The 56,695-nt window shown below is 70.0% G+C and carries 51 protein-coding genes and 1 pseudogene; 18 read left to right on the forward strand and 34 right to left on the reverse strand.

Annotated elements, in window-relative coordinates:
* Window positions 1-163: 163 nt before the first annotated feature.
* From A5728_RS03500 to dinB, 20 genes are all read right to left on the reverse strand, one after another.
* Window positions 164-913: a DivIVA domain-containing protein gene (locus A5728_RS03500; protein ID WP_064845730.1), complete on the reverse strand. Its 750-nt coding sequence runs from the start codon at window positions 911-913 to the stop codon at window positions 164-166.
* 131 nt (window positions 914-1,044) lie between these two features.
* Window positions 1,045-1,341, reverse strand: coding sequence for a YggT family protein (locus A5728_RS03505; protein WP_064845731.1), 297 nt, complete (start codon window positions 1,339-1,341; stop codon window positions 1,045-1,047).
* 2 nt (window positions 1,342-1,343) lie between these two features.
* Entirely contained in the window at window positions 1,344-1,868 is a 525-nt protein-coding gene (locus A5728_RS03510; RefSeq protein ID WP_064845732.1) for a cell division protein SepF, read from the reverse strand.
* A gap of 62 nt (window positions 1,869-1,930) precedes the next feature.
* Window positions 1,931-2,743, reverse strand: a complete 813-nt coding sequence (locus A5728_RS03515) for a YggS family pyridoxal phosphate-dependent enzyme (RefSeq protein ID WP_064845733.1) — start codon at window positions 2,741-2,743, stop codon at window positions 1,931-1,933.
* Window positions 2,743-3,477 carry a polyphenol oxidase family protein gene (locus tag A5728_RS03520; protein WP_064845734.1) on the reverse strand — a complete coding sequence of 245 codons (735 nt, stop codon included), beginning with the start codon at window positions 3,475-3,477 and terminating at the stop codon, window positions 2,743-2,745. The genes A5728_RS03515 and A5728_RS03520 overlap by 1 nt, the downstream gene beginning before the upstream one ends.
* A 200-nt stretch (window positions 3,478-3,677) precedes the next feature.
* Window positions 3,678-4,922 (reverse strand): cell division protein FtsZ, encoded by a 1,245-nt coding sequence (gene ftsZ / locus A5728_RS03525; protein WP_064845735.1) that lies wholly within the window; start codon window positions 4,920-4,922, stop codon window positions 3,678-3,680.
* A 244-nt stretch (window positions 4,923-5,166) separates the two neighbouring features.
* Window positions 5,167-6,417 carry a cell division protein FtsQ/DivIB gene (locus A5728_RS03530; protein ID WP_231885493.1) on the reverse strand — a complete coding sequence of 417 codons (1,251 nt, stop codon included), beginning with the start codon at window positions 6,415-6,417 and terminating at the stop codon, window positions 5,167-5,169.
* Complete coding sequence (murC, locus tag A5728_RS03535) at window positions 6,417-7,823, reverse strand: UDP-N-acetylmuramate--L-alanine ligase (RefSeq protein WP_231885494.1); 1,407 nt, start codon at window positions 7,821-7,823, stop codon at window positions 6,417-6,419. The genes A5728_RS03530 and murC overlap by 1 nt, the downstream gene beginning before the upstream one ends.
* Window positions 7,824-7,855: 32 nt before the next feature.
* Window positions 7,856-8,989 (reverse strand): undecaprenyldiphospho-muramoylpentapeptide beta-N-acetylglucosaminyltransferase, encoded by a 1,134-nt coding sequence (gene murG, locus A5728_RS03540; RefSeq protein WP_064845737.1) that lies wholly within the window; start codon window positions 8,987-8,989, stop codon window positions 7,856-7,858.
* On the reverse strand, window positions 8,986-10,344 hold the full coding sequence (ftsW, locus tag A5728_RS03545; protein ID WP_064845738.1) for a putative lipid II flippase FtsW: 1,359 nt from the start codon (window positions 10,342-10,344) through the stop codon (window positions 8,986-8,988). Before ftsW ends, murG begins: the two co-directional genes overlap by 4 nt.
* Window positions 10,344-11,675 (reverse strand): UDP-N-acetylmuramoyl-L-alanine--D-glutamate ligase, encoded by a 1,332-nt coding sequence (gene murD / locus A5728_RS03550; protein ID WP_197493076.1) that lies wholly within the window; start codon window positions 11,673-11,675, stop codon window positions 10,344-10,346. Before murD ends, ftsW begins: the two co-directional genes overlap by 1 nt.
* Window positions 11,676-11,769: 94 nt before the next feature.
* Window positions 11,770-12,903: a phospho-N-acetylmuramoyl-pentapeptide-transferase gene (gene mraY, locus A5728_RS03555; RefSeq protein ID WP_064845739.1), complete on the reverse strand. Its 1,134-nt coding sequence runs from the start codon at window positions 12,901-12,903 to the stop codon at window positions 11,770-11,772.
* A gap of 4 nt (window positions 12,904-12,907) precedes the next feature.
* The gene (gene murF, locus A5728_RS03560; protein WP_064845740.1) at window positions 12,908-14,386 is read right to left on the reverse strand and encodes a UDP-N-acetylmuramoyl-tripeptide--D-alanyl-D-alanine ligase; all 1,479 of its coding nucleotides are present in this window, start codon (window positions 14,384-14,386) and stop codon (window positions 12,908-12,910) included.
* Window positions 14,383-16,071: a UDP-N-acetylmuramoyl-L-alanyl-D-glutamate--2,6-diaminopimelate ligase gene (locus A5728_RS03565; protein ID WP_064845741.1), complete on the reverse strand. Its 1,689-nt coding sequence runs from the start codon at window positions 16,069-16,071 to the stop codon at window positions 14,383-14,385. The genes murF and A5728_RS03565 overlap by 4 nt, the downstream gene beginning before the upstream one ends.
* A 97-nt stretch (window positions 16,072-16,168) precedes the next feature.
* A complete protein-coding gene (locus A5728_RS03570) occupies window positions 16,169-18,022 on the reverse strand; it encodes a penicillin-binding protein 2 (protein WP_082943209.1) in 1,854 nt (617 codons plus the stop codon).
* A gap of 84 nt (window positions 18,023-18,106) precedes the next feature.
* Window positions 18,107-18,727, reverse strand: coding sequence for a hypothetical protein (locus A5728_RS03575; RefSeq protein WP_064845742.1), 621 nt, complete (start codon window positions 18,725-18,727; stop codon window positions 18,107-18,109).
* Window positions 18,724-19,707: a 16S rRNA (cytosine(1402)-N(4))-methyltransferase RsmH gene (gene rsmH, locus A5728_RS03580; RefSeq protein ID WP_064845743.1), complete on the reverse strand. Its 984-nt coding sequence runs from the start codon at window positions 19,705-19,707 to the stop codon at window positions 18,724-18,726. Before rsmH ends, A5728_RS03575 begins: the two co-directional genes overlap by 4 nt.
* A gap of 244 nt (window positions 19,708-19,951) precedes the next feature.
* The gene (gene mraZ, locus A5728_RS03585; RefSeq protein WP_064845777.1) at window positions 19,952-20,383 is read right to left on the reverse strand and encodes a division/cell wall cluster transcriptional repressor MraZ; all 432 of its coding nucleotides are present in this window, start codon (window positions 20,381-20,383) and stop codon (window positions 19,952-19,954) included.
* Between the two features lie 265 nt (window positions 20,384-20,648).
* A complete protein-coding gene (locus A5728_RS03590; RefSeq protein WP_064845744.1) occupies window positions 20,649-21,065 on the reverse strand; it encodes a DUF3040 domain-containing protein in 417 nt (138 codons plus the stop codon).
* 53 nt (window positions 21,066-21,118) lie between these two features.
* Window positions 21,119-22,357: a DNA polymerase IV gene (gene dinB / locus A5728_RS03595; RefSeq protein WP_064845745.1), complete on the reverse strand. Its 1,239-nt coding sequence runs from the start codon at window positions 22,355-22,357 to the stop codon at window positions 21,119-21,121.
* Between the two features lie 352 nt (window positions 22,358-22,709).
* Here dinB and A5728_RS03600 point away from each other — a divergent pair, with 352 nt between their 5' ends.
* The gene (locus tag A5728_RS03600; protein WP_064845746.1) at window positions 22,710-23,819 is read left to right on the forward strand and encodes a polyprenyl synthetase family protein; all 1,110 of its coding nucleotides are present in this window, start codon (window positions 22,710-22,712) and stop codon (window positions 23,817-23,819) included.
* Between the two features lie 20 nt (window positions 23,820-23,839).
* On the opposite strand, the gene A5728_RS03605 is transcribed toward A5728_RS03600, so the two are convergent.
* Window positions 23,840-24,226, reverse strand: coding sequence for an Rv2175c family DNA-binding protein (locus A5728_RS03605; protein ID WP_064845747.1), 387 nt, complete (start codon window positions 24,224-24,226; stop codon window positions 23,840-23,842).
* Between the two features lie 142 nt (window positions 24,227-24,368).
* Here A5728_RS03605 and A5728_RS03610 point away from each other — a divergent pair, with 142 nt between their 5' ends.
* Both A5728_RS03610 and A5728_RS03615 read left to right on the forward strand, forming a co-directional pair.
* Window positions 24,369-25,490 (forward strand): LysM peptidoglycan-binding domain-containing protein, encoded by a 1,122-nt coding sequence (locus A5728_RS03610; protein ID WP_064845748.1) that lies wholly within the window; start codon window positions 24,369-24,371, stop codon window positions 25,488-25,490.
* Window positions 25,491-25,494: 4 nt separating this feature from the next.
* Window positions 25,495-27,423 carry a protein kinase gene (locus A5728_RS03615; RefSeq protein ID WP_064845749.1) on the forward strand — a complete coding sequence of 643 codons (1,929 nt, stop codon included), beginning with the start codon at window positions 25,495-25,497 and terminating at the stop codon, window positions 27,421-27,423.
* A 151-nt stretch (window positions 27,424-27,574) separates the two neighbouring features.
* On the opposite strand, the gene A5728_RS03620 is transcribed toward A5728_RS03615, so the two are convergent.
* Together A5728_RS03620 and A5728_RS03625 are read right to left on the reverse strand one after the other, a co-directional pair.
* Window positions 27,575-28,969, reverse strand: coding sequence for a class II 3-deoxy-7-phosphoheptulonate synthase (locus tag A5728_RS03620; RefSeq protein WP_064845750.1), 1,395 nt, complete (start codon window positions 28,967-28,969; stop codon window positions 27,575-27,577).
* Window positions 28,970-28,978: 9 nt separating this feature from the next.
* Complete coding sequence (locus tag A5728_RS03625) at window positions 28,979-29,824, reverse strand: lysophospholipid acyltransferase family protein (RefSeq protein ID WP_367403385.1); 846 nt, start codon at window positions 29,822-29,824, stop codon at window positions 28,979-28,981.
* A gap of 150 nt (window positions 29,825-29,974) precedes the next feature.
* On the opposite strand from A5728_RS03625, the gene A5728_RS03630 reads away from it, so the two are divergent.
* From A5728_RS03630 to A5728_RS03640, 3 genes are all read left to right on the forward strand, one after another.
* Complete coding sequence (locus A5728_RS03630) at window positions 29,975-30,766, forward strand: carboxylesterase (RefSeq protein WP_064845752.1); 792 nt, start codon at window positions 29,975-29,977, stop codon at window positions 30,764-30,766.
* Complete coding sequence (locus A5728_RS03635) at window positions 30,763-31,176, forward strand: hypothetical protein (protein WP_064845753.1); 414 nt, start codon at window positions 30,763-30,765, stop codon at window positions 31,174-31,176. The genes A5728_RS03630 and A5728_RS03635 overlap by 4 nt, the downstream gene beginning before the upstream one ends.
* 167 nt (window positions 31,177-31,343) lie before the next feature.
* The gene (locus tag A5728_RS03640) at window positions 31,344-33,152 is read left to right on the forward strand and encodes a long-chain fatty acid--CoA ligase (protein WP_064845754.1); all 1,809 of its coding nucleotides are present in this window, start codon (window positions 31,344-31,346) and stop codon (window positions 33,150-33,152) included.
* A 70-nt stretch (window positions 33,153-33,222) separates the two neighbouring features.
* Here A5728_RS03640 and A5728_RS03645 read toward each other — a convergent pair whose 3' ends face one another.
* Window positions 33,223-34,650, reverse strand: coding sequence for a mycothione reductase (locus tag A5728_RS03645; RefSeq protein ID WP_064845755.1), 1,428 nt, complete (start codon window positions 34,648-34,650; stop codon window positions 33,223-33,225).
* Window positions 34,651-34,709: 59 nt separating this feature from the next.
* Window positions 34,710-38,159, reverse strand: a complete 3,450-nt coding sequence (locus tag A5728_RS03650; protein ID WP_064845756.1) for a pyruvate carboxylase — start codon at window positions 38,157-38,159, stop codon at window positions 34,710-34,712.
* Window positions 38,160-38,439: 280 nt separating this feature from the next.
* Here A5728_RS03650 and A5728_RS03655 point away from each other — a divergent pair, with 280 nt between their 5' ends.
* A complete protein-coding gene (locus tag A5728_RS03655) occupies window positions 38,440-39,279 on the forward strand; it encodes a ParA family protein (RefSeq protein ID WP_064845757.1) in 840 nt (279 codons plus the stop codon).
* Window positions 39,280-39,314: 35 nt separating this feature from the next.
* Here A5728_RS03655 and A5728_RS03660 read toward each other — a convergent pair whose 3' ends face one another.
* From A5728_RS03660 to gcvH, 5 genes are all read right to left on the reverse strand, one after another.
* A complete protein-coding gene (locus A5728_RS03660) occupies window positions 39,315-39,857 on the reverse strand; it encodes a MerR family transcriptional regulator (RefSeq protein ID WP_064845778.1) in 543 nt (180 codons plus the stop codon).
* Window positions 39,858-40,094: 237 nt separating this feature from the next.
* Window positions 40,095-40,607, reverse strand: a complete 513-nt coding sequence (locus tag A5728_RS03665; RefSeq protein ID WP_064845758.1) for a bifunctional nuclease family protein — start codon at window positions 40,605-40,607, stop codon at window positions 40,095-40,097.
* Window positions 40,604-41,359 (reverse strand): MerR family transcriptional regulator, encoded by a 756-nt coding sequence (locus tag A5728_RS03670; protein WP_064845759.1) that lies wholly within the window; start codon window positions 41,357-41,359, stop codon window positions 40,604-40,606. The genes A5728_RS03665 and A5728_RS03670 overlap by 4 nt, the downstream gene beginning before the upstream one ends.
* Before the next feature lie 8 nt (window positions 41,360-41,367).
* Window positions 41,368-41,811 (reverse strand): FHA domain-containing protein, encoded by a 444-nt coding sequence (locus tag A5728_RS03675; RefSeq protein ID WP_064845760.1) that lies wholly within the window; start codon window positions 41,809-41,811, stop codon window positions 41,368-41,370.
* A gap of 34 nt (window positions 41,812-41,845) precedes the next feature.
* Window positions 41,846-42,232, reverse strand: a complete 387-nt coding sequence (gene gcvH, locus A5728_RS03680) for a glycine cleavage system protein GcvH (protein ID WP_064845761.1) — start codon at window positions 42,230-42,232, stop codon at window positions 41,846-41,848.
* Window positions 42,233-42,381: 149 nt separating this feature from the next.
* Here gcvH and A5728_RS03685 point away from each other — a divergent pair, with 149 nt between their 5' ends.
* Together A5728_RS03685 and A5728_RS03690 are read left to right on the forward strand one after the other, a co-directional pair.
* A complete protein-coding gene (locus tag A5728_RS03685; RefSeq protein ID WP_082943210.1) occupies window positions 42,382-43,821 on the forward strand; it encodes a TrkH family potassium uptake protein in 1,440 nt (479 codons plus the stop codon).
* 66 nt (window positions 43,822-43,887) lie between these two features.
* Entirely contained in the window at window positions 43,888-44,577 is a 690-nt protein-coding gene (locus A5728_RS03690) for a TrkA family potassium uptake protein (protein WP_064845762.1), read from the forward strand.
* 8 nt (window positions 44,578-44,585) lie between these two features.
* Here A5728_RS03690 and A5728_RS03695 read toward each other — a convergent pair whose 3' ends face one another.
* Window positions 44,586-45,605, reverse strand: coding sequence for a GTP-binding protein (locus tag A5728_RS03695; protein WP_064845763.1), 1,020 nt, complete (start codon window positions 45,603-45,605; stop codon window positions 44,586-44,588).
* A 13-nt stretch (window positions 45,606-45,618) separates the two neighbouring features.
* A complete protein-coding gene (locus tag A5728_RS03700; RefSeq protein WP_064845764.1) occupies window positions 45,619-46,647 on the reverse strand; it encodes an LLM class flavin-dependent oxidoreductase in 1,029 nt (342 codons plus the stop codon).
* Window positions 46,648-46,748: 101 nt separating this feature from the next.
* On the opposite strand from A5728_RS03700, the gene A5728_RS14020 reads away from it, so the two are divergent.
* The 7 genes from A5728_RS14020 (at window position 46,749) to A5728_RS03730 (ending at window position 52,881) form a co-directional block, all read left to right on the forward strand.
* On the forward strand, window positions 46,749-46,907 hold the full coding sequence (locus A5728_RS14020; RefSeq protein ID WP_156523370.1) for a hypothetical protein: 159 nt from the start codon (window positions 46,749-46,751) through the stop codon (window positions 46,905-46,907).
* An 87-nt stretch (window positions 46,908-46,994) separates the two neighbouring features.
* Window positions 46,995-49,946, forward strand: a complete 2,952-nt coding sequence (locus tag A5728_RS03705) for a DUF4040 family protein (protein WP_082943211.1) — start codon at window positions 46,995-46,997, stop codon at window positions 49,944-49,946.
* Complete coding sequence (locus A5728_RS03710) at window positions 49,943-50,272, forward strand: cation:proton antiporter subunit C (protein ID WP_064845766.1); 330 nt, start codon at window positions 49,943-49,945, stop codon at window positions 50,270-50,272. The genes A5728_RS03705 and A5728_RS03710 overlap by 4 nt, the downstream gene beginning before the upstream one ends.
* Window positions 50,269-51,870, forward strand: coding sequence for a monovalent cation/H+ antiporter subunit D family protein (locus tag A5728_RS03715; RefSeq protein WP_064845767.1), 1,602 nt, complete (start codon window positions 50,269-50,271; stop codon window positions 51,868-51,870). Before A5728_RS03710 ends, A5728_RS03715 begins: the two co-directional genes overlap by 4 nt.
* Window positions 51,867-52,253, forward strand: coding sequence for a Na+/H+ antiporter subunit E (locus A5728_RS03720; RefSeq protein WP_064845768.1), 387 nt, complete (start codon window positions 51,867-51,869; stop codon window positions 52,251-52,253). Before A5728_RS03715 ends, A5728_RS03720 begins: the two co-directional genes overlap by 4 nt.
* Window positions 52,250-52,507, forward strand: coding sequence for a monovalent cation/H+ antiporter complex subunit F (locus A5728_RS03725; protein ID WP_035961140.1), 258 nt, complete (start codon window positions 52,250-52,252; stop codon window positions 52,505-52,507). The genes A5728_RS03720 and A5728_RS03725 overlap by 4 nt, the downstream gene beginning before the upstream one ends.
* On the forward strand, window positions 52,504-52,881 hold the full coding sequence (locus A5728_RS03730) for a monovalent cation/H(+) antiporter subunit G (RefSeq protein WP_064845769.1): 378 nt from the start codon (window positions 52,504-52,506) through the stop codon (window positions 52,879-52,881). Before A5728_RS03725 ends, A5728_RS03730 begins: the two co-directional genes overlap by 4 nt.
* A 93-nt stretch (window positions 52,882-52,974) precedes the next feature.
* Here A5728_RS03730 and A5728_RS03735 read toward each other — a convergent pair whose 3' ends face one another.
* Entirely contained in the window at window positions 52,975-54,120 is a 1,146-nt protein-coding gene (locus A5728_RS03735; protein WP_064845770.1) for a MalY/PatB family protein, read from the reverse strand.
* A 28-nt stretch (window positions 54,121-54,148) separates the two neighbouring features.
* Window positions 54,149-54,622 carry a hypothetical protein gene (locus A5728_RS03740; protein WP_064845771.1) on the reverse strand — a complete coding sequence of 158 codons (474 nt, stop codon included), beginning with the start codon at window positions 54,620-54,622 and terminating at the stop codon, window positions 54,149-54,151.
* 280 nt (window positions 54,623-54,902) lie between these two features.
* Here A5728_RS03740 and A5728_RS03745 point away from each other — a divergent pair, with 280 nt between their 5' ends.
* On the forward strand, window positions 54,903-55,670 hold the full coding sequence (locus tag A5728_RS03745) for a hypothetical protein (RefSeq protein WP_064845772.1): 768 nt from the start codon (window positions 54,903-54,905) through the stop codon (window positions 55,668-55,670).
* Between the two features lie 583 nt (window positions 55,671-56,253).
* Window positions 56,254-56,695 (forward strand): annotated as a pseudogene (locus A5728_RS13395) (DJ-1/PfpI family protein); the annotation flags it as partial.

Raw genomic sequence — 56,695 nt, forward strand, 5'->3', positions numbered from 1 at the left:
GGGGGTCCCGGCGGCCCGCGGGTGCGCCCCCCCCCCCCCCCGGCCTCGGGGGCCCCCCCCCCCCCCCGGGGCGCCCCGGGGCGGGCCGCCGCCCCCGGCGCCCCCCCCCGGGGGGGGCCGGGGGGCCCCCCGCCGCGTCAGGGGTATGTTCCGTCACCGGCGCTTACTTGGCGCCCGTGCGCTTGGTGGTCGCGGAGACGGGAGCGTCAGCGGGCTCGAGCGATCCGGTGTTGGCGAGATCGTTCAGCTGGGCGTTGAGGAAGCTCTTGAGGTTGCCGCGGTAGTCCTCCTCGAAGCTGCGCAGCTGCGCCACGGAGGCCTCGAGGTCCACCTTCTCGCGCTCGAGCGAGGACAGGGTCTCCTCCTTGGTGCGCTTGCCGTCCGCCACGAGCTGGTCCGCTTGGGTGCGGCCCTCGGTGATCAGGCGCTCACGCTCGGCCTGGCCCTGCGAGACGTAGTCGTCGTGCAGCTTCTGCGCCATGGCGAGCACCGCGGCCGCGGACTCGGCGGACTCGGTGGTCGGGACGTTCTGCGTCGCAGCAGGCTGGGCGGCGGTCGACGACGTCGTGCCCGCGCTCGGAGCGACCGTCGCGGCGGTGCTCGAGGACTGCTCGTCCGTCACGCGCACGGGCTCGGACACCGTGGTCGTCTCGGAGGTCTCGGTCACCGAGGCGGCCGGAGTCGCCGTGGTCTCCTGGACGTCCTCGGTGGACTGCGAGACCGCGGAGGTCTCCTCGGGGCGCCCACCCAGGGTCTCGACCTGCTTGCGCAGGGCGTCGTTCTCCTGGTTGAGGCGACGCAGCTCCACGACGATCTCGTCGAGGAAGTCGTCCACCTCGTCCTGGTCGTAGCCCTCACGGAACTTGGTGGGTTGGAAGCGCTTGTTGATGACGTCTTCGGGTGTCAAAGCCATGAGATGTCCTCACTCCTCTAGATGAATTGAACCGCTCGGATGGTGACCGTGCCCGGTGGTGACTGCCGCCGTTGCGCGGTGAATTCTGGCCCAGGATACAGCCGCGTGGCCGCGCCCGGGGCACGGACCGCTCAGCCGCGCAGCAGGAAACCGGCCAGGACGGCCTGCAGGATGCTGACGGCGAAGACCAGGATCAGGAACCCCAGGTCCAGCGCTACCCCGCCGAAGCGCAGCGGCGGCACGAGCCGGCGCAGCGCCTTCATAGGGGGATCGGTCAACGAGTAGATCGTGGACGCCGCCACGAGCGCCATACCCTTGGGACGCCAGCCGCGCGCGAACATCTGTACCCAGTCCAGCACGAGGCGGCCCAGCAGGGCGATGTAGAGCACGTGGACCACGAGGTAGACGATCGACAGCACCAGGCCCATGCTCAGCCCTCGACCCGCTGGACCGAACCGGTATCCTCGTCGATCTCGTCCGAGTGGCCCTGGTCGAGGACCTCCACGAAGGACGGGGTCAGCAGGAACACCTTGGCGGTGACCCGTTCGATGGACCCGTGCAGGGCGAAGACCAGCCCCGCGGCGAAGTCCACGAGACGCTTGGCCTCGGCCTCACCCATGTCGGAGACGTTCATGATCACCGGTGTGCCGTTCCGGAACGCCTCACCGATGGATTTGGCGTCGTTGTACGACCGGGGGTGCACAGTGGTGATGGTGCGCAATTCGTTGTCGTCCTCTCGGGAACTGGGAGCCCGCTTGATGGGGGTCACGGGGGCTCGGTACTCGGGGGACCGGCGGGCCATGGAGGTGCTGCCAGTCTCGCTCACCGCAGTCGTGGAACCGCTCGAGGCGTGCTGGGGGGTCTCCCGAGGGCGGGGGGTTTCTTCGGAGTGGTACTCGTCGTCGCTCTCGGCCAGCCCGAGATAGACCATGGTGCGACGCAGCGCTCCGGCCATATTCTCTCCTCAATCACAGAACGGACCGACTCAGGTCGGCCCGCATGTCGTCCGTCCTTACGCTACCGCACGGCGGGCCGCGGCCCGAGAACATCCGAACCGATCCGCACGTGCGTGGCCCCCGCGGCCACGGCTGCTTCGAGGTCTGCGCTCATGCCTGCGGAGATCGCCCGCGCGTCCGGGAATTCCCGCTGCACATCCTGGGAGAGCTTCCACAATGTCTCGAAGGCCTCACGGGGTTCGGCGCCCAACGGGGCCACCGCCATCACACCGCCCACGCGCAACCCCTCGGTCCCCTCGAGCGTCCGCGCGAGCTCCAGGACGGTGTCCGGGTGCGCTCCCCCGCGGTGACCGTCCGGCTCGGCAACCGGGTCCAGGTTGACCTGCACGAGACACGGCAGATCGGCGTCGTCGCACGGGGCGGGCCGCGCGTCCCCCGCGAGGGCCGCGTCGCGGTGCGAACGCACCGCCTTGCCGAGCGCGGTGACGAGCGAAGGTCGGTCCACGGAATGCACCCAGGACGCGTACTTGACCACGTGCTTGGCCTTGTTGGACTGCAACTGCCCCACGAAGTGCCACGCGGGAGGGCTCACGGGAGGCTCCTGTCGGGCGAGGGTCTCAGCGACCTCCGCGGCCTTGGGCCCGGCCTCCTGGTCCTTGTTCTCCCCCACCGCACGCACGCCCAGTTCCCGCAGGCGCAGGACGTCCTGGGCGGGGAAGAACTTGGTCACGACCACGAGCGAAGGCAGCTCGCCCCCGCGGGCGCGCTCGGGCGCGCGGTCCTCGGCCGCGCGCAGGATCCGTTGGCGCACCGCGGACAACCGCTGCGCGAGTTCCGCGGTGCGACCCGCGTCCTGCGGATCAGTGGTGTCCATTATGCGGTGCCCCTCCCGTTGCGGGCCCACACGAGCCCGGCCAGTCGTTGCGGTGTGGTGTCCCGGCGGTACGAGTACAGCGCGCGGTGCTCGAGCGTGCACCAGGCCTTGCGATCCGTGCCTGCGGTCGCGACGCTCACGCCCCGCTCACGCAGCAGCGCGTCCGCGGCACTCGGCAGGTCCAGGCCGGGGGTGCCCCACGCCGTGGTGGTCGCGATTCCGGGCAGCGCGGCCTCGGCCGCCTCGGCCATCTCCGCGGGTACCTCGTAGCAGTCCCCGCACACCGCGGGGCCGATCCACGCGGTGATCCCGGTGGCACCGCGGTCCTCGAGCGCGCCGACGGTGTGCTGCAGGACCCCGTCCAGCAGACCCTTGCGGCCCGCGTGGGCCACCGCGAGGACCGGCGCCGCGGCGTCGTCGTCCGTGCGGCCCACGAAGACCACGGGAAGGCAGTCCGCCGTGAGGATCCCCAGGGGCGTGCCGTCCGTGCTCACGGCCGCGTCCGCCTCGGGGGCCTGTTCGGGGGCGTCGGTGCCCGTGGCGTCGTGCACGGTGGTGCCGTGCACCTGGTGTACGAACCGCACGCCGCGCGCCCCGGTGCCCAGCTCGCGCTCCACCGTACGACGCCGCTGCCGCACCACCGCGGGATCGTCGCCAGTGTGCGTGGCCAGGTTGCCCTCGGTCGCATCCGTGAACGCGATCCCCACACCGTGGTGCTCGCTGCGGAACCACATGCCGCTCTCCTTCCAGTGCCGCGCCTCGCGATGGGCGCGGGAACGTCGGCGGGGTGGTCACCTCAGCGGTGACCACCCCGTCGTGCATCCGTGGGCCGTTCGTGCCGTGGGGTGCTCGGGCGCCTCGGTACCGCGTGCCCGCGGCCACCGGACCCGGTGTCAGTCCCCCGGAACGGTGCGCGCGACGCGCACCGCCGGACTCACTTCAGGAAGTCCGGGAAATCCAGGGAGTCCTTGCGCCCGGAGGTGTTCGAGGACGACGGCGCGTCCGACTCCGCGGGCAGGTCGACGTCGAAGCCCGCGTCGTCGGGGATGTCGTCGTCCTGGTTCTGCCGGGACCCGAAGCCCCCGGCGGGAGCGCCGTAGGACGAGCCGCCGCGCTGCGGGGAACGACCCAGACCCGAGGGCCGGGTCGCGTCCCCGCCGAAGGCCGCGCGGGTGTTCTCCGCCTGGCGCTGCGCGGGCGAGGAGTTGTTGGCGTTGGTCTCCTGCGAGACCGAGTCGAACCCGGCGGCGATGACCGTCACGCGGGCCTGGTCCCCCAGGGCGTCGTCGATCACGGCACCGAAGATGATGTTGGCCTCCGGGTGGGCGACCTCCTGCACGAGGCGCGCGGCCTCGTTGATCTCGAACAGACCGAGGTCTGAACCACCCTGGATGGACAGCAGCACACCGTGGGCACCGTCAATCGAGGCCTCGAGCAGCGGGGACGCGATCGCGAGCTCCGCGGCCTTCACGGCACGGTCCTCGCCCTGGGCGGAGCCGATGCCCATGAGCGCCGAACCGGCACCCTGCATCACGGACTTGACGTCCGCGAAGTCCAGGTTGATCAAGCCCGGGGTGGTGATCAGGTCAGTGATGCCGGAGACACCGGACAGCAGTACCTGGTCCGCGGACTTGAAGGCGTCCAGCATGGACACGTTGCGGTCCGAGATGGACAGCAGGCGGTCGTTGGGGATCACGATGAGCGTGTCCACCTCGTCCCGCAGGGTCTCGATGCCGTTCTCGGCCTGGTTGGACCGGCGCCGACCCTCGAAGGTGAATGGGCGGGTGACCACACCGATGGTCAGCGCGCCGAGCGAGCGGGCGATGCGGGCCACGACGGGCGCGCCACCGGTACCGGTTCCGCCACCCTCGCCGGCGGTCACGAAGACCATGTCCGCGCCCTTGAGGACCTCCTGGATCTCCTCCTCGTGGTCCTCGGCGGCCTGGCGTCCCACGTCCGGGTTGGCGCCGGCGCCAAGACCGCGGGTCAGTTCGCGGCCAACGTCCAGCTTGACGTCCGCGTCCGACATCAACAGTGCCTGGGCGTCCGTGTTGATGGCAATGAACTCGACGCCACGCAGACCTTCTTCGATCATGCGGTTGACGGCGTTGACACCGCCGCCGCCGATGCCGACCACTTTGATGACGGCCAAGTAGTTCTGGGGGGTTGAGGAGTCCATATGCACCTAACTCGCGTGGGCTTGCGGGAACGTGGGATGTTCGGTTGGGGTAAAGTTTCAACCCTGAGGTGAAACTCCCGGGATATTGGCACCCGCGGGTGCAATATCCTGATCAGGGTAAGGATAACAACCCCGCTCTGTTCTCCGTATCATGCTCCCACGTGTTACCGGAGTTTGCCATACATCCCCTGGTCGCGCCCAACTTTAAAGTCTCAGGCATGGGTTGAGAAAATGCGCTGGATTCTCACCGGACCACGGGGTGCAACGGTGCGGAGACGTCGATGAGCGAGGCGTCCTTCGAGGCGTCCGAGTTCACCAGGGCGGCCACGACCTGCGACTTCAGTTCGCTCTCCCCCGCATCCCCCCATAGGACCTTCTTGCCGTCCTTGAGAGTGAGCTCCACGGCCGAGCCGGACGGGGCGTCGGCCGCGTCCAAACGGGACAGCACGTCCGCCGGCAGGGCGGCCAGGACCTCGGAGATGTCGGTGAACTTCTGGGTGCTCAACACGCCCCGGCCACCGGCCACGAGGGGCACGTCAGGGCGCTGGGCACGGGGCACGGTGCTGAGGGACTTGCCCTCCGAGTCCACGAGCACCAGGTCGGACCCGTCCTCGACCACGGCCACGCCCACGCGTTCGTGCAGGTGCACCGTGATGGTGTGCGGGGGCCGCAGCACCACGTCCACGGACTTCACCTGGGGGACGTCACCGACCGAGTCCATGATCTCCTGCTTGGAGATCCGGGGCATGGGGACTCCCTCGTACCCGGCCAGGGCCTGCTCCACCGTGCGGGGGTCCGTGAGGGTCGCACCCTGCACGTCGATCGTGCGGGTCGCGAACAACGGCGAGAAGAAGACCACGAGCGCCAGCGCCGCGAGCACCACGAGGCTCAGCAGTAGTGCGAGCAGACGGCGGCGCCGGGTGCGCCGGTGCTGGCTCGGCGGGAACGGCACGACGGTCGTGGAGTCGTCGTCGGCCTCGGCGGCGGTGTCCTCGGGCGCGTCCTCGGCGGCACGCGCCGCCCGGCGCTGGGCCCGCCACGTGGAGAACCGTCCCCCGGCGCTCGGCACGGCCTCGAGTTCGTCCGTGGCCATACGCGTGACCTTGGCACCGCCGTGCACGCGGACGGGGGTCTGTTCGTCCGGGGCGACGCCCATCGCGTCCTCGGGCGCGCTGCCGCGGCCGCGCGCGGACCTCGACCCACCCGAGGACGCACCGGGCGTGCGTCCCCGCGATCCCCGACCCACGACCGACGACCCCATTCCGGTGGGACTCGACGTCGGGAACGGGAGGTCCGCGTCCCACGGGGTCGAGGCGTCCGTCCCGGTCCCGGAGATGTCAGAGATGCCGGACGTGTCGGTGGTTCCGGACGGGTCGGCGGTCCCGGTGTCAGGCTCGGCACCGGACGGATCGACGGTGTCGCGCGCGGCGGCGTCGTCCGCGTCGAATGGAGCGCCGCCCACACGGGGCTGGTGCGGAGGGACGGAGCGTGCCATCAGCGCTGCGCCAACGCGGAGAGGATCCGCGGCCCGAGAGCGGTCACGTCACCGGCGCCGATCGTCATGATCACGTCCCCGGGACGCGCGCGGGCCACCACGGTCTCGATCGCCTCCTCGGCGCTCGGGGTGGAGACCACCCGGTCGTCGGAGGCGTGTCCGGTGATCGCGGCGCCGGTGATCCCCGGCTGGGGTTCCTCGCGCGCGCCGAAGACGTCCGTGACGCACGCGAGGTCCGCGATCTCGAGGGCGCGGCAGAACGCCTCCGCGAACTCCCGGGTGCGCGAGTACAGGTGGGGTTGGAACACGGCGAGCACGCGGTGACCCTGGGCGACGTCGCGCGCGGCCGTGAGCGCGGCGGCGACCTCCGTGGGGTGGTGAGCGTAGTCGTCGAAGACCCGCACCCCGCCGTCCTCGCCCTTGGGGTCGAAGCGCCGTGACGAACCGTGGAACGAGCCCAGGCCCTCGGCGAGCAGGTCCGGGTCCGCGCCCGCGGCGAGGCCCGCGGTGAACGCCGCCGCGGCGTCGGCCACGTTGTGCGCTCCGGGAACGGCGAGCGTGAGCGCCACGGTGCGCCGGGCGCCGTCGCGGTCGAACGTGAGCGTGCAGGACGAGCCCGTGCCGTGCGGCGTGGCGTCCGAGACGACGACGTCCGCGGCCGGGTTCTGCCCGTACGTGAGCGCGGCCTCCCCGCGGTCCCGACGACGCCGCGCGAGTTGCTCCGAGCCCGGATCGTCCGCGCACGCCACGAGGGTTCCGCTGGGGCGGATCGTATCGCAGAACTCGTCGAAGGCGGCGTAGAACGCCTGGGCGCTGCCGTAGTGGTCCAGGTGGTCCGGTTCCACGTTGGTGATGATTGCGATCCGCGGGTGGTAGGTCAGGAAGGAGCCGTCCGACTCGTCGGCCTCAGCCACGAACCAGTCGCCGGAACCGAAGCCCGCATTGGCGCCGAGATCCGGGACGTGGGCGCCCACGGCCCAGGACGGGTCCATGCCGGCCGCCTGCAGGGCCACGGCGGCCATCGAACTCGTGGTCGTCTTCCCGTGCGTCCCCGCGACCGCGATCACGTTCCTGCCGTGCATCGCCGCAGCGAGTGCCTGCGAGCGGTGCAGGATCCGCGCACCCGCGGCACGTGCGGCGGCCAGTTCCAGGTTCGTCTCCTTAATTGCCGTGGAGACGACCACCGTGGCGGCGTCGGCCACGTTGGCCGCGGACTGCCCCACGAACACCGTGGCTCCCAGCGCCTCGAGCTGCCGCAACCCGGCCGAGTCCTTCGCGTCCGAACCGCTCACCGCCACACCGCGCGCGAGCAGCAACCGCGCGACCGCGGACATGCCCGCCCCGCCCATGCCGATGAAGTGCACGCGGCCCAGGCCGTGGGGATCGAGGGGTTGCTGGGTGTTCACTGGTTCTCCTGGGGACATGGGGGGGAAGGTTTTCAGCGGCGGGCGTGGTTGAGGGTGAGCCGGGCCATCACCTGCGCGGCGTCGCGGACACCGTGGCCGGCGGAGGCGTGGGCCATGCGGCCGAGGCGCTGGGCATCGGTCACGAGGGGGACCACGGTCTCGCGGTAGAACGCGGCGGTGAACTCGGCGTCCCGCACGATCTCGGCACCACCCGCGGCTACGATGGAGCGGGCATTGAGTGCCTGCTCACCGTTACCGATGGGCAGGGGCACGAAAACGGCGGGCAGACCCACGGCGGCGACCTCGCACACCGTGGCCGCACCTGCGCGGGCCACGAGCAGGTCCGCGGCCGCGTAGACCTTCTCCATCCCGTCCACGTACTCGGTCTGGACGTAGTTCGGCGCGCGCAGCAGCTCGCCGTCCGGGGTGCGCACTTCCTTGGCGCGCCCCGTCACGTGCAGCAGCTGGTACCCGTGCCGCGCGACCTCCCCCGCAATCGCGGCCACGGTCCGGTTCAGGGACTGGGCACCGGAGGAACCACCCGTGACCACCACGGTGGGCAGGTCCGGGTCCAGCCCAAGCGCCGCGCGGGCCTGCGCGCGTTCCGCGGTCCGGTCCAGCGTGGCGATCTCACGCCGCATGGGCATGCCCACGGTGCGCGCACCACGCAGCGGGGTGTCCGGGAAGGCGGTCGCCACGACGGACGCGAACCGGGCGCCCACCCGGTTCGCCATCCCGGGCTTGGCGTTGGCCTCGTGGATCACCACGGGGATCCGACGTCTCGCGGCCGCGAGGTACACGGGCGTGCACACGTACCCGCCCACGCCCACGACCACCGTGGCCTGTTGCGCGTCCAAGATCCGGCCGGCCTGGCGCACCGCGGCGGACAGCCGACGCGGCAGGCGCGCGAGGTCCAGTGACGGCTTGCGGGGCAGGGGCACGCGGTCGATCAGTTCGAGGGGTACACCGGTCTGCGGGACGAGCCGCGTCTCCATGCCGGAGGCAGTGCCCACGGCGCACACCGTGGCGTCCGCGCGCAACTGCTGCACGGCGTCGGCGATGGCCAGCAGGGGGCTGATGTGCCCCGCGGTGCCGCCACCGGCGAGCACCACGCGGGCGGATCCGGCCCGCTTTTGCTGGTGGTCGATGTCGTGCGTGGTTGTCATTCTCGTCCCTTTCCGAACCGCTGGGTCACGCGCTGCGCCCACGACGTCCGGGGGCGTTCCGGTTGCGTGGCCAGCCCGCGCTCGTAGGCCTCCTGGTCGTCCAGGATCTGGGTGCCCGATGCCGCCCCGGACCGTCCGGGACCCACACGCACCGAGCGCGGGACCCGGGCGAAGGACATGACCACGCCCACGGCCGCCATGGTCATCAGCAGCGCGGATCCACCGTAGCTGATGAAGGGCAGCGGGATACCGATCACCGGGAGCAGGCCAGTGACCATGCCCAGGTTCACGAAGGCCTGGCCCACGAGCCACGTGGCCACGCACGCGGTGGTGATCCGCACGAACGTGCTGCGGGTGCGCAACAGGATCCGGGCCATGGCCACGACCATCACGATGAACAGCGCCAGGATGATCACGGTGCCCACGAGGCCGAGTTCCTCGCCGATGATCGAGAAGATGTAGTCGTTGTGGGCCTCGGGCACGTAGTTGTATTTGAGCCGGGACTGGCCGAGCCCCACGCCCCACCAGCCGCCAGTGGCCAGGGCGTTGAGCCCTTGCTGTGCCTGCCAGCACGCGTCCGTGGCGCCGCACTCCCCGAACAGCCACCCGGTGATCCGGTCCAGACGGTGCGGCGCAGTGATCACGAGGAACAACCCGCCCAGGACGAGGCCGGCCGCGCCCACGAGGAAGATCTTCAGGGGTGCGCGCGCGAACCACAGTGCCGCGGCGTAGATGAGGCAGAACACGATGGCCGTACCGGCGTCCCCGCCGGCCAGCGTGAGGAGGGTGGGGACCAGGAATCCCACGACGGAGGGCCACAGGGCCGGCTTCCAGTGCTGCGCGACCGCATCTCCCTGGCGCGCGAACATCGCCGCGAGCCAGATGCACAGCGCGAGCTTGGCGAACTCCGAGGGCTGGAACGACTGACCGCCCAGCACGAGCCAGTTGCGGTTGCCGTTGACCTCCCGCCCCAGGGGTGTGAACACGAGCAGGGACACGAGCACGCTGAGACCCCACAGCACCCACGCGATCCGCGTGTAGAAGTGGGGTGGCACCATCGACAGCGCGAACATCGCGATCAACCCCACGACCCCGAACAGCGCCTGGCGCGCGAACAGGGCGTACGCCGAGCGACTGTCGGAGATCGATTCCACCGCGGACGCGGAGAGCACCATCATCACGCCGATGCCGGTGAGCAACACCACGCACCCGGCCAGGGCGTAGTAGGAGTGGAAGAGCGGGCCGTCGGTGAGCTGGTGCCACCAGCCGCGCATCCTGGTGCTCAGGGCGGTCGATCGGGTGCCCGGCTCCGCGGGCTCGGCTGCCCGGGGGCGTTCGGGGGTGCGGGTGGCCATCAGAACCCCAATTCTTCGTGCACGACGTGCATGAACGCGTTGCCGCGGTCCGCGTAGTCGGCGAACTGGTCCATGGACGCGGCCGCCGGTGCCATCAGCACGGTGTCCTTGGGCTCGGCGTGTTCACGGGCCAACCGCACGGCCCGGCGCATCACGGCGTGCCCGTCCGTCGGGTCGATGCCGGAGTCGTCCGGTGCGGTGCCGCCCTGGCCCGGGGTCGCCGCGAGGACGGGCACGTCCGGGGCCAGGCGGGAGAGCGCGTCCAGCAGGGCGGCGTCGTCCGTGCCGATCACGACGACCGCGCGCAGCCGGCCTGCGTTGCGCTCCACGAGGGTGTCGTACGTGACGCCCTTGGAGAGCCCGCCGGCGATCCAGACCACGGAGTCGAACGCGGACAGGGACGCCTGCGCGGCGTGTGGGTTGGTGGCCTTGGAGTCGTTGATCCAGCGCACCCCGTCCGATTCGGCCACGAGCTGGATCCTGTGTTCACCGGGGCGGTGGGCGCGCAGTCCGTCCCGCACGGCCTCGGGGCTCACCCCGGCCGCGCGCGCGAGCGCCGCGGCGGCGAGCGCGTTGGCCACGATGTGGCGCGTGGGGATGGAGCCGGTGTCCTCGATCGATCCGATCTCGGCGGCGGTCGTGATGCGCTCTGCGACGAACGCTCGGTCGACGAGCAGGTCGTCCACCACGCCCACCATGGACAGCCCCGGGGTCTGCGTGGTGAAGCCCACCGCGCGGCAGCCCTCGAGCACGTCCGCTTCCTCCACGAGTTCCTCCGCGCCGTCCTGTTCGGCGTTGTACACGCACGCGACCCGCGTGTTCTCGTACACACGGGACTTGTCCGCGCGGTAGTTCTCGAAATTGCCGTGCCAGTCCACGTGGTCCTGGGCCACGTTGAGCACCACGGAGGCCAGGGGCGAGACGGAGTGCGTCCAGTGCAGTTGGAAGCTGGACAATTCCACAGCCAGGACGTCGTACTCCACAGGATCGCGCAGTGCGTCCAGGATGGGCGTGCCCACGTTGCCCACGGCCACGGCCTTGAGCCCGGCGGCCTGCAGGATGGAGGCGGTCATGCCCACGGTCGTCGTCTTGCCGTTCGTGCCCGTGATGCACACCCATTCGGGGGTCTTGCGCCCTGCGCGGCGGTTCACGCGCCACGCGAGTTCCACGTCACCCCAGATCTGGATGCCCTCCTCGCGCGCCGCGGCGAAACCCGAGACCCCGATCCCGGCGACCACGGCGCGCAGACCGGACCAGGGCGCGTCCCAGCTGGTCAGCTCCGCGAGGCGGGGGTTGTCCAGGACGGGGTTGTCGTTGCTCGCGTGCATCATGTCTGGTCTGTGCCTCATCCTCGTGTCGGTCGTGGGTGGTCTCGCGGGTGACCGGCGCGCTCCGCCGCCCGAGAGCGGGGTGCGCGCCGCGCGGTCAGTGCAGCGCTTCCGCGCCGGGGAACGCGCCGCCGTTGTGCAGCAACCAGTCACCGTAGAACACACCGAGCGCGGCGGCCACGAACAGACCGGCGATGATCCAGAATCGGACCACGATCGTGACCTCCTGCCAGCCCTTGAGCTCGAAGTGGTGTTGCAACGGGGCCATCTTGAAGATGCGTTTGCCGTGGGAGAGCTTGAAGTAGCCCACCTGCAGGATCACGGACAGGGTGATGATCACGAACAGGCCGGCGATCAGGATCAGCAGCAGTTCGGTGCGGGAGAGCACCGCGAACGCCGCGAGCGCGCCGCCCAGGCCGAGCGAGCCCGTGTCCCCCATGAAGATCTTCGCCGGGGACGTGTTCCACCACAGGAACCCAATGAGCGCACCCACCAGGGCCGCGGCCACGATCGAGAGGTCCATGGGATCCCGAACCTCGTAGCACGCCGCCTGTGCCACGTTCTCGCACAGGTGCCCGGCCTGCCACAGTGTGATGAGCATGTACCCGCTGAACACCAGGATGGACGCGCCCGTGGCGAGCCCGTCCAGACCGTCCGTGAGGTTCACGGCGTTGGTGGTTCCGGTGGCAATCAGATTCACCCAGATCACGAACAGGATGGCCCCCACGATCGGCCCGGCGAATGCGAGGTCCACGCCGGTGTCCCGGGTCCAGGAGATCGCCGTGGAGGCCGGGGTGTGACCGGCCTCGTCCGGGAAGAACAGCACGAGCAGCGCGAACGCGATCCCGATGGCCCCCTGCAGGGCCATCTTCCCGGCAGCGGTCAACCCGAGGTTCTGTTTCTTGGAGATCTTCTTGAAGTCGTCCAGGAACCCCACCAGCCCCATGCCGAGCATCAGGCCGAGCGCCAGGACGCCCGAGAGGGTGATCCCACCGTTCTCAGGCCACGCGATCACGCTGATCAGGTGGGTCACCAGATAGGCGGCCACGACCGAGAGCAGGATGGCCACGCCACCCATGGTGGGGGTGCCGCGCTTGGTCTGGTGAGACGTGGGTCCGTCGTCCCGGATGTACTGACCGTACCCGCGCCGGGCGAGCACCCGGATCAGGGCGGGCGTACCGAAGATCGAGAACACGAGGCCGAGCCCCGCTGCCACGAGCAATTGGATCACGGGCTCAACCCTCCTGGTGGTTCGTGTCGGTGGTGGCCTGGGCCACCCGGTCCCCCAGGTGCTGCAACCCCGCGGCGTTGGACGCCTTGAACAACACGATGTCCCCCGGACGCAGCGTGTCACTCAGGTACTGCTCGGCGTGCTCGGTGTCCGGGACCCAGGCCGCTTCCTCACCCCACGAGCCCTCCAGGGTCGCAGCGGTGTAGACCGGCCGGGCGACCTCCCCCACGGCCACGACATGCGAGACGTTCAACCGCACGAGCAACTGCCCGAGGTCCGCGTGGGCGGTGATGGACTCGTCACCGAGTTCGAACATGCCACCCAGCACGGCGATCGTGCGCCGCGCGGGGTGCTCCTCGTCCCCGCGGCCCAATTGGGCGAGGGTCTGCAGGGCGGCCCGCATGGACTGCGGGTTAGCGTTGTAGGCGTCGTTGATCACGGTCACGCCGTCCGGTCGCTCCGTGCGTTCCATCCGCCACCGCGAGCGGGGGCCGCGGCCCGTCAGACCCGCTGCGATCTCGGCCGCGGGGACCCCGGCGCCGAAGGCCACGGCGGCCGCGGCCAGCAGGTTGGTCACATGGTGCGCACCGATCAGCTGCGAGTGCACCGGGTGGGCGGAGCCGTCCGGGAAGTGCAGCGTGAAGGCGGGGCACCCGTCGGTACCGACGGTCACGTCCTCGGCCCACACGCGCGGGTCCTCGTGGGCCGGGTCGTGGGCGTCGGGCCCCTGCCCGAAGGAGATGATGCGCGCGTCGGTGCGCTCGCGCATGGCACGCACGCGGGCGTCGTCGTCGTTGAGCACCGCGGTGCCGTGCGCGGAGAGGCCCTTGACCATCTCGCCCTTGGCGCGCGCGATGTTCTCCACGCCACCGAACTCGCCCGCGTGGGCCGAACCCACGCACAGTACGGCGCCCACGTCCGGGCGGACGGTGTCGCACAGGTAGCGGATGTTGCCGATGTGCGTGGCGCCCATCTCGATCACGAAGTACTCGGTGTCCTCGGTGGCCGTGAACACCGTGAGCGGGACACCCACCTCGCCGTTGTACGAGTTGCGCGGCGCGACCGTGGGGCCCTGCGCGGCGAAGATCCCGTGCAGCAGGTCCTTGGTGGTCGTCTTGCCCACCGAACCCGTCACGGCCACCACGGTGACCGGGTGCGCGGCACGCAACTGCTCGAGCACGTGGCTCGCGAGCGCGCCCATCGCGAGCACCACGTCCGCCACGACGACGCACGGGTACGGAGCCCCCGCGTCGTCGGTCACCACGCGTTCGGTCAGGTGCAGCACCGCGCCGGAGTCCGCGGCGGCCGGCACGAAGCGGTGCCCGTCCGTGGTCTCGCCCGGCTTGGCGACGAACAACGCGCCGTCCGTGACTTCCCGGGAATCGGTCGTGACGGAGGTGACGGTCACGGACTCGGGGTCCGGGACTCCCGCGAGCTCACCGTTCACGGCCCGCGCGAGCTGCGCGGCGGAAATGGCAATCATTGCTGCTCCTTCGTGTCCGCGTGCAACGCCGCCAGGGCGTCCCGCAGCTCTTCGCGGTCGTCCAGGTGCACGACGACGCCGTTGAAATCCATGGCGGTCTCGTGACCGCGGCCCGCCACGATGATGGCGTCGTCCGGGTGGGCCATGCGCACTGCGGTGCGGATCGCGGTCGCGCGCGGTTCGATGACCAGCACGTCCGTGGCGCGAGCATGGTTCGCGACGGCCTCACGAGCGCCCTGCGCTACCTGCTCCCGGATGGGCGCGGGTTCCTCGGCGTGGGGATCGTCGTCCGTGATGATCACGACGTCCGCCTCCTCCGCCGCGACCCGGCCCATGATGGGGCGCTTGGTGGTGTCGCGCTCGCCGGTGGCGCCGAAGACCACGATCACGCGACCGCGCCCGTCCTCGGGGGTCACGGCGCGCAGCGAGCGCGCAAGCGCGTCCGGGTTGTGCGCGAAGTCCACGAGGGAGGTGGGCCGCGTGCCCACAAGTTCCATGCGTCCCGGCACGCCCGCGCTCAGGGGGTCGTGCTCGTCCAGGACGCGTTGCAGGGTGTCCAGTGCCACGCCGGAGTCCAGGACCATGAGCACGGCCAGCGCCGCGTTGGCCACGTTGAACTCACCGGGCAGTCCCGTGTGCATGTCCAGCGCGCGCCCGTCCGTGTGCCGCAGCGTGAACGCGTGACCGATGCCCCGGCGGGTCAGCGAGCGCAGGGTCCAGTCCGCGGCGTCCGCCCCGCCGGTCCCGACGGGGGCGGTGCCTTCCGCATCGCTCGCGTCCTGACGCGTTCCTTCCGGGCCGCGCAGGGCAACGGTCGTGACGTTCTCCGCACCCAGGTTCTTGCGGGCCCGCTGCGCCATCGCGGCGCTCCACGGGTCCCCGTCCCCCAGCACGACGACGCCGCGGCTCGTGCGCTCGCGCGTGAACAACTGCGCCTTGGCCTCGAAATACTCGGCCATGGACCCGTGCAGGTCCAGGTGGTCCTGGGTGAGATTGGTGAACCCAGCGACGTCGTAGTGCACCCCGTCCACCCGGTGGAACTCGAGGGCGTGGGACGAGACCTCCATGGCGGTGGCGGTGATCCCGCGTTCACGGGTCAGGGCCAGCAGGGAATGCACGTGCGGAGCCTCTGGCGTGGTCATGCGTGACGGGATCGGCGTGTCCCCCGCGAGGATCTCGATGGTGCCGATCAACCCGGTCATGTGACCCAGGGCGCGCAGGATCGAGGTGATGAAGTAGGTCGTGGTGGTCTTGCCGTTGGTGCCGGTCACCGCGAAGAGCTCCTGGCCGGTGCCGTCCGCAGGTTGGGAATCGTAGACCGCGCGGGCCACCGGACCCACCCATGAACGGGGTTCGGGGCTCACGAGCACCGGCAGGCCCACGCCCGACTCGGCCACGGACCGCGCGCCGTCCGGATCGGTGAGGATCGCCACGGCACCGGACGCGGCGGCGTCGGCGGCGAATCGCGCCCCGTGGACCTTGGCGCCGGGCAGCGCGGCGCAGAGATCACCCGGCTGCACCTCCCGCGAGTTCAGGACCACTCCCGTGACGGGAGCGGTGGTCCCCGTGGGGGCGGGGACCACCCGCGCGCCCGTGAGCCGCGCGAGCTCCTCGAGCGAGTGGGCCACGGGCCGAGACGGACGCAGACTCTGCGCGTCGGTCCCTTCTTGGGCAGATGCCACCATAGAAATCCTCTTCGAACCTGTCTGTGGACGCACCCCGTCCACCCGGGCCGGTGTCTCACCGGTCGTTGCTGCCGCCATGTGCTTCTGTGTGGGAAGTTTAGTCCTGGGACTCGTCCCTCCCCGGCTGCGGCCACGTTTGCTCGAGCGCGTTCGTGGGTGTCACGTCCCGGTCCACGTTCTGCGGCACCTGCATGTCGAACGTGGGCCCCGTGGTGGTGGAGGGCGCCACGTTGAAGTGGTGCAGCACCTGGGACATGATCGTGGAGAACGTGCTCGTCACGCCCAGGGTGCGCACGTCCCCCTGGGGGCGCTGCATGGTGACCGCCACGAGGTACTGAGGGTCCTCCATGGGGGCCACACCCACGAAGGACGTGGTGTAGCCCTCGTACCCGCCGCCCTCGCTCGGCGCCTCGGCCGTACCCGTCTTACCACCCACGCGGTATCCCGGCACGGCCGCTTCCTTGGCGCCGCCCTGCGTGACCACGTTCTCCATGATGTCCAGCGTCTGCTGCGCGGCGGACTCGGAGAGCACCTGTTTGGGTTCAGGACGTTCGGGGTGCGTGACCGTCCCGTCCGGCGCGGTCACGGAGTCCACGAGACGCGGTTCGATCTGACGGCCCTTGTTCGCGACCGCCTGGAAGATCGACGCCGTGCGCAACGGGGTCTGGGACACGCCCTGACCGAACAACACCGTGTACTCCTGACGCGGGTCCCACTGATCCGCGGGCGCCAGGATGCCCGTGGACTCCCCCGGCAGTTCGATGCCCGTGGCGGAACCCACCCCGAAGTTCGCGAGGTTGTCGTGGCGGGCCTGCTTGTCCATCTTGGAACCCATGATCACGGTGCCCGTGTTCATGGAGTCCGCGATGATCCCCGCGACCGTGCGGTTCTGGGTGCCATGGTCGAACGCGTCGGTGATCTTCTCGGAACCAATCTGCAGGTACGGCGGGACCGTGATCTCCGTGGTGGGGGACACGATCCCCCGGTCCAGGGCGCCGGCCACCGTGGCGATCTTCTCCGTGGAACCGGGCTCCACGGCCTGGGACACGGCGCGCGAACCGAGGTCGGCGGCGTCGGCCTTGCCCGGGACGTTGGGGTCCACCGAGGAGGTGTCCGCGAGCGCCAGGACCTTGCCGGTCTTGACGTCCATGACCACGGCCGTGCCCCATTCGGCCTTGAGCTGCTTGGCCCGTTCGCGCACGGCCTGCTCCGCGAAGAACTGGACGTCGCTGTCGAGCGAGAGCTTGACGTTCGAGCCGTTCTCGGCGGCCTTCTGTTCCTGCGGGGCCACGGGGATGCGCACGCCGTCGCCGGAGATCTCGAAGCGGCGCTCGCCGTCGGTGCCGCGTAACAGGGAGTCCTGGGTCTGTTCGATCCCGCCGAGGGCCTGGTTGTCCCCGCCCAGGAACCCGACCACGGAACCGCCCAGGGAACCGTCCGGATAGCTGCGCTGGAACGTGGGCTGGCCGTAGATGTACGGCAGGTTCAACTCCCGCAGGGCGTTGTACTGCTCGGGGGTTACGCCCCGCGCTACGTAGTTGAAGCTCTTGTCCCCGTCCAGCGCGGCCTTCACGTCCGTGTCCTTCATGCCCAGGGCGTCCGCGATCTTGTACACGGCCTGCGTGGGGGTCATGGTCTCGGTGGAACCGTCCTTGTGGGGCACGGTCACGGCGGCGACGGCGCTCTGGTCCACGGTGATGTCGTAGCGCTGCAGTGTGCGGGCCAGCACCGTGCCACGGCTGTCGGTGATCTCCCCGCGCACCGCGGGGATGGACTCCACGAGCGTGCGCTGGGCGGCCGCGGCCTCGGCCCGACCCCCGGGGTCCAGCCCCTGGACCCAGAACAGGCGGCCCACCACGAGAAGCAACAGGACCAGCAGGAAGGCGATGCCCACGTGCATGCGCGAATAGGGCCGGAACAGTCGGTTCTTGCGCGCTGACGATGCTGACACGGTCTTCCTCGATTTCTGGACTTCAGCGTGGTGGGGCCACCTCCGACGGGTTCTACTCCCGGTCCGCGGCGCGGACCGGCGCGTTCACTGGCCAGGCGCGCGCTGCGACGGCGCGGGGATGGAGCCCCCGTTGAGATCCCGGGACTCGTCGGCCTTCTGGGCCGCTTTACGCTGGGCGGTCTTCTTGTCCGCTTCTTCCTTGGCGCGCTTCTCCGCGCGTTCCTCGGCGGCGATCCGGTTCGCCTCCGCGGCGTCGGAACCCTTCATCTGCGCGGGCGGCACGAGGATGTTCTGCGCGTCCGTCTTCTCCGCGGGGGCGCTCGGGGCCGTGACGGCACCCGTGCCGAGCTGGATGCTCCCCACATCCTTGGCCGGGACCATGCCCAGGTCGTTGGCGCGGGCGGCCAAGTTCTGCGGCGCGGAATTGGCCTCGATATCCTGCGTGAGCGCCTCGTTCTCCTGGGAGAGGGCGCGCTGCTGACCCGTGAGCTCGGTCAACTGGTACTGCCCCTGGGTGATCTGGATGTTGAGCAACAGGATGCCCACGAGAGCTGCGGCCAGGGCGAGGGTGCACATGACCACGGTGGAGACCCGGCTGCGGCGGGCCGCGCGGCGCGGCACCACGGAGAGCGGCCTACGCCCGTCCGCCCCCCGGCCCGAGGGGTCACCCGACGATGGATGCGAGGCCGACGTCGCACTGCTCATCGCTCACTCCCTGGTCTTGTGGTCTCCCGGAGCCGCTCGACGGCACGCAACCTGGCCGAGGCGGCCCGGGGGTTGTCCCGGACCTCCTGCTCGCCGGCGCGTTCCGCCCCGCGGGTGAGAACCTTCAGCGTGGGCTGGTGTTCCGGCAGTTCCACGGGAAAACCTCTGGGGGCCGTGGAACGTGCACCGCGAGTGAACTCCTGCTTGACAATTCTGTCCTCCAGGGAGTGGTAACTCATGGCGAGGACACGCCCTCCCACCCTGACAGTTTCCACGGCGGCGGGCACGGCACGCTCCAGGACGTCGAGTTCCTCGTTGACCTCGATCCGCAACGCCTGGAAGGTCTGTTTGGCCGGGTGGCCCTTCTTGTGCTGGGCCGCGGCGGGAACCGCGGAGCGGACCACGTCCACGAGCTGGGCGGTCGTGCGCAGCGGGGCCTCGGTACGGGCGGCGACGATGGCGCGCGCGATCCGCGGCGCGAAGCGGTCTTCGCCCCAGCGGTAGATGATGTCCTTGAGCTGGGCCTCCGAGTACTCGTTGACCACGGTGTACGCGGACAGTTCCGCCCGGGAGTTCATGCGCATGTCCAGGGGGGCGTCGAACGAGTACGCGAAGCCGCGCTCGCGTTCGTCCAGCTGCAGTGAGGACACCCCGAGGTCGAACAGGATGCCGTCCACCCGGTCCACGCCGGCGGCTGCGGCGGCCTGATCGATGTGGTCGTACGTGGTGTGGATGCCCGTGAACCGCTCCCCGAAGTGCGCAAGGCGTTCCCCGGCGAGTTCGAGGGCCTGGGGGTCCCGGTCGATCCCGACCACGCGCAACCCCGGGAAGCGTTCGAGCATGGCGTGGGTGTGCCCGCCCATGCCCAGGGTCGCGTCCACGACCACGGGGTGTTCGGTGTCCAACGCCGGCGCGAGCAGGTCCAGACAGCGCTCCAGCATCACGGGGATGTGTCGTTGCTCGGCGGGGGCGTGGTCCATGCCGGGCTCCTGGTCTGTCGCGGATCGTGCGGGTACTACGGGTCGCAGGTCTCGGTGCGCACGGCACCGATGTCCTCCGGGGGCATCCTACGGTGCGCCCGGACACCAGATCCCCATCCGCCGCTCGCCCCTCGAATCCGGCCTGACTCGGGGGAAGTCGAGTCAGGACGGTGACGTGGGCGGCTGGAGATCTCACGTCCGGGGACGGCACCGGCGGGGGTCCCGCGCGGTGGTCCTCGGGTGATCAGAACAGCCCGGGTATGACCTCGTCCTCCGTGGCGGAGAAAGCCGCTTCCTTCTCCGTCAGGTACTGCTGCCACGAGGCCGCATCCCAGATCTCGGCGCGGCTGCCCGCCCCGATCACCGCCAGTTCCCGGTCCAGGCCCGCGTATGAGCGCAGGGACGCCGGAATGGTGATGCGACCTTGCTTGTCCGGGACCTCGTCCGATGCCCCGGAGAGAAAAACGCGGATGTAATCCCTGGCCTGCTTGGACGACAACGGGGCCGCCCGCATCTGTTCATGGACCCTGGCGAACTCCTGCGCGCTGAACACGTACAGGCAGCGTTCCTGCCCTCGGGTCAGCACGAGTCCGTCCGCCAGTTCGGCCCGGAACTTGGCCGGGAGAATCAGCCTGGCCTTGTCGTCCAAACGCGGTTCGTATGTTCCGAGAAACACAGCCACCGCCTTCGAATCAGGGTCAGCCCAACCCTCGCTTCTCTACCACCCTCCACTTTACTCCACTGCCCTCCCCCGTCAACGCGCATCCCCTCCACGGCACGCCACGACGGCGCTGCCCCGGGGCGTCGTCGACACCCCTTTCCCGGCGTGGTCTGCGGGCACGCCGGAGACGATGGGTCCGGACATGAAAGAACTCCCCGGCGCGGTGCCGGGGAGTTCTCGGAAGTTCTACGGGCTGGACAGCCTGCGGGAAGGCTCAGCGCTAACCCTGATTGCGTTTGTCCCACTTCTCCTCGAGGTTCTGGAGGAAAGTGGAGGACTTGCGTGGACCGGAGGGACCGCGGCCGAACGGCCCGCCATTGGACGGCCCGTTCCCGGGGCCTCCGGGATTGGCCGCGCCCTTGTCCGGGGTGGCCCGGCCCCGCACGGTGGCCACGTACGCGCCGGCGGCCATCACGATGAAGCCCAACACGCCCACAATGATCAGGTGCATGGCGACCCCGGCGAGCAGGACGCCCAGTCCAACCACTGCGATCACGACCCCCAGCACGACGTTGCGCATGGACCCGCGCCCCCGAACCGCTTCGGTGTGCATGGTCGACGCGAAGCGGGGGTCGTCGTCGTGCAACTGCTTCTCGAGCTGGGCGAGAAGCTGTTGTTCGTGCTCGGAGAGAGGCACGATTCCTCCTGTGGTGTTGAGGGAGCGAGGCGGGGGCGGTACGGCTGCCTTCCTCACTTACCGTCCAGAATATCCCGTGCGGGACGGATTGGCATCGTCGTTTCCATGAGTTTGGCTGGGCGCACAATTCCGGGGCCGAATCGGTGGTGCACGCGGTCCATGGCTTCCTCCGCGGCACCCCATTCCTCCTCCCGTCCATCCAGGCTCAACTGGAACGCGTGATCGGCCCCGGTGAGCTTCTCCGCCCTGATGCCCACGAGCCGCACGGCCTGCGCTCGCGGGCCCAGACCGTCCAGTAGCGCGCACGCTTCGGTGTAGAGATCGTGGGCCGCGGTGACGGGGTGACTCAGCGTCCTGGAGCGGGTGATGGTCGAAAAATCGGCGTAGCGCAGCTTGAGTCCCACGCGCCCGGCGCGCAGTCCGTGCCTGCGCAACCGGACCGCGGTGTCGTGGGCCAGGCCCAGCAGCACACGTTTCAGAGCCGCACTGTCGGCGACGTCGCGCTGGAACGTCCGTTCGGCCCCGATGCTCTTCTCCTCGCGCGCGGGCGTCACGGGACGGGGGTCGTGGCCGGTGGCCAATTGTTTCAAATGTGTCCCGGAAGCGGTGCCCACGAGCGCGTGCAACCGGGGCAACGGCGTGGTGGCGATGTCCCCGACCGTGGACAGCCCGGCGGACTGCAGGATCTCGGAGGTGCGCTTGCCCACCCCCCACAACTTGCCCACCGGCAGCTGTGCCAGGAACGCGAGGGTGTGCTCGGGCGTCACCACGAGCAGCCCGTCCGGCTTGCAGTACGCGGAGGCGATCTTGGCGACCGTCTTGTTCTCCGCGACCCCCACGGAGGCGGTGAGTCCCGTGCGTTCGTGGATCACGCGCCGCAGGGTCCGGGCGATCTCGACGGGCGGCCCGCTGCGCCGGATCGCCCCGGACACGTCCACGAACGCCTCGTCCACGCTCAGCTGCTCCACGCGGTCCGTGACCGAGCGGAAGATGTCCATCACGACCCGTGAGTAATGGGTGTACGCCTCGCGATGCGGTTCGAGCACCACCGCGGAGGGGCAGCGAGCGCGGGCCTGGGACACGGGCATCGCGGAGTTCACGCCGTACCGGCGGGCCTCGTAGGACGCGGAGAGCACCACCGAGCGCGGACCGGAACCGGCCACGATCACGGGGCGGCCGCGGTACTGGGGGGCGTTGAGCAGTTCCACGCCCACGTAGAACATGTCCATGTCCACGTGCAGGATGGCGCAGCGCCGGTACTCGGCCAGTTGCTGCGGACTCGGCCCGCCCATGGCGCCTCCTTCCACGACCCTCCGGCATCGGAAACCCATCGCCACGCGGGACCCGTCCGGATCAAGACCCGTTGATGACGGACATGCCACCCGCGCGGGATCTGGTTCGTCTTCCCTAAGCCTAGGAAGGGGCTCCGACACGCACACGGGCCACGGCACCACGAACTTGTCCGGCCCCGGGCCGCTCGACAGGGCGGCACCGATACGCATCCGCGGCGCCGCGTCCGGTTAGGCTGGTTGGGCGCCCGCGGGGCGGCCCGGCGTCGTGGAGCCCGTGCCCGTGACGCCCGCCGCGCCCCGCGGTACCGCGCAGCGCGGCCGACAGCATCCCCTCGATCAAAGGTGCCCTGGCATGACCCCTTCCGACGCGTCCGTCACCGCGACGCAACAGGACCGTGACTTCTCCGCGCTCCTGGACGAGCGGATCACCGAGTTCTTCGCGAGGGAACGCGAACGGGTCACCGGGATCTCCCCGCACGCGACCGTGCTCGTGGACGCGATCGAGGACCTCACGCGCGGCGGCAAGCGCCTGCGCGCACGGCTGTGCTACTGGGGCTGGCGCGCGGCTGGCGGGGCCGTGGCGGACGACGTCGCCGTGGCCGCCGCGGCGTCCCTCGAACTTTTCCAGACCGCGGCGCTGATCCACGACGACATCCTGGACCGCTCGGACACGCGCCGCGGCAAGCCCAGTGTGCACCGCGTTTTCGAGGCCCTGCACCGCGAGGCCGGGTGGTCCGCGGACGCCGCCCACTTCGGGGTCAGCGCGGCCGTCCTCACCGGGGACATGAGCCTGTCCTTCGCGGAACAACTCTTCGCCGACGCCACCGCGCGCGTCGCCGCGGACGCGGCCGCGACCGCACGGGAGATCTTCTCCACGATGCGCACCGAGGTCATGGCCGGGCAGTACCTGGACATCCACGCGGAGGTCGCTCCCGCCGTGGGCGACCCCGAGGAACAACTCGAGCGTGCCATGACCGTGCTGCGCTACAAGTCCGCCAAGTACTCGGTGGAGCACCCCGTGGAGATCGGCGCGGCACTCGCCGGCGCGGACCGCGAGTTCCTCGCGGACTGCTCCGCGTTCGCGCTGCCGGTCGGCGAGGCTTTCCAATTGCGCGACGACGTCCTGGGGGTCTTCGGCGACCCGGAGACCACGGGCAAGCCCGCCGGGGACGACATCCGCGAGGGCAAGCGCACCGCGCTGATCGCACTGTGCGCGGCATCAAGTTCGACCGAGGACATCGCGTGGCTCGAATCGGTGCTCGGCCGCGCGGAACTCACCGAGCAGGAGGTGCACCGCGCGCGGGACCTCATGCGGGACAGCGGTGCCCACGCGCGCTCGGAGGAACTCATCGCGTCCCTCGTGCGCACCGCGGACACGCAGCTGGCGCGCTTGCGCACCGACGACGTCGCCCGGGCCGGGCTGCAGGCGCTCGCCGGCGCCGCCGTGCGCCGCGCCAAGTAGGCCGCCTCAGCGGGCGGGTGTCACCAGCCCAGGGCCTGGGCCCTGCGGCGCACCTCGGTCTTCTGGCCACGGCGCAGCGCGTCGATGGGCCGCCCGGGCAGGGACTCGTCCTCGGTGAACAGCCAGCGGATCGCCTGGGCGTCCGTGTAGGCGGCATCCCGCAGGACGGCCACGGTCCCCTTGAGGGAGTCCACGGGGCGGTCGCCGTCCATGAAATCGGCGGGGACCACACGCACGCGGTCTTCGGGTCGGCGCACCTCGAGCAGTGCGCCGTCGTCCACGAGCCGATGCACCCGGGTGATCTGGATGTCCATGGCCTCGGCGATGTCGGGAAGGTAGGTCCACTCACCCACCAACGAGTCGAGTTCGGCGAATTCCTGGGCGGAGAGATCGGTTGAGTAGTTCACGAACCCTACTGTGCCACGGCGCACCGACCGGCTCACACACCGGTCGCGACCAGGGGTCGGGTAATCTGGGGGCACCGTGCTGTACCGGAGGGTGCCGCCGGATCTTCCCCCGCTCACCCGTCCCGAGGTAGGAATCGCGAACATGCCGGTTGACCCGCCCCACGACCGCCGGTCCCCCCGTTCCACATGGTCCCGCCGCGCCGCGCAGGGCTCCGCCGCCGCGCTGGCCGCCCTCACCGCCCTGGGCACCGTGGGTTCCGCGCACGCCGCGCCGGCGCCCGCCCCGAACGTCCACGTGGCGCAGCATGCCCAGTCCACGCACGTGACCGTGGCCCCCGGGGACTCCCTGTGGTCCCTGGCGACCGCCCACGGGGTGCGAGTCCAGGACCTGATGAGCGTCAACAAGCTCCCGGCCCACGGCATGATCCGCCCCGGCCAGCGGCTCGTGATCCCGGGATCGGACCGCGCTCCCGCCTCCTCCTCCGCGGCCGCATCGCGCGCCGACGACGCAGACCCGGCCGGCTCCGACCGCGGCGGCTCCCGGCGCCACACCGTGGCCGCCGGTGACACCCTGTGGGACCTCGCGCAGCGCTACGGCGTGAGCGTGGCCGAGCTCATGCGGGCCAACGGGGTCTCTGCTGCCTCCGTGTTGCGCCCGGGCCAGGGACTCACGATCCCGGGCGGGGCGGCGGGACCCGCCCGAGCGGCGTCGTCGTCCGAACCCGCCGCGACGGTGCGTGACGCTGGCACGGCCGCGGCCCCGAAGCCCAAGGCCGCCGTGGGTGACACGTTCGCGGGCCGCACGTACCCCCGCGAGGTCGTGGAGTCCGCGAACCGACACCACGCCCAGTTGCAGCAGCGCCAACTGCCGGCCCCGGAGCAGATCCGGGAGATGGTGCGAGCGACCGCCCAGGAGTTGGGTGTGGACCCGGCGCTCGCGCTCGCCCACGCCTCGCAGGAATCCGGGTTCCGCCACGGGGTGGTCTCCCCCGCGGACGCCGTGGGCACCATGCAGGTGATCCCGTCCGCCGGTGAGTGGGCGTCCGCGATGGTGGGTCGGGACCTGGACCTGCTGGACCCCCAGGACAACATCACCGCGGGGGTCGCGCTGATCCGGGAGCTGCAGGCCAAGGCCCCCAACAAGGCCGCGGGGATCGGCGCCTACTATCAGGGACTGCACGGCGTGAAGACGTACGGTATGTACCCCGACACCAAGGCGTACGTGAAAGCCGTGAGCGCACAGGAACGAGAATTTGCCCAGTAGCAGCATGAACGACCACCGCGTGGGATCCCTGCTGGAGGGCCGGTACCAGGTCCGCCGCCTGATCGCCCGCGGTGGTACGGCCACGGTCTACGAGGGGCTCGACGAACGGCTCGAACGTCCCGTGGCCCTGAAGATCATGCACCCCCACGTCGCGGACGACCCGTCCTTCGTGGCCAGGGCACGGCGTGAGGCCAAGTCCGCCGCGCGCCTGCACCACCCCAACGTGGTGGCCGTCCTGGACCAGGGTCACACCGCGGATGGCGTGCTCTACCTGGTCCTGGAATACGTGGACGGGCCCACTCTGCGCGACGTCGTGGCCCATGAGGCGCCCATGACACCGCGCCGCACGCTCGACCTGCTGATCCCCGTGCTGCGCGGCCTCACCCAGGCGCACCGGATCGGCCTGGTCCACCGGGACGTGAAGCCCGAGAACGTCCTGCTGACCCGGGGCGGGCAGGTCAAGGTCGCAGACTTCGGACTGACCCGCGCCGTGGACGAGCACACCACGAGCACCACGGTCATGGGCACGGTGGGCTACGCCGCCCCCGAACTCGTGGGGGACGGCCCCGTGGACCAGCGCAGCGACGTCTACGCCGTGGGGATCATGGCGTACGAGATGCTCACGGGCTCACGCCCGTACACCGGTACCGCCCTGCAGGTCGCGACCGCCCACGTGAGCCGGGACGTCCCCGCCCCCGGTGGGCTCGCGCAGGGCGTCCCCGCTGCGCTCGACGAGTTCGTGCTGCGCGCGACGTCCCGCGACGCTGCCCAGCGCCCCGCCGACGCCGCGGCGCTGCTGGACCTCGCGCTGGCCATCCGACGCTCGCTGCCCGAGCAGATCGACCCGCCCTCACTGCGGGACACGGACACGGTCGTCCTGGGAGGCGGGTCCCACGCCTCGACGGCTGCGGCGGCGGTCGCCGGAGGGGCACTGGCCGGCGCTGCGGGAGCGTCCGCCGCTGCCGGCGCGGCCACCGTTCCCACCGCGGGAGGCGACGCCGCCGAGGCGCCGACGCAGGCACTCGGCGGAGTACCCACGGAGGCCCTCGGCGATGCGGGAGCGGATCCCACCGGGGAGAACGCCACCACCCCGCGCGGTAGTCAGCACACGCATGGAATGGGCCGTCCCGGCGAGCGCGGGGCCGGTGCGCCGATCCTGCCCGCCTTCGAGCCCGACGCGACCGGGACCATCGCCATGACCCAGGTGGGCTCCACCGCCCACCGCTCCCGCGACACACCCCGGGTCCGGCTGAACCCCCAGCCCCCTGCCCTGCACCTGGCCGTGGGCGCCGTGGTCTTCGCGCTGCTGCTCTCGGTGGCCGGATTCCTGGGCTGGTGGCTCGGCTCGGCCCCCGGGACGGCGTCCGCGACCGTCCCTGCCGTCGCGGGTCAGGACACCGCAACCGCGGAACGCGCCCTCAACAGCGCGGGGATCTCCAACGTGGGCGTGCGCTCGACCACAAGCCCCGAGGTCCCGCAGGGCATCGTGATCGCCACGGATCCCGGGGTCTCCACCACCGTGCGCGGTATCGAGCAGGTCAACCTGGTGGTCTCCGAGGGTCCCGCCCGCGTGAGCGTTCCCACCGTGGTCGGTTCAGCGGGCGACGACGCCCGGGCCGCGATCACCGGCGCCGGGCTGCGCGTGGGCAAGATCTCGCGGGAGTACTCCGCGCAGGCCGTGGACACCGTGCTCGGGCAGTCCCCCGCTGCGGGGACGAGCGTGGACGAGGGCACGACCGTGGCCCTGACCCTCGCCGCGGACACCCCGCAGGGTGCACCGCCCAACGTGGTGGGCCAGGACGCGGACTCCGCCCGGCAGAGCCTCGAGGAGCAGGGGTACACGGTGGAGATCAACTCACCCGTTGGTTCCCACCTCAACCGGGTCGTGCGCCAGCGTGAGGACGAGAACACGGTGATCCTCACCGTGTTGTGACGGTCGTGCGGACACGACCGCATGAGTGGCGACCGTGCTGTCACGACCACGCCGTGACGCCCGCGCCCCGAAGGCGATGACGACACGGACGCCTTACACACGAAAGATGACCCCGGCACCAACGGTGCCGGGGTCATCGCATGTCAACGGATCAGTTCTGCTGGGAGAGGTACTCCGCGACCAGGAACGCGATCTCCAGGGACTGCATGTGGTTCAACCGGGGGTCGCACAGCGTCTCGTAGCGTTCGGCGAACGAGGACTCGTTGACCGGGTCGGACCCGCCCAGGCACTCCGCGACGTCGTCACCGGTCATCTCCACGTGGATGCCGCCCGGGAACGTACCCAGCGCGCGGTGCACCTCGAAGAAGCCGCGGACCTCATCCACGACGTCGTCGAAGTTGCGGGTCTTGTACCCCGAGGGCAGCGAGACCGTGTTGCCGTGCATGGGGTCCGTGACCCACACGGGCTTGGCACCCGACGCCTCCACGGCCTGGATCACCGGGGGCAGCTTCTCGCGGATGTTCTTGGCACCCATGCGGGTGATGAACGTCAGGCGACCCGGCTCGCGCTCGGGGTCCAGGGCATCGATGAGCCGCAGGGCGTCGTCGCCCGTGGTGGACGGGCCGAGCTTGACGCCGATGGGATTGCGCAACCGGGAGAGCAGGTCCACGTGCGCGCCGTCGAGTTCGCGCGTGCGCTCCCCGATCCACAGGAAGTGCGCGGATGTGCCGTACGGCAGGTTCGTGCGGGAGTCGATGCGGGTCAGTGCACGCTCGTAGTCAAGCAGCAGCGCCTCGTGACCCGCGAAGAACTCGGTGGTCTTGAGAGCGTCGAAGTCGGAGCCGCACGCGGCCATGAACTTCACCGCGTGGTCGATCTCGCGCGCCATGGACTCGTAGCGGGCGTATGCCGGGTTGGCCGCGAAGCCCATGTTCCACGCGTGCACGCGGCGCAGGTCCGCGAACCCGCCCTGGGTGAAGGCGCGAATCAGGTTCAGCGTGGACGCGGACGTGTGGTAACCGCGCACCATCCGCTTGGGATCGTGAACGCGGGACTCCTCGGTGAAGTCGAAACCGTTGACCATCTCCCCACGGAACGAGGGCAGGGTCACGCCGTCGCGGGTCTCGTCGTTGGACGAACGCGGCTTGGAGAACTGCCCCGCCATGCGCCCCATCTTGACCACGGGCAGCGACGCGCCGTACGTGAGCACCACGGCCATCTGCAGCAGCGTGCGCACCCGGGCCGAGATCTTGTCCGCGGTGGCACCGGCAAACGTCTCGGCGCAGTCGCCGCCCTGCAGGAAGAACGCCTCACCGTTGGCCACCTGGGCCAGGCGCGCGCGCAGCCGGTCGACCTCTCCCGCGAACACGAGGGGCGGGACGGCGTTGAGCTCCTGCATGCTGCTCGCGAAGTCGGGGTGCTGCGCCCACTGGGGGTGCTGACCGATCGTCTTGTCCCGCCACTCGTCCAGGCCGGGATAGTTCGCCGCGCTCGGGGAGGGGGACGACACGGTTCGGATCTGTTCAGGCAGCGTTATGGAACTCATTCGGACAGTCTAGGCGGATTCCTTGGGACCGCGCTCGTCCGTTCCGTCATGTGAACGTCCCTGCAGCTTGGCGCCCAGGTTGCTCGCCTGCTGGGACACGGCGTCCGTGACCGCGCGTCCCTTGTCCCGGGTGGCCTCGACGACGTCGCGGGCCTGGACCTTGAGCGCTGCGGTCTTCTCCTCGGCGAGCGCGCGCTTGTGATCGGCAGCGTAGACGTCCGCCATCTCCTGGCCAGAGATCTTCTGGATCGCGGCCATGATCTCGTCCGTCACGCGGCGCATGGTCGCGTGGTCCCCGCGCCGGGACATCAGGTCCGAGAAGTCCATGGGCTCACCGAAGACCGTGGTGACCTTGGCACGGCGCGGATCCGGGAACCGTGAGCCCAGGGGCTGCATCTTGTCCGTGCCGAACATCGCCACGGGGATCACGGGGGCCCCGGTCTCCAGCGCGAGGCGGGCCACACCGATCTTCCCCTTGTAGAGCCGACCGTCCGGGGAGCGTGTGCCCTCCGGGTAGATCCCGATCAGCTTGCCCTCGGCGAGTGCCTGGCCACCGGCACTGAGCGATTTGGCGCTGGCCTTGCCACCCCTGCGGTCCATGGGGATCTGGTTGATGGCTTTGAAGAACGCGCCGATCACGCGCCCCTTGAGCCCGGGGGTCGTGAAGTACTCGGACTTGGCCAGGAAATACACCTGGCGCGGCACGGCCACGGGCATAAAGACGGCGTCCGGGACGGACAGGTGGTTGCTCGCGAGGATCGCGGGGCCGTGCTCGGGGACGTTCTCCAGACCCACCACGGTGGGTCGGCACACCAGGTTGACCACGGGGCCCACCACGTAGGTCTTCAAGAACATGTACACCATGAGCGGGAGCCCTTTCGTCATCGCGGGAGTCACCGGATGCCCGCGGTGGCCCGGCCGTGCACCGGTGCGCACACGCGGCACCGTGCCTTTGTTCCGCCACATTCTCTCACGAGTTCTCGCGGCGGCTGGCACAATGGCGCCATGTTCTCCGATCAGCAACTCCACGGCCCCCTGCACCTTCCCGGCTCCTCCTCCGTGGGGGTCCTCCTACTGCACGGCTTCACGGCCACCACGGCCTCCGTGCGGGATTGGGCGCACGCCGTCCACGAGGCCACCGACGACGCCGGAGCCCACCCGGGCGTGCGCGTCCCCCTGCTGCCCGGGCACGGGACGCAGTGGGAGGAACTGGCCGAACAACCGTGGCAGGCCTGGCGGGACGCCGTGGACGAACAGTACTGGGCGTTGCGCCGCGAGCACGACCGCGTGGTCGTGGGCGGGCTGTCCATGGGCGGCGCGCTGGCCCTGCACACCGCGGCCCGGCGGGAGGTCGCCGGGGTGCTGCTCGTGAACCCCGCGCTGTCCCTCGTGAACCGGATGGCGCGGTTCAGTCACCTGATGAGTCCCGTGGTCGCGTCCCTGCCCGGGATCGGTGGCGACGTCAAGAAGGAGGACGTCCTGGAGTCCACCTACGACCGCACGCCCCTGGCCGCCGTCGCGCAGTTGAACGTGCTGATGCACCGGACCGTGCGCATGCTCCCTGCGATCACCGCGCCCACCGTGGTGTTCCGTTCCGAGGTGGACCACATCGTCTCCGGGGGCTCCGCGGACCTGGTGGCCGAGCACAGTTCCGGGGACGTCCACGTGGTCGATCTGCAGAACAGCTACCACGTGGCCACCCTGGATCACGATGCCCCACTGCTCGAACGGATCTCCCGGGACGCGGTCCAGCGGTTGTCCCGGGGCGAGCAGTTCCTCCCCGAGGACCCGTCGTGAGTTCACGCCAACCACCGGAGGACCCGTTCGAGCGGATCATCCGCGGCAACTCGTGGGACGACGTCCCCCGCGACGACGAGGACCTCGAACCGTGGGCCGAGGACTTCCCGTGGGAGCCCCGCGAGCAACCGGCCGAGGAGATCCCCGTCGAACTGCGGGACACCCGGGAGGACGAACGCTACGAGCCCGATCCCGGGCCCGTTACGAGCGGGATCTCCCCCGCCATGCTGCGCGCCCTGAGCACCGTGCTCGCGGTCATCGTGATCATGGTCGGACTCGCCCTGTTGCCCGGTCCCCTGCCCCCGGTTATGTGGCTGCTGGGCCTCGTGGGTCTGGTCGCGGGTCTGTACCTGGTCTTCCGCGCGCTGCCGCAGGACTCCCCCGAGGACGACGACGGCGCCGTCGTCTGACGCGTCCGCGCGGCGCGTTCCAGCGGGGCCGGCTCCCCGGACGCGGGCGTCTCCGCCACAATCCTGCCGGGGTCGCCGTCATGTGGTGGACACGTCCAGTATATGCCGGGAGTGAGGCGCGACACACAGTAGGCTGAGAGCCGTTCCCATCAGGAAGGTGCCCCTCCATGCGACGCGTCAGCGCCCCGGCCATCGTCGATCCCCTGCCGTACCCCGGCATCGCCCACATCCTCGCCGAACGCGCCGAGCAGAAACCCGACACGGTGCTGTACACCGTGCTCGCAGAAGGGCGCGAGCGGGACGTCACGGCGCGACAGTTCCGTGACGAGGTCGTGGCCCTGGCCCGTGGGATCGCCGCGAAGGGCATCCGCCCCGGCGAGCGCGTGGGCCTGCTGAGCCGCACGCGCTACGAGTGGACGCTCGTGGACTTCGCCCTGTGGTGGGTCGGCGCAGTGCCGGTGCCCGTCTACGACACGTCCTCCCCCGATCAGATCGCCCACATCATGTCTGATTCGCAGGCCGTGGCGATCTTCGTGGAGACCGACGAACTGGCCGAACGCGTGCAGCGGGCCACCGGGATCACGGAGTTCGCGGCCGCCCGGCGAATCTGCGTCTTCGACACCGCCTCCAGCGAAAACTCCCTGGAGGCCATGATCGCGGGCGGCGCCGACCCCACGGATCTGCAGACGCCCTACGACGGCGTGACCCTGGACGACGTCGCGACCCTCATCTACACCTCGGGGACCACGGGTGCGCCCAAGGGCTGCGAACTGACGCACCGCAATTTCGTGTCGTGCTCGCAGAACACCATCCCGGTGGCCGGTGCCGTCATGGCCGGGGGGTCCCGCACCCTCATGTTCCTGCCGCTCGCGCACGTGTTCGCCCGGTTCGTGGAGGTCACGTCCCTGGACGCCGGGATCACCCTGGCCCACACGCCGGATGTCTCCCACCTCATGGACGACCTCGCCCGGTTCAAGCCCACGTTCATCCTGGCCGTGCCCCGCGTGTTCGAGAAGATTCTGGTGGGCGCGCGGTTCAAGGCCCAGGCCGGTTCGCCCGTGAAGAAGCTGATCTTCGAGCGGGCCGTTGCGACCGCCGTCGCGTGGTCACGCGCCGCCGTGAAGGGCCCCGTGCCGCCGCTGCTCGAAGCCCGCCACCGCCTCTACGACAAGCTCGTGTACTCCACGCTGCGCCAGGCCATGGGCGGGGACGTGCGCTATGCCGTCTCCGGGGGTGCGAGTCTGGGCGACTACCTCGCGCACTTCTTCAACGGGATCGGTGTGTACGTGGTCGAGGGCTACGGGCTCACCGAGACGACCGCCCCCATCGCGGCGAACTTCCCGAGCCTCAACCGGCTCGGCACGGTGGGCCACCCGATCCCCGGCAACGAAGTCGCGATCGCCGCGGACGGGGAAATCCTCGTGCGCGGCGCCAACGTGTTCAAGGGCTACCACGGGCTGCCCGATAAGACCGCCGAGGCGTTCTTCGACGGTTGGTTCGCCACCGGGGACCTGGGCCACCTGGACGACGAGGGGCTGCTCACGGTCACGGGGCGCAAGAAGGAGATCATCGTCACCGCGGGCGGCAAGAACGTGATCCCCAACCAACTCGAGGACCCCATCCGCGCCTCCGCGACCGTGGGGCAGATCATGGTCGTCGGGGACGACCGCCCCTTCGTGGCCGCCCTGATCACCCTGGACCCCGAGACGCTGCCCAAGGTGCTGCCCGGACTCGGGCTGGATCCGCACATGAGCGTCGACCGGGCCGCACGCGAGGAGGCCGTCATCGACCACGTCCAGAAGATCGTGGACCACGCCAACGCCAAGGTCTCCCGCGCGGAGGGCATCAAGGCCTTCCGCATCCTGGACCGTGACCTCACGATCGAGGACGGCCACCTCACTCCGTCCATGAAGCTCAAGCGGGCCAAGGTCGCCCAGGACTTCGCGCGCGAGATCGAGGACATCTACGCGCGCTGACAGCCCGCCGACGCCGTGGGGTGCCCGGGCCAGGAACTGCGCTTCGCATACCGGGCTCCGGGGGCCCGGTTTAGTCCTCCGTGCGCTGCCCGGGGACGTCCAGACCCAGTAGCGCGTTCTCCACCACCTCCGCGAGCGCGGGGTGGATCCAGTACTGGCCGCGTGCCATTTCGTGGGCCCGCAGCCCGAAGGACATGCCCTGGACGAGCGGCTGGATCAGGTTGGAGGAATCGCGGCCGATGAGGTGTGCCCCCAGCAGCTCGCCGGTGCGGGCGTTCGCGATGAGTTTGCAGATTCCGGCGTGGTCCTCCATGGCCCAGCCGTAGGCCACGTCCCCGAAGTCCTGTTCCTTGATCGTGATCCGCTCGTCGTTCCGGGCGGCCCAGTCGCGGGCCTGGACCTCGGTCATGCCCACGGACGCGATCTGCGGTTCGGTGAACACCGCGGACGGCACGTAGCGGTGATCGGTCGCGCGCAGATCCTGCGGGTGCACCACGTTGTGGGAGACCGTGCGGGCCTCGGCGTTGGCCACGTGCTTGAGCTGGTACGGGGAGCACACGTCCCCGAGGGCCCACACGCCGGTCACGGGTTCCCCGTCCGAGAGCACACGCTGGTACTCGTCCACGGCGAGCAGACCGCCGCCGGTGACGTCCAGGTGGGCGGCTTCCGGGCGCAGCGTGTCCGCATTGGGGACGCGCCCCGTGGCCAGCAGGACGACGTCGGCGGTGCCGTCCCAGTGCTGTGCGGAACCGTCGGAGGCCTGCGCCGACACCGTCAGGCGGCCGTCCTCGGCACGCTCGATCCCGGAGAGCGTCCACCCGAGTTGTAGGTCCCACTGTTCGGCGGCCTCGCGCGTGAAGCGTTCGGCGATCGTGTCGTCGTGTTCGCGCAACAAGCGCTGCGAACGGTTGAGCTGGGTCACGGAGGCGCCCAGTCCGCGGAAAACGTGGCAGAACTCGGCGGCCACGTACCCGCCGCCCACCACGATGACGTCTCGGGGGAACTCGTCCAGGCGCATCACGGTGTCCGAGGTATGCACCCCGGGCAGGTCGGTACCCAGCACGTCGGGGATGCTGACCCGCGAACCGTTGGCCAGCACGATCTCATCGGCGGTGATCCGCTGCCCGGACTCGGTCTCGAGGACCTTGGGTTCCACGAAGTGCACGTACTCCTGGATCACCGTGACGTTGTCGAGCGACTCGCGGTACTGCAGCCCGTTCTTGGAGATCGCGTCGATCCGGGCGAAGATGCGATCCCGCATGCCGGGCCAGTCCACACCCTCGATCACGGCGTCCAGGCCCAGCCGTATGGCGTCCCGCGCTTGGTCCCCCACGGTGGCCGGGTACGCGTACATCTTGGTGGGGATGCACCCCACGTTCAGACACGTCCCCCCGAACCGGCCGGGTTCCACGATGGCGACGTCGAGGTCCGCGTACTCGTCTGTAAGGATGGAGTTGCCGGAGCCGGAGCCCACGATGATCAGGTCGAAAGAACGCATGTGCCCCATCCTAGGCCGCCGCCCCGCGCGTCCGAGGACAGGCGGGGCGGCGGGATCCGTCACTCGGGATCGATCACCAGCACCAGGTCCCCGCCGCTGACGTGCGCGGTGTCCGCAAGTGCCACGCGGGAGACCGTGCCCGAGACCGGCGCAGTGATGGACGCCTCCATCTTCATGGCCTCGATCGTGGCCACTGAGTCCCCCGCGGCGACCTTTGCCCCCTCGGAGACCGTGACCGTGACCGCACCTGCGAAGGGTGCCGCCACGTGCCCGGGCTTGGAGGTGTCCGCCTTCTCGGTCTCCACGGCCTGGGACTTCACCGACTCGTCGCGGATCTCGAGCAGGCGCAGCTGACCATTGAGGGTCACCATGACCGTACGCATCCCCTTCTCGTCCGGTTCGGAGATCGCCTGCAGGGTGACCAGCAGCCGCACCCCCTTGCCGAGCGAGATGACGTGCTCGTGGTCCTGTTTCAGCCCGTACAGGAAGTCGCGGGTGTGCAGGAGGGAGATGTCCCCGTACTTGGTGCGCGAGTTCTGGTAGTCGCGTGTGGGGCCGGGGAAAAGCAGCCGGTTCAGGGCCGCGCGGCGCACCTCGCCCGGCTGGGCGAGCTCCTCGACATCCTGCTCCGAGAGCTCCTCGTCCGCCAGGTGCACGGTGCGTCCCTCCAGCGCCTTGCTGCGGAACGGTTCCGGCCAGCCCGCGGGCGGGGTGCCGAGCTCGCCGGCGAGGAAGTTGATCACGGAGTCGGGGATGTCGAACTTGCGGGGATCGGCCTCGAACTCGGCGGGGTCCACGTCCATGCCCACGAGCTGCAGGGCGAGGTCGCCCACCACCTTGGACGACGGCGTGACCTTGACCAGGTGCCCCAGCATCCGGTCCGCGGCGTGGTACATGTCCTCGATCGCCTCGAACTTCTCCCCGAGACCCAGCGCGATGGCCTGCTGGCGCAGGTTTGAGAGCTGCCCGCCCGGGATCTCGTGGCGGTACACGCGGCCGGTGGGCCCGGTCAGCCCGGACTCGAAGGGCTTGTAGATGGAGCGCACCACTTCCCAGTAGGGCTCCATGTCGCTCACGGCGTCCAGGTCAAGTCCGGTGTCCCGGTCCGTGTTCTCGAGCGCGGCCACGAGCGCGGAGCCCGAGACCTGGGACGTGGTGCCGGCCATGGACGCGGATGCGGCGTCGACGGCGTCGACCCCGGCCTCCGCAGCGGCGAGCAGCGTGGCGAGCTGCCCGCCCGCGGTGTCGTGGGTGTGCAGGTGCACCGGCAGATCGAAGCGCTCGCGCAGGGCCGCCACGAGACGCCGCGCGGCCTCCGGGCGCAGCAACCCCGCCATGTCCTTGATCGCCAGGATGTGCGCGCCGGCGTCCACGCACTGCTGAGCGAGGTCCAGGTAGTAGTCGAGCGTGTAGACGTTCTCCTGCGGGTCGAGCAGGTTGCCCGTGTAACACAGGGTCACCTCGGCCACCGCGGTGCCCGTGGCCCGCACCGCCTCGATGGCCGGGCGCATCTGCTCGACGTCGTTGAGCGCGTCGAAGATCCGGAAGATGTCGACGCCGGTCTCGGCCGCCTCCGCGACGAACGCGTTGGTCACCTCCACCGGGTACGGCGTGTACCCCACGGTGTTGCGCCCGCGCAGCAGCATCTGGATGGGGATGTTCGGCATCGCCTCGCGCAGCAGCCGCAGCCGCTCCCACGGGTCCTCCCCCAGGAAGCGCAGCGCAACGTCGTACGTGGCACCGCCCCAGGCCTCGACCGAGAGCAGCCCCGGCAGCAGGTGCGCGTACGCGGGTGCCGCCGCGAGCAGGTCGCGGGTGCGCACACGGGTGGCCAGCAGGGACTGGTGGGCGTCACGGAACGTGGTGGACGTCACTGCGAGCGGTTCGTAGTTCCGCAGGGTGCGCGCGAAGCCCTCGGGCCCCTGCTCCTGGAGCACCTGGCGCCAGCCGGAGGGCACCTCGTGGGAGGACGGACCGTCGAACGGGCTGCGGAAGGGTTCGTCCCGCTTGTCCCCCGGGTAGTGCGGGAGCTTGTCGCGCGGGTCCATGCCGTCGATGCGCTCGCCGTGGGGCTTGTTGACCGTCACCTCCGCGAGGTAGTTCAGCGCGCGGGTGCCGCGGTCCGCCGAGCCCTTGCCCTTGAGCAGGTCCGGGTGGTTCTCGATGAAGTCCGTGGCCACGTCCCCGGCCAGGAAGTCCGGATTGTGCAGCACGGCCTGCAGGAACTGGATGTTGGTGGCGATCCCGCGGATGCGAAACTCGGCGAGCGCACGGCGGGCGCGGTGCACCGCGGTGGTGTAGTCGCGTCCGCGGCACGTGAGCTTCACGAGCATCGAGTCGAAGTGCGGGGAGATCTCCGCGCCCGCGTAGAGCGTGCCGCCGTCCAGGCGCACACCGGCGCCACCGGCGGAACGGTAGGCCGAGACCTTCCCCACGTCCGGGCGGAAGTCGTTGGCGGGATCCTCCGTGGTGATCCGGCACTGCAGGGCGGCCCCACGCACGCGCAGCGCGTCCTGCGAGATGCCCAGGTCGTCCAGGCTCTCACCGGCGGCGATGCGCAACTGGGACTGGACCAGGTCCACGTCCGTGATCTCCTCGGTCACGGTGTGCTCCACCTGGATCCGGGGGTTCATCTCGATGAACACGTGCTGCCCCGCGCGTTCCCCCGCGGTGTCCACGAGGAACTCCACGGTGCCCGCGTTGACGTAGCCGAGCTCTTTGGCGAACTTCACCGCGTCCCGGTGCAGGGCGTCACGGATCTCCTCGTCCAGGTGCGGTGCCGGGGCGATCTCGATGACCTTCTGGTGCCGGCGCTGCAATGAGCAGTCCCGTTCGAACAGGTGCACGATGTTGCCCTCATTGTCCGCGAGGATCTGCACCTCGATGTGCCGCGGACGCAACACGGCCTGCTCGATGAACACGGTGGGGTCACCGAACGCGGTGTCCGCCTCGCGCATCGCGGCGTCGAGCGCTTCCGCCAACTGTTCGGGCTTCTCCACGCGCCGCATCCCGCGGCCACCGCCACCGGCGACCGCCTTGACGAACACCGGGAAGCCGATCTTCTCCGCGGCCTCGATCAACGTCTCCTTGTCCGAGGAGGGGTCCGAGGATTCGAGCGTGGGGATGCCCGCGCGCCGCGCGGCCCGCAACGCCTCGACCTTGTTCCCGGCGAGTTCCAGGATCTCGGCGCGCGGACCCACGAACGTGATGCCCTCCGCCTCGGCCGCGCGCGCCAGGTCCGGGTTCTCGGACAGGAAACCGTAGCCCGGGTAGATGGCGTCCGCCCCGGACTCCTTGGCCACGCGCACAATCTCGGCCACGTCCAGGTACGCGCGGACCGGGTGGCCCTCCTCCCCGATGTGGTAGGCCTCGTCCGACTTCTGGCGGTGGATCGAATTGCGGTCCTCGTACGGGAAGACGGCAACGGTCTTGGCGCCGAGTTCGTACGCCGCTCGGAACGCGCGAATGGCAATCTCGCCGCGGTTGGCCACCAGGATCTTGGAGAACATGACTACCGTTTCCGCACGCGGCGCCCTGTGGGGCCCGCGCACTGAGTGAGGAGACGACTACCGGGACAGCTTACGTGAGCCACGCCTCGGTAGGGTAGCCCGGATTTCGTGTCCCCTGCGCCGGTCCAGGCAACATCCGCCGCTCGTGGTGACACCTACCGCTCATGACGACGACGCCGCGCGGCACCGCCCGGCCCGGCTCGCCACGTGCGGTGATCCACCCACTAGCATGGAACAGGCTGGTGGACAGCCCCCATTTCAGGTGACAGAAGGGTGATCCGTGCCGATCGTCAGCATCAGCAGCCTCAAGGGCGGGGTGGGCAAGTCCTCCGTGGTCCTGGGGTTGGCCTCCGCCGCTCTCGAAGCACACGTCCCCACGCTCGTGGTGGACCTGGACCCCCACGGCGACGCCTCCACGGCGCTCGGCGTCCACGCCCGCCCGGGGCACGAGGTGGGCACCGTGCTGCGCCGCCCCCGCAAGGGTGCACTGGCCTCCGTGGCCACGGCGTCCTCGTGGACCAAGCATCCCATCACCCCGCACACCGTGCCCGCGGGCCCGGGCGCGCCTGCCGACGGGTCATCGACCGGGGACGGCGCACGAGCCGTGCTGGACGTGGCACCCGGCTCCGCGGCGTCGTCGCACCTGGACCACGCCGCGTTCCGGACCAAGGACCTCAAGCGTCTCGAGACCGCGCTGCGGGGACTGGCCCGCTACGAGCTCGTGCTGATCGACTGCCCGCCCACCCTGAGCGCGCTGACCCGCATGGCGTGGGCCGCGTCCCACAAGGTGCTCTCCGTGGCCGAGCCGTCCCTGTTCTCCGTGGCGGGTACCAAGCGCACCATGACGGCGCTCGCGCAGTTCGAGACCTCGCGGATCTGGGCCGTCCCGGAGGCCGGGGTGGTGATCAACCGCGTGCGCGACGACTCGGTCGAACAGCGTCACCGCATGCGGGAACTGCAGGAGTTGTTCGGACCGCTCGTGGTGGATCCCGTGCTGCCGGACCTGTCCGTGATGCAGCAGATCCAGGGGGCCGCGTGGCCCGTCCACCGCTGGCCGGGTGCCCCGGCTCAGGATCTCGCGCAGCGCTTCGGCACCATTCTGGCGGGCCTCACGCGCTGATCCCGCAACCCGCGGCGGCGGGGTGCGGTGGCGGGTCAGCCCGCGTTCTTCTTGCGACGGCGTGCGCGCCGGGCGGACAGCTCGTCCTCCGGGAACGGATCCGCGGCGGGGGCCCCGTCCAGGCTCGTGTGTTCGCCCGGCATGGAGGCCAGCGTGCCCTCGACCTCGCGCCACACCCGACCCACAGCGATCCCGAACACGCCCTGACCGCCCTGGACCAGGTCGATGACCTCGTGGGGGGACGTGCATTCGTAGACGCTCGCGCCATCAGACATGAGCGTCAACCGCGTGAGGTCCTCGATGTTGCGCAGCCGCAGCGCGCCCACCGCCGAGCGGATCTGCTGCAGGGAGACACCGGTGTCGAGCAGGCGCTTGACGACCTTGAGCACCAGGATGTCCCGGAAGCTGTAGAGCCGCTGCGACCCGGAGCCCTTGGCGCCGCGCACGGTGGGTTCCACGAGATCGGTCCGGGCCCAGTAGTCGAGCTGGCGGTACGTGATCCCCGCGGCCTTGCACGCGGTGGGACCGCGGAAGCCCACGGTCTCGTCGTAGCCGCCCAGGTTGTCAGTGAACAACATCTCCTGGGTGCCGCCGGCGAGGGAAGATGCGCGCAGCCGTGCCGCGTCCAGCGGCAGCTCCGGATTGCTCAAGCGTCCTCCTCATGCGTGGGTAGGGGTGTCCGATCCCCCGGACACGGGCACCAGCTCGCTGACGCCTCCTCGACGGTAAACCCACGGGTGGAGCGGGTCAAAGACATTGTCCACGGGCGGGCCCGTGTCGTCAGCCTACCCGCACGGGGCCCGGACGGGGTGGAATCAGGACTGGAAATCGTCCGGATCCACGTGGTCCAGGAAATCCCGGAATTCCCGGACCTGGGCCTCGGCCTCCTGCGGCTGGTCCCCCGCCTGTTCCCGCAGCTCCCCGTCCGGGCTGAGCACCAGACCGGCCTCGTCCAGCACGGCCGCGGCGCACAGGATGGGGCACGACGTGCGCGCGGCGATCGCGAGGGCGTCCGAAGCGCGGGCGTCCACCACGGTGCCGTCGTCGAAGGAGATGGCCGCGTGGAACACCGTGTTCTCCACCGTGTGCACCACGACGTCCCGCACGCTGCGCCCGAGCTGGTCCACCACGGACAACAGGAGGTCGTGTGTAAGGGGGCGCGGGGGCTCGATGCCCTGCAGCGCGAACACGATGGACGTGGCCTCGTTGGTCCCCATCCAGATGGGTAGACGCCGGGCGCCCTGGAGTTCGCGCAGCACGACCACGGGCTGGCCCGTGGGCACGTCCATGCGCACCCCGGCGATCTCCATGCGCACGTTCGGGCTCATTGCGCGCTCCCGTCCGTGTCCGGCGAGGCGAACGGTTGCACCGTCTCCTCCACCTGCGAGGTCACAAGCGCGGTCATCACGGTGAGGCACAGCGAGGCGATCTCTCGAGCCCGCTGCACGGCCCTCCGCCGCGTCTCGGGGTCCCTGCGGTTGCGCAACGGTGAGATGCTGCCCTCGACCAGGGCGATCACGCGTTCCGAGGCGCCCCGCAGCACCCGCAGGTGCCGCGGTTCGATCCCGTACCCGTTGAGCTTGCCCGCAGCCACGGCCACGGTAAGTGCGTGGCCGTCGAACGCGCCGACCCGTTCCACGAGCAGGCCGTGGTTGAGCAGTTCCCGCAGCAGCGGCACGTCCGTGCCCGACCGCGCCGCGAGCTCGCGCAGGGTGTACCGCCGACCGCCGTCCGGAACCGGTGAAGTGGGTTCGGGGTCGACGCCGTCCCCGGAGCGTCCGGTCCCCGGTTCCTGCCGCTCGGTGTCCTGCGCGGGATCCTCGCCCCGGTCCAAGCGGTCACGGATGACCCGCAACGGGAGGTAGCGCTCACGCTGCAGCGTCAACACGGTCTCCAACCGGGCGACGTCCTCGTGCGAGTACTTGCGGTACCCCGAGGCGCTCCGCAACGGGTGCACGAGTCCCTGGTCCTCGAGGAAGCGCACCTTGGACGCGGTCAGTTCAGGGAACTGCGGCTGCAATCGGCGCAGTAACGCCCCGATACCCACCCGCGGGATTTGCGGTCGTTCGGAATCAGGCATGGAGCGCGTCAGGAACCGTTCTGCACGGAGTGGTAGTACGTAAACCGGAACTTGCCGATCTGGACCTGGTCGCCGTTCTCCAACACCTTGGTGGCGACCCGGTCACCGTTGACGTAGGTGCCGTTGAGGGAGGACTGGTCCACTGCCTCGAACGTACCGCTGCGTCGGATGAACTCCACATGACGGCGGGACACCGTGACGTCGTCCAGGAACACCGAGCACGCCGGGTGACGACCCGCGACGATCTCGTCCCGGTCTAGCAGGAACCGGGCACCGGTCAGCCCGCCGTTCGTCTCCAGCAGCAGCGCGGAGCCCGGGGGCAGGGAGGCCACCGCGTTCTGCTCGCTCTCGGAGAGTTTGTGGTGAGCGGCATGGGCCAGCACATCCCCCACGATCTGGATGGATGTGGTCTCCGGACCCGCCTGGGTACCGGATTTCTCATGGTTCGACATCAGGGTTCCCTCACCTCACGTGAAGTTGGCGTATTCAGTCCAGCAACTGCTGGTAAGCATCGGCGTCCAATAGCTGCCCGGTGGCATCCGAGGAGTCCACGCGCACGGTGAACAGCCAGCCGGATCCGTACGGGGACTCGTTGAGCGCGCCGGGGTTGTCCACGAGGTCGTCGTTGACGCTCACGATCTCGCCGCTGACGGGCGCGAAGAGATCGCTCACGGACTTGGTGGACTCGACCTCCCCCACCACGTCCCCGGCGGAGACGGTGTCCCCGACCTCCGGTAGTTGGACGAACACGACCTCGCCCAGTTCGTTCTGTGCGTGGTCCGTGATGCCCACACGGAAAGTGTTGTCCTCGTGGAGGTCCTCGACCCACTCGTGTTCTTCGGTGTACGCGAGTTCCGCGGGAATGTTGGTCATGTCGGTCAGTTTAGGGCACGACTCACGCAGTCGGGTTCATCACACGTGCGCGTGTGCAGCGCGCCGGTGTTAGCTGAACGGCCTACGAGGTTCAGGCGCGCTCACGCGGCGCTCAGCCGATACCGCCCCGGCGGGTGTATTTTGACCCCGTGCCCATCACCGAGGCCCTCCGCCAGGCCGCGATCCGCGCGCGCACGCACGGGTCCAGGATCCCCCGCGCCGTCCCCCTGAGCCGACGACGCCGCGATCCGCTGCACCTGCACGAGCTCACCCCCGCCCGGTCCGCACGGATCATCGTCACGGCCTTCCTGGTGGCGGTGCTCACGGGCACCGCGCTACTCATGATGCCCCCAGCCACCACGGCTCCCGGGGGCACGGACGTGCTCACGGCGGCGTTCACCGCGACCTCCGCGTTGTGCGTAACCGGCCTGGTCACGGTGGACACGGCGACCTACTGGACGCCATTCGGTCAGGTGGTCATCATCTGTCTGATCCAGGTGGGTGGCCTGGGTGTCATGACGTTCACGACCATGCTGGGGATCCTGCTGGCCCGTAAATTCGGCCTGTCCTCCCGGTTGCTCGCCAACGCGGAGACGAAATCCCGCGGCGGAGCGCGCAAGGTGGTCGCACGCATCGTGGCGACCACCGCCGTGATCGAGAGCATCGCGGCGCTCATCCTGTTCCTGCGGTTCTGGGGCCACTACCACTACCCGCCGGGCACCGCCCTAGCCCACGCGGGGTTCCACGCCGTGTCCGCGTTCAACAACGCGGGATTCGCGCTGTACACGCTCAACGTCATGGACTTCGCGGGCGACGCCTGGATCCTGCTCACGCTCGCGGCGTGCGTGATCCTGGGCGGGCTAGGCTTCCCGGTGCTCTACGAACTGCGCCGCCACATCCGGGTGCCCCGGCGCTGGAGCATGAACACCCGGCTCGTGCTGCTCGCGACCCCCGTGCTGCTCGCGGGAGGCACGCTGTTCCTGCTGATGCTCGAGTGGAACAACCCGGGCACCCTGGGCGGCCAACCGCCCGCGGTCAAGCTGCTCAACGCGTTCTTCCAGTCCACGATCTCCCGCACCGCGGGCTTCAACAGCATCGACATCGGTCACATGCACCCGGTGTCGTGGCTCGGGATGGACATCCTGATGTTCATCGGCGGCGGCCCCGCGGGCACGGCCGGCGGTCTCAAGGTCACGACGTTCGGGGTGCTGTTCTTCGTGGCCCTCACCGAAATCCGGGGTGGCGCCGCGGTACCCGTGCTCGGCAAGCAGCTCTCCCGCTCCGTCCAGCGCGAGGCCATCACGGTCGTGGTGCTCGCGACCGTGGCGGTGATCGGTGGCACGATGCTCATCATGCTCACGGACACCGGCCTGGGCCTGGACCGTGTCCTGTTCGAGTCCGTCTCCGCGTTCGCGACCGTGGGACTGAGCACGGGGATCACCCCCACGCTCGCCCCGTTCGCGCAGTGGGTGCTGATCGCCCTGATGTTCACGGGCAGACTCGGCCCGGTCACCGTGGCCGCGGCCATCGCATTCGGCCGCCGCCCACCCCGTTACGAACTGCCCAAGGAACGACCGCTCATCGGATGAGCCCGGGCCAGCCCGCGCCACCCGTGGACCCGGTGCTCGACGACCACGACCCACGAAGGAAGCCCCATGTTCGGATCCCACCCCGCCGCGTCATCCCGCAACGCCATGGCCAACGCCGTGGTCGTGATCGGGCTGGGCCGCTTCGGCGGTGCCCTGGCCACGGAACTGATGCGCAACGGCACGGACGTGCTGGGCGTGGACATGGACGAGACGGTGGTCCAGCGCTTCAACGGCAAGCTCACGTCCGTGGTGCGCGCGGACGCCACGGACGAGGACGTGCTGCGGGAGCTGTCCGTGGACGAGTTCGACCGCGCGGTCGTGGGCATCGGTTCGGACATCCAGGCGAGCATTCTCGCGGCGTCCCGGCTCGTGAAGTTCGGGTGCCCCGCGATCTGGGCCAAGGCCATCACGGAGCCCCACGCGGAGATCCTGACCCAGATCGGCGTGCAGCACGTGGTCAATCCCGAGAGCGACATGGGCACGCGTGCCGCGCACCTGATCCAGCACCGGATCCTGGACTTCGTGCCCATCGACGCGGACTACGCCCTGGTGCGGTGCACCCCGCCGGAACCCATCCAGCAACGACCCATGGACCTGCTCAACGTGCGGCGTCGGTTGGGGGTCTCGGTGGTGGCCGTGTGCCGCCCGGGCGGTCAGTGGGAGCCCATCGAACCCGGCACCATGCTCTACGACGACGACCAGATCCTCGTGACCGGGCCCACCGCCAAGGTAGAGCACTTCTCGAACCTGACCTGAGGGTGTTCCTATAGGAACCGAGTCAGTCGGCGCAGCTCACGGGCCGTGGCCGCGGGAGCGCCGTCGGGGCGCACGAGGGCGTCGAGGCGGCGGCGCAGTGCGGCGTCGTCGCGCTCCAGGCCGATGGCCACGACCCGGGACCGCGCGGGCTCGTCGGAGGGCCGTGACACCCGGTCCACCGAGACGTATCCCGCCACGGAGTGCGCCACGAACCGGCGGATCCCCCGGCCCGCGGCGACATCCACGATCGCCTTGATCCGGTGGACGGACGCGGGCGGGTCCTCGAGCAGCTCGGCGAGCGCCGCGGGGTCCACGACCGAGGGCGCGTCCAGGGCCGTGGCGCGGTGGTGGACGTGGTGGTCGTGATCATGGTGGTCGTGGCCGGGGGCCCGGCCGAACTCCCACAGCGCGAGCTGGCCGCCCTCGGGTACGGGGTGCTCGGCGGCGTCGAAGAACAACCGGGGATCGGCCGCCCCGTGGGGCGCGTCGATGACGAGCGCATGCGGATTGGCGTGCGCGATCCGTTCGCGCACCGCGGCGGTCTCCCGGGGATCGGCGAGGTCGGTCGTGGTCAGCAGCACGACCGCTGCGGCCTTGACGTGCTGCGCGAGGTCCCAGCCGCTGGCCTCCGCGAGCGCCACGCGGGCCACGGCGATCACCTCGACGAGCCCGCCGAAGCGTACGTCGCGCACCTCGCTGCCCAGGACCATATGGATGAGCCCCGGGGGCTCGGCGATCCCGGAGCCCTCGATCACGACCGCGTCGAGCTCGAGGGAGGGCCGGGACAGCGTACGCAGGGCGTCGTCGAGCTGGCGGGGGTCCTCGATGCAGCACAGGCACCCGCCCGCGATCGACACGGGTTCGGCAACGTGCCCCGCCACGAGCGCGGCATCGACATTCATGTCCCCGAAGTCGTTGATGATCACACCGATCCGCGCGCCGCCGGTCGCGAGGAAGTGGTTGAGCACCGTGGTCTTGCCGGAACCCAGGTAGCCGGTGAGGATCAGGACGGGAAGCGAGCTCGGCATGGGTCCATGCTTATCAGTCCGCGAGCATGTCCCGCGCGAGGGGCGCAACACGCGTGCCGTAGAGCTCGATGCTACGCATGAGCTTTCCGTGGGACAGCGGGCCCGTGGAGATCTTCAGGTCGAAGCGCGAGGCACCCAGGGCCCGCACGCCCGCGGCGATCTTACGGGCCACGGTCTCGGGAGATCCCACGGCCATGGACCCGTGCTCCACCTCCTCCAGGAAGGACTCCTCGGTGGGTGCGGGCCACCCGCGCTCGGCTCCGATGCGCTCGGTGGAGATCGTGTAGGGGCGGAAGAACTCCTCGCGGGCCTGCTCGTCGGTGTCGGCGACGTACCCGTAGGAGTGGTAGGCCACGGGGTTGTCGGAATGGCCGAACTCGGCGAGCGCGCGGCGGTAGAGGTCGCTGAACGGCGAGAACCGCTCCACGGGCCCGCCGATGATCGCGAGCATGAGCGGGAGGTCGTAGTGCGCGGCCCGCACAACCGATTGCGGGGAACCACCCACCGCGATCCACGTGGGCAGCGGTCCGTTCTCGAGCGGCGGGTAGAGGCTCACGCCCCGCAGGTCCTGGGTCAGCGTGCCCTTCCAGGTCACCGGCTGACTCGTGCGCAGCGCCGCGAACAGCGCGAGCTTCTCCTCGAACAGTGCCTCGTAGTCCTGCAGGTCGTATCCGAACAGCGGAAAGGACTCGGTGAACGAGCCGCGGCCCAGCACGACCTCGGCCCGCCCGTGGGACAGCGCGTCCAGCGTGGCGAAGCGTTCGTACACGCGCACCGGGTCGTCCGAGCTGAGCACCGTCACGGCCGTGCCCAGGCGCAACCGCTCGGTGCGTGTGGCGATCCCGGCGAGCACGACGTCCGGGGCGGAGATCGCGAAGTCGTCCCGGTGGTGCTCCCCGATCCCGATCGAGTGCAGCCCCACCTGATCCGCGAGCACCGCTTGCTCCACCACGTTGCGGACGGTCTGCGCGTGCGAGACGGGGCGGTCGTCGTCGTCCCACGTGACGTCCCCGAAGGTGTCGATTCCCAGTTCAACGGCCATGCCACGCACAACATTGTGGACACGTCAGCTATTCCGGTGGCGGCCCATGCGGGTGGCCGGTCGCTTCCCCACCCCGCGGGCTCTTGCTAGGCTCGATCGCGATGCCCACGTTCCCGATCGCCACTGCCGCGCGCCCGCACGCCGTCCCTCGCGGCAGCGTGTCTCCGGGTCTGCTCGTCCGATCCGTGGGTACGAACGGCCAGGTGTCCTCGTGGGGCGCCAACCAGGCCGGCGCACCGCCGTCGGCCTCCGTCCACTGACCCCGGAGCCGTTGCCGGCGCTCGTGAGCGCCCACACCGTCCTCCGGCCCGCTCTGACCTCATGTCACCCCGGACCTAGGTGGACCCTTGCTACTTGCCTGCCTCGCGGGCGCACTGCTCACGTGCGCGCTCGCCCCTCTATTGACCCGCGCGATCGGCCGCAACGTCGGATGGCTGCTCGCGGTGCCCCTGCTCGGCGCCGCGGCGCTGATCGCGCTGGGGTACGACGACGCCGCGCACTCCCCCGCCGAGCCCACCCCCGCGGTCGTCGAGTCGCTGCCGTGGATCCCGTCCCTGGACGTGGGGCTCGACGTGCGCCTGGACGGGCTCTCGCTGGTCTTCTCCCTCCTGGTCCTGGTGATCGGGGCCGCGGTGCTGTGTTACGCCACGCGCTACCTCGAGCGCACGGACCGGGCCGATCGCGGGAAGCACGCGGGGTTCTATGCGCTCATGACGGGCTTCGCCGCGGCCATGCTGGCTCTCGTGCTCGCCGACGACCTGGTGGTGTTCTACGTCGCGTGGGAGGCCACCACCCTGTGTTCGTTCCTGCTCATCGCACGCTCGGGGGACGGCGCACGGGAACCCGCGATCCGCACGCTTCTCGTGACCGTGGCCGGCGGACTCGTGCTGCTCGCGGCCGTCGCCGTCATGATCGTGGCCACCGGCACCACCCGGATCAGCGCCGTCCTGACGCACGACGTGTGGGGTGCGCAGTCCGGGCTGACCACGCTCGTGGCCGTCCTCGTGGCGGTCGCCGCGTTCACCAAGTCCGCGCAGTTCCCGTTCCAGGCGTGGTTGCCGGACTCTATGGTCGCGATCACCCCGGTCTCCGCGTACCTGCACGCCGCGGCCATGGTCAAAGCCGGCATCTACCTTCTCTTGCGCTTCTCCCCCGTCTTCTCCGGAGTTCCCGCGTGGACCGTCCTGCTCGTCACGGCAGGACTCGTCACCGCGGTGTTCGGTGCCGTGGCCGCGCTGCGCCGCTACGACCTCAAGGAACTGCTGGCCTACTCAACCATGAGCCAGCTGGGTCTGTTAACCGCGATGATCGGGGTGGGCACCACGGCCGCACTGTCCGCCGCGGTGGTGCACACGATCGCGCACGCGCTGTTCAAGTCCGCCCTGTTCATGGGCGTGGGCGTGATCGATCACAGCGCCCACACCCGGGATCTGCGCGAGCTGGCCCGGATGAACCCGCGGATGCCCGTGACCGCCACCCTCATGGTGCTGGCCGCCGCCTCCATGGCGGGGATCCCGCTGTTGCTCGGTTTCGTGAGCAAAGAGTCCATGCTCGCGGCCTTCCTCGAGGCTCCCGGTCCCGCGTGGGCCCCGTGGCTGCTCACCGCCACAGCCGCCCTCGCCTCGGTCTTCACGGTCGCCTACGCTGCGCGCCTCGTGCTGGGCGCGCTCGGTGGCCGCAACGGCACCGTGGTGCGCGAGGCCCCGGTGTCCTTCTGGGCCGCGCCCGCCTCGGGTGCCCTCGCGGGGCTCGTCCTGGGTCTCGTGCCGTTCCTGCTGGACGGACTCGCCTCCGCGGGTGCGAGCGCGGCCGCCGGGTCCACCGTGGAGAAGCACCTCGCGGTGTGGCACGGCCCGGTCCCCGAACTGTTCGTCTCCCTCGCCGTGCTCGCCTCGGGTGCCGCACTCGTCCTCACCCGACGCCGCGTGCACGCCGTCCTGGCCCCGCGCGCCTTCCCGTTCTCCGCCCTGGACGGCGTGGACCGGGCGCGCGATGGGACCATCCGGCTCGGCGGCGTCGTGGGCTCGTGGACGAACAGCCCCGCCCCCGCGCGGCACCTGTCGATCCCCGCGGTGTGCCTGAGCGTCGTCGCGCTGCTCGCCGTGTGGAGCACGACCGAGTTGCCGCCGGTGCGGATCGCGGCGAGCGAGCCCTTCGACTGGCTGCTCGCGCTGCTGATCGCGTGCGGTGTGGCGGCCATGATGAACGCGCGCAGCCTGATCTCCGCGATCGTGGTGACCGGGGTGGTGGGCTTCTCGATCACCGTGTGGTTCTTCGACCTGGGCGCCACGGACGTGGCCATGACCCAGCTGCTCGTGGAGATTCTCACGGTGTGCGTCATGGTCCTATTGCTGCGCCGCCTGCCCGCGCGCTTCTCCTCTCCCGGCGCACGACGCCGCGTGGTCGCGCTGCTCGTGGCGGGCGCCGCGGGGCTGGCGACCACCGCGGGCGTGTGGATGCTGACCGGACGGCGCGAGGCCTCACCCGCGTCCGAGTACTACCTGACCCACGGCTACAACGAGACCGGCGGGTCCAACCTGGTCAACACGATCCTCGTGGACTTCCGCGCCCTGGACACCCTGGGCGAACTGACGGTGCTGGGTGTCGCCGGGCTCACGATCGCCGCCCTGCTGCACGGGCGCCGCCCCGCCGCGGACGACCCCGCCCCGATCGACGAGCAATCGCCCGTGAGCGACCCGGAGACCAACACCGTGTTCGTGCGCACCGCCGCGCGCCTGCTCGGGCCCGTGATCGTGGCGATGTCCGTGATACTGCTGCTGCGCGGACACCACGAACCCGGCGGCGGCTTCATCTCCGCGCTCGTGGGCGGAGCCGGCTTCACCCTGAGCTACCTGGCCGCGCCGTCCGACGAACGCGCCCGCGTGCGCCTGCCGTACCTGTGGTTGATCGGGGCCGGCGTGGCCGTGGGAACCGTCACGGGCCTACTGGGGTACCTGGACGGGTCCTTCCTGCGGCCCCTGCACCCGCGCATCCTCGGATTCGAGATCACCACCGCGCTCGTGTTCGACGGGGGCGTGTACCTCGCGGTGATCGGCGTGATCCTGGCCGCGTTCAACCTGCTGGGGCGGCCGCCGTCGGACATCACCAAGGTGCTGTCCCGCGAACCCGAACCCGGTGCCGCGGGACCGGACGACCAGCCCGGTTCCGGCGCGTCCCCGGGCGCGCGCGCCGGGGCCGGCGAGCGCCGTCGTGCCGCCCGGAGCGGTACCGCCGCGAGTCCCGCGACGACCCGTTCGTCACACACGACCCACGAGACCGGAGAGGTGACCCCCCGATGAGCGCAGCCGTGATCGCCGGACTCCTCGTGTTCGGTGCCGTGTACCTGCTCATGCAGCGCGAGATGCTGCGCGTGATCCTGGGCTTCGTGCTCCTGGGCCACGCGGGCAACGTGGTGCTCATGGCCGCGGGCGGCAGCGCGCGGCGCCACGAGCCCTTCGGTGCCCCCGAGGACCTGTCCACCGTGGCGGATCCCCTGCCCCAGGCGTTCGTGCTCACGGCGATCGTGATTGCGTTCTCGATCACGATCGTGATGCTCGTGCTGGCCGTGACCGGCCGGGACGATGACGACGACACCGAGGCGAAGCTCGAGGAGGTGCGCTCATGAGCGGCGCCCTCCTCCCCCTGTTCGTCGCACTTCCCCTGCTCGTGTCCGCGATGTTGTTGATCGTGGGCGACCGCCGCGTGCTGCACGCCGTGGGTCTCCTCGGGACCCTGCTGCTCGCGATCGCCGGAGGCGTGTGGCTCGTGACCGATTTCGCCGGCAGCGGCGGGGCCGTGGCCCACGGTGTGGCGCAGTGGCCCGTGGGGATCTCCATCCCGTTCGTGGCGGACATGTTCGCCGCGCTCATGCTCACGGTCACCGGGGTGCTGACTCTGGTGTGCTCGTGGTTCGCTTACGCCTCCGGCCGGGCGGCCACCGTGTACTTCGCCCCGCTCGTGCTCGTGCTCACGGCGGGCGTGAACGGCGCGCTGCTGACCGTGGACCTGTTCAACCTGTTCGTGTTCGTCGAGGTCATGCTGCTGCCGTCCTACGGGCTGTTCGTCCTCGCGGCGCGGCACCGGGGCACCGAGCGGCAGGTCATGGGTGCACGGTTGTACGTGACCCTGAACCTGCTCACCTCCACGATCTTCCTCATGGGCGTGGGCTTCATCTATGGCACCGCGGGCACCGTGAACATGGCCGAACTGGCCGGCCGCGCCGCGACCGACGGCACCGTGGCGATCTCGACCGCCGTGTGCTTGTTCGCCCTGGCGATCAAGGCCGCGGTGGTCCCCATCCACGGGTGGCTCGCGGTCGCCTATCCGGCCACCTCCCCCGCGATCACCGCACTGTTCTCCGGGCTGCACACCAAGGTGGCCAGCTACGCGATCTACCGGATCTACGCCGTGGTCTTCGACGGCGACGCCCATTGGCTGTGGATCGGCGTGGCACTGTGCTGCCTCACGATGGTCGCAGGCGTGCTGGGCGCCGTGGGCGAGAAGACCACACGATCGATCCTGGCGTTCCACATGATCAGCCAGATCGGGTACATCCTGCTGGGGGTCGCACTGTTCACCCTGGCCGGGCTCGCGGCGGGCATCTTCTACCTGCTTCACCACATGATCGTGAAGGCGTCCCTGTTCCTGTCCACCGGGGCGATCGAGGTGCGCTACATGACCGGGAGGATCGGCGCGCTGTCCGGGATGACGACGCGTGAACCGGTCATCGCGGTTGCGTTCTTCGTGGCCGCGCTGTCCCTGGCCGGGCTGCCGCCGTTCTCCGGGTTCGTGGCCAAGTTCTCGCTCATCCTCGCGGCGGTCGACACCGGTCACGTGATCGCGGTGATCGTGATGCTCGCGGTCAGTCTCATCACGCTGCTGTCGATGCTCAAGATCTGGAACGGCGTGTTCTGGGGCTCCGCGCGCGAGTCGTCGCTCGAGAACGGGGGCGGTTCCGGGGCCGGTGGTGGTCCCGCCGCCCGCACTGCCGGTTCCGGTGCGGGGGCCGTGCCGGAACCTGCCCCGGCCGCCCGTGACGACGGCGCCGTGGCCACCGCGAGCGGGCGACGCATCTCCGCGGCCCTGGCGGGGCCCGCCGTCGTCACCGCGTGCCTGACGCTCGCGCTGGGCCTCGGCGCGGAAGTGCTCATGGGCGTATCCACGACCGCCGCGGAGGGCCTGCTGGACACCTCGACCTACGTGAAAGCGGTGATGGACTCATGAGTTGGCTCACCTGGCCTGTCCGGGTCGTGGGGTTCCTGGTGTGGTACGCCGGGCAGATCATCTCCTCGAGCACCGCGGTGCTGCGGGACAACCTGACCCCGGGGCAGAACTCGACTCCCGGTGTGGCCCGCGTGCGGACGCGCTGCCGCTCGGACCTGGAAGTGACCCTGCTGGCCGCCCTCATCACGCTCACCCCCGGCACGCTCACGCTGGGGATGCACGACGCACCCGTGGCGGCGCAGCGCCGTCGTGACGAGGACGAGATCCGCACGCTGTACGTCCACTCGCTGTACTCGGGTAACGCCGACAGCGTGCGGGTCGAGGTCCGGGAACTTGAGACACGACTGCTGCGCGCGGTGCGCCGCACGGGAGGGACGTCATGATCGGTGTGACCGTGGGGATCGTGATCCTCGCCGTGGCCTGCCTCGCGGCGGCCTTCCGGATCCTGCGCGGACCCACGGAGGCGGACCGCGCGGTCGCGGGTGACCTGTTGCTGTTCGGGTTCGTCGGTCTGATCGCGTTGTTCGGTGTGCGCGTGGCCAACGAGTACACCTTCGACATCGTGCTCGTGGCCGCGCTCGTGGGATTCCTCAGCGCGCTGTCCCTGGCACGGGCTCTGACCAGGGGGAAGCGATGAACGAAATCCTGACCGTGCTGGGCAACGTCCTGATCGTGGCCGGGGCCCTCGTGTTCGCGACCGCCACCCTGGGGGTGGCCCGTTTCCGGGACGCGTACATGCGGGTCTCGGCCGTGGGGACCGCGGGCGGGCTCGGCATCGTGTTCGTGGTGACGGGGGCATTGCTGCTGCAGCCGTCCGTGTCCAACGTGGTCAAGGTCGTGCTCATCATCACGATCCACCTGATCACGTCCGCGGTGGGGACCATGGCGATCGCGCGATCGGCATATCTCACGGGGACTCCCCTGGAGCGGTATGCGTTCGACGAGCTGGCCGCGGATTCGCCCGGCACGGAGCGGGACCCGGAACCCGCACGGAAGCCTGCCGTGGACTGAGGACCGCACGTCCCGCCCCCCGGCACCGGGTGTGGACCGCGGTCCCTCGTGGCGTACGGCTGGCGCTTCAGCGCCCGGAACGGCCACCCGGGGTCAGTGTGCGGCCCCGCTGAGCCTGTCTACCGCCTCCACGACGGTCTCGGGCGCGCACGCGAGGTTCATCCGGGCGAAGCCCTTGCCCGCGCCACCGAACATGGGTCCATTGGACAGTGCCACCCCGGCGTGCTCGAGTGCGTAGGCGGCGGGATCATCGCCCCATCCCAGGGCGCGCATGTCGAGCCACGCGAGATAGGTCGCGTGACCTCGGCGCACGACGACGCCCGGGAGCTTCTCGCTCACTTCGCGCTCGAGCAGCTCGGTATTGTCCTGGATCGCGGTGATCGTCTCGTCCAGCCAGTCGAGGCTGTTGCGGAAACCCTCCCGCGTGGCGAGCAGGCCGAAGCTGCCGGTGCGGTAGGACACCTCGTCCGGCAACTGCTCGAGCCACCGCATCATGGGTTCGGAATCCACCACGAACATGGCAGTCTTCAAACCGGCCAGGTTGAACGCCTTGCTCCCCGATTCCGCGGCCACGCCGTGCGCGCGCGCGGCATCGGACACCGAAAGGTATGGCGTGAACTTGGTCCCGTGATGCGTGAGCGGGGCATGGATCTCGTCGCTGACCACGAATCCGTCGTGCTCGGCCACGATCTCGGAGAGCCGTTCGAGCTCCTCGCGGGAATGTACGAGCCCCACGGGGTTGTGGGGATTGCACAGCAGCACGCCGCGGGCACCCGCGCGCAGGGCGGCGTCGATGCCGGGCAGATCAAGACGGTAGCTCGCGGCGTCGTCGAGCAGCGGGACCTCCACGACCCGCCCGCCGGCCTCGACCACGAGGTCGAAGAACGGCGGGTAGACGGGCGGGGTGATGATCACGCCGTCGCCGGGCGCCATGAGACGGCGCAGCGACTCCACGATCACCACGCTCACGTCCGTGGTGTAGGAGATCCGCGCCGGGTCCGGGCGCCACCCCCACCGCTGCGCGGCGAAGTCCGCGAACGCCTCCGCGGCGCCGCGGTCGGTCGGGGTGGCGTACCCGGTGTCGCTGTTCTCGATCGCATTCTGTAGCGCCGCCTTGATGGCCGGCGGCGTGGGGAAGTCCATTTCCGCGACGAACATGGGCAACACGTCCCGCGGGTACGTGCGCCACTTGGCGCTCGTACGACGTCGCAGGGCGGGCATGTCATCGGCGGTCGTCATGGTCCCTCCTCCCGTTACTGTCTGGTCCTCAGGACTCCGTGAGTTTCTTGGCCTGGCCCAGACGCAGCGACTCGAGGGTCTTCTCCTGCTCCTGCGCGCGCTCGTAGAGGTTCTGCAACAGGTCCTTGTCCAACCGCTCGTCCGGGACCTCCAGGAGCAGCCGCCAGCCGAGGCCCTTGGCGTGCACGGCGGCCACGAGACCCTCGAGTTCCTCGATGTCCGACAGCGGCGAACGTTCCTTGATCCGCTCGTTCGGCTTGAGGCGTGCGAGCTTCTCCCCCGCCTTCGCAGGGAGATCCTTGTGCAGGGCAGGCTTGGCCCCGACCATGGACATGATGTCCTCCAGGGACTTCTGATCGCGGGCGATCTCCGGGACCAGTCGCTCGACCTGTTCCCGCACCTCCGGGTCCCCGTGGCCTTCGGCCACACGGCGGAACACATCCACCCCCGCGGCCGATCCGGCGTGGTGGTCCTGCAGGTACGTGGTGATCACGTTGCTCATGGGATACCCCTTTCGTCGTGTCCCTCCACCTAAGCATGCTGAGCGCCGGACGGTCACACCCGGGTGGGTACATGACGTGCGCATTTGCCCGATGACTCGCGCCACCCCGCCTGCCACACCCGCGTTCTAATGGAGCAAAAGCAGCTTCGGTGCACCGGATCACGCCTTAGCTCAATAAAGGCAGAGGGGTGCGGCGTCGTCGTCCGGGGTGCGGGCGCGGCATACTGGACGGGTACGCGCCGTGCCGGGGGAATCGGGGCGGATCATCTCAGGGGGGACAGTGGCACCGGAAACTTTCGTGGACTTCACCGCGCCGAACGGACTGAGCTCGTGGTACCACGTGTGGGACTCGGGCACCGCGGGGATCATGTACTACTTCGACGGCGACTACTGGGACCTGGACGACACGTCCATCAACTGGCCGGACGAGGGCGATCTGGCCCGGCTCGCGGTGGCAGCACGGGCCCGGGACCTCATGTTCGTGGCCGTGAACACGCCGGACGAGGACGGCTCCGGCGACGGCTACACGTGGTGGGAGGACTGCAAGGCGAACGGCAAGTACTTCCGGGCGCTGCACGAGCACATCGTCGAGCGGAACCCGCAGGTGGACGCGAGCAACATCTGGCTCCTGGGGTACAGCGGCGGCGCCGAGTTCATCACCTACGAACTGCTGGACCGGGGTATTCCCGGGATGACGCACGGCGGCGCGGTGATCATCGGCGGCGGCGGAGCGAACGCGCCGGTGGCCACCAAGAAGAAGGCCCGGCCGTGCATCGGCAACACGGCCATGCACTGGTGGGTGGGCGATCAGGACGTGGACGGTGCCACGAACCCGCCCGAGTGGAGCGCGCTGGGCGCCGCCGAGGAGGGCGTCGCCGCGTTCCAGGCCGCGGGCTTCGACACGAACCTGCACGTCCTGCCGGGCGTGGACCACTCCGGGTACGACGCCGTGGCATGCCTTTCGCACGCACTGCCCGCGGTCTCGCGCAAGGCGGGCCTGCGCGCTGCGCTGTCCGACGGATGGGTGCGGCTCACGCGGGACACCTGATGAGTGACGAGGAACGGCCGAGTGGCGGGTCATGATTTCTAGTGAAGTTAAAACAGCTTCGCCGCACCGAAATGTGCTCTAACGCCACTAGAAATTCGGGTGGTAGCCATGAGCGGGACCGTGCACCAAAAACCGGCTCCGGCCAAGGATTTCTGCCTGGCCGGAGCCGGTTCACTCGGTCGGGATGACAGGATTTGAACCTGCGACCCCTTGACCCCCAGACGTCCAGACTGCTCCGGCCAGACCGGATTCTGCGTGATTCCTAGCGTCAGATCATGCAGAACACGTCACGAGATGCATGGAGTGCATGATTCTGGTCCCCCTCGTGGGCAAGCTCAGTTCGCGGTCAGAGCCGTGAGAGGCGCTACGACGGCGTGGAACCTATTGCCCACGAGCAGCACGACGATCTTGCGGCCGACGCTGTCGGGCTGCGGTTCTCCGGGTGGTGATGTCGGGGGCGCACGGGCCAGCTCAGGCCGGTTGCGGGATAGCGGCGATGTGCGCGAAGACCGCGACGATCGCGGCTGCCCAGGGCCACGACTCCGGGATCTTAAGGCGAGTTGATATGTCCGAGACGCTATAGGGCAGGAGAGTCGCCTTCCTCGCCGCCGACGGGGTCGAGCGAGTCGAGCTCGAACAGCCCCGCGAGGCACTGGAGCGGGCTGGCGCGCAGACCGAGGTGCTGTCGATCCATGACGGTGAGATTCAGGCGCGTGAGAACGATCTGGAGGCAGCAGGCACCTTCACCGTTGACAGGTTGGTCGCGGACGCCTCTGTCACCCACTATGACGCCCTGCTTCTCCCGGGCGGCACGGTGAATCCCGACCAACTCCGGGTTGACCCCGACGCGGTCTCCTTCGTCCGCGAGTTCGTCGAAAGCGGCAAGCCCGTTGCGGCGATCTGTCACGGGCCGTGGACGCTGATCGAGGCCGGTGTGGTCGAAGGCCGTGGGCCGCCCCCTTCATTCGGTCCGGTCGCTGTACGAGTCGTCGGTTTCCGATTGATGGGTGCATTGCCGAGCGTAG

The organism is Kocuria sp. ICS0012 (assembly GCF_001665945.1).
Classification (GTDB): domain Bacteria; phylum Actinomycetota; class Actinomycetes; order Actinomycetales; family Micrococcaceae; genus Kocuria; species Kocuria marina.

What these genes read in the sequence shown, in the direction of transcription:
- A5728_RS03500 (WP_064845730.1), bottom strand. Translation starts at nt 913, where the DNA reads ATGGCTTTGACACCCGAAGACGTCATCAACAAGCGCTTCCAACCCACC.
- A5728_RS03505 (WP_064845731.1), bottom strand. Translation starts at nt 1,341, where the DNA reads ATGGGCCTGGTGCTGTCGATCGTCTACCTCGTGGTCCACGTGCTCTAC.
- A5728_RS03510 (WP_064845732.1), bottom strand. Translation starts at nt 1,868, where the DNA reads ATGGCCGGAGCGCTGCGTCGCACCATGGTCTATCTCGGGCTGGCCGAG.
- A5728_RS03515 (WP_064845733.1), bottom strand. Translation starts at nt 2,743, where the DNA reads ATGGACACCACTGATCCGCAGGACGCGGGTCGCACCGCGGAACTCGCG.
- A5728_RS03520 (WP_064845734.1), bottom strand. Translation starts at nt 3,477, where the DNA reads ATGTGGTTCCGCAGCGAGCACCACGGTGTGGGGATCGCGTTCACGGAT.
- ftsZ (WP_064845735.1), bottom strand. Translation starts at nt 4,922, where the DNA reads ATGGACTCCTCAACCCCCCAGAACTACTTGGCCGTCATCAAAGTGGTC.
- A5728_RS03530 (WP_231885493.1), bottom strand. Translation starts at nt 6,417, where the DNA reads ATGGCACGCTCCGTCCCTCCGCACCAGCCCCGTGTGGGCGGCGCTCCA.
- murG (WP_064845737.1), bottom strand. Translation starts at nt 8,989, where the DNA reads ATGACAACCACGCACGACATCGACCACCAGCAAAAGCGGGCCGGATCC.
- ftsW (WP_064845738.1), bottom strand. Translation starts at nt 10,344, where the DNA reads ATGGCCACCCGCACCCCCGAACGCCCCCGGGCAGCCGAGCCCGCGGAG.
- murD (WP_197493076.1), bottom strand. Translation starts at nt 11,675, where the DNA reads ATGATGCACGCGAGCAACGACAACCCCGTCCTGGACAACCCCCGCCTC.
- murF (WP_064845740.1), bottom strand. Translation starts at nt 14,386, where the DNA reads ATGATTGCCATTTCCGCCGCGCAGCTCGCGCGGGCCGTGAACGGTGAG.
- A5728_RS03565 (WP_064845741.1), bottom strand. Translation starts at nt 16,071, where the DNA reads ATGGTGGCATCTGCCCAAGAAGGGACCGACGCGCAGAGTCTGCGTCCG.
- A5728_RS03575 (WP_064845742.1), bottom strand. Translation starts at nt 18,727, where the DNA reads ATGAGCAGTGCGACGTCGGCCTCGCATCCATCGTCGGGTGACCCCTCG.
- rsmH (WP_064845743.1), bottom strand. Translation starts at nt 19,707, where the DNA reads ATGGACCACGCCCCCGCCGAGCAACGACACATCCCCGTGATGCTGGAG.
- dinB (WP_064845745.1), bottom strand. Translation starts at nt 22,357, where the DNA reads ATGGGCGGGCCGAGTCCGCAGCAACTGGCCGAGTACCGGCGCTGCGCC.
- A5728_RS03600 (WP_064845746.1), top strand. Translation starts at nt 22,710, where the DNA reads ATGACCCCTTCCGACGCGTCCGTCACCGCGACGCAACAGGACCGTGAC.
- A5728_RS03610 (WP_064845748.1), top strand. Translation starts at nt 24,369, where the DNA reads ATGCCGGTTGACCCGCCCCACGACCGCCGGTCCCCCCGTTCCACATGG.
- A5728_RS03615 (WP_064845749.1), top strand. Translation starts at nt 25,495, where the DNA reads ATGAACGACCACCGCGTGGGATCCCTGCTGGAGGGCCGGTACCAGGTC.
- A5728_RS03620 (WP_064845750.1), bottom strand. Translation starts at nt 28,969, where the DNA reads ATGAGTTCCATAACGCTGCCTGAACAGATCCGAACCGTGTCGTCCCCC.
- A5728_RS03625 (WP_367403385.1), bottom strand. Translation starts at nt 29,824, where the DNA reads ATGTTCTTGAAGACCTACGTGGTGGGCCCCGTGGTCAACCTGGTGTGC.
- A5728_RS03630 (WP_064845752.1), top strand. Translation starts at nt 29,975, where the DNA reads ATGTTCTCCGATCAGCAACTCCACGGCCCCCTGCACCTTCCCGGCTCC.
- A5728_RS03640 (WP_064845754.1), top strand. Translation starts at nt 31,344, where the DNA reads ATGCGACGCGTCAGCGCCCCGGCCATCGTCGATCCCCTGCCGTACCCC.
- A5728_RS03645 (WP_064845755.1), bottom strand. Translation starts at nt 34,650, where the DNA reads ATGCGTTCTTTCGACCTGATCATCGTGGGCTCCGGCTCCGGCAACTCC.
- A5728_RS03650 (WP_064845756.1), bottom strand. Translation starts at nt 38,159, where the DNA reads ATGTTCTCCAAGATCCTGGTGGCCAACCGCGGCGAGATTGCCATTCGC.
- A5728_RS03660 (WP_064845778.1), bottom strand. Translation starts at nt 39,857, where the DNA reads ATGTTGTTCACTGACAACCTGGGCGGCTACGACGAGACCGTGGGCTTC.
- A5728_RS03665 (WP_064845758.1), bottom strand. Translation starts at nt 40,607, where the DNA reads ATGAGCCCGAACGTGCGCATGGAGATCGCCGGGGTGCGCATGGACGTG.
- A5728_RS03670 (WP_064845759.1), bottom strand. Translation starts at nt 41,359, where the DNA reads ATGCCTGATTCCGAACGACCGCAAATCCCGCGGGTGGGTATCGGGGCG.
- A5728_RS03675 (WP_064845760.1), bottom strand. Translation starts at nt 41,811, where the DNA reads ATGTCGAACCATGAGAAATCCGGTACCCAGGCGGGTCCGGAGACCACA.
- gcvH (WP_064845761.1), bottom strand. Translation starts at nt 42,232, where the DNA reads ATGACCAACATTCCCGCGGAACTCGCGTACACCGAAGAACACGAGTGG.
- A5728_RS03690 (WP_064845762.1), top strand. Translation starts at nt 43,888, where the DNA reads ATGTTCGGATCCCACCCCGCCGCGTCATCCCGCAACGCCATGGCCAAC.
- A5728_RS03695 (WP_064845763.1), bottom strand. Translation starts at nt 45,605, where the DNA reads ATGCCGAGCTCGCTTCCCGTCCTGATCCTCACCGGCTACCTGGGTTCC.
- A5728_RS03700 (WP_064845764.1), bottom strand. Translation starts at nt 46,647, where the DNA reads ATGGCCGTTGAACTGGGAATCGACACCTTCGGGGACGTCACGTGGGAC.
- A5728_RS14020 (WP_156523370.1), top strand. Translation starts at nt 46,749, where the DNA reads ATGCCCACGTTCCCGATCGCCACTGCCGCGCGCCCGCACGCCGTCCCT.
- A5728_RS03710 (WP_064845766.1), top strand. Translation starts at nt 49,943, where the DNA reads ATGAGCGCAGCCGTGATCGCCGGACTCCTCGTGTTCGGTGCCGTGTAC.
- A5728_RS03715 (WP_064845767.1), top strand. Translation starts at nt 50,269, where the DNA reads ATGAGCGGCGCCCTCCTCCCCCTGTTCGTCGCACTTCCCCTGCTCGTG.
- A5728_RS03720 (WP_064845768.1), top strand. Translation starts at nt 51,867, where the DNA reads ATGAGTTGGCTCACCTGGCCTGTCCGGGTCGTGGGGTTCCTGGTGTGG.
- A5728_RS03725 (WP_035961140.1), top strand. Translation starts at nt 52,250, where the DNA reads ATGATCGGTGTGACCGTGGGGATCGTGATCCTCGCCGTGGCCTGCCTC.
- A5728_RS03730 (WP_064845769.1), top strand. Translation starts at nt 52,504, where the DNA reads ATGAACGAAATCCTGACCGTGCTGGGCAACGTCCTGATCGTGGCCGGG.
- A5728_RS03735 (WP_064845770.1), bottom strand. Translation starts at nt 54,120, where the DNA reads ATGACGACCGCCGATGACATGCCCGCCCTGCGACGTCGTACGAGCGCC.
- A5728_RS03740 (WP_064845771.1), bottom strand. Translation starts at nt 54,622, where the DNA reads ATGAGCAACGTGATCACCACGTACCTGCAGGACCACCACGCCGGATCG.